The sequence below is a fragment of the Pauljensenia sp. 27098_8_83 genome, assembly GCF_041432695.1.
Lineage (GTDB): Bacteria > Actinomycetota > Actinomycetes > Actinomycetales > Actinomycetaceae > Pauljensenia.
In genome coordinates this window covers 1-55,026 of record NZ_JAPWAD010000016.1, presented here as the reverse complement: position 1 = coordinate 55,026, position 55,026 = coordinate 1, and the positions used below count along the sequence as shown (strand labels likewise).

The 55,026-nt window shown below is 64.9% G+C and carries 57 protein-coding genes, 1 tRNA gene and 2 pseudogenes; 35 read left to right on the top strand and 25 right to left on the bottom strand.

The window, feature by feature from the left end; genetic code table 11:
- Positions 1 to 563: 563 nt before the first annotated feature.
- The 5 genes from O3656_RS07155 to O3656_RS07135 all read right to left on the bottom strand — a co-directional run bounded on the left by O3656_RS07155 (position 564) and on the right by O3656_RS07135 (position 4,571).
- Positions 564 to 782: a hypothetical protein gene (locus O3656_RS07155; RefSeq protein WP_016460706.1), complete on the bottom strand. Its 219-nt coding sequence runs from the start codon at positions 780 to 782 to the stop codon at positions 564 to 566.
- 332 nt (positions 783 to 1,114) lie between these two features.
- Positions 1,115 to 1,324 carry a cold-shock protein gene (locus O3656_RS07150; protein ID WP_003791482.1) on the bottom strand — a complete coding sequence of 70 codons (210 nt, stop codon included), beginning with the start codon at positions 1,322 to 1,324 and terminating at the stop codon, positions 1,115 to 1,117.
- Positions 1,325 to 1,522: 198 nt separating this feature from the next.
- A complete protein-coding gene (locus O3656_RS07145) occupies positions 1,523 to 2,323 on the bottom strand; it encodes an ABC transporter ATP-binding protein (protein WP_500063287.1) in 801 nt (266 codons plus the stop codon).
- A complete protein-coding gene (locus O3656_RS07140; protein WP_500063286.1) occupies positions 2,320 to 3,348 on the bottom strand; it encodes a FecCD family ABC transporter permease in 1,029 nt (342 codons plus the stop codon). Before O3656_RS07140 ends, O3656_RS07145 begins: the two co-directional genes overlap by 4 nt.
- A gap of 86 nt (positions 3,349 to 3,434) precedes the next feature.
- On the bottom strand, positions 3,435 to 4,571 hold the full coding sequence (locus O3656_RS07135; RefSeq protein WP_500063285.1) for an ABC transporter substrate-binding protein: 1,137 nt from the start codon (positions 4,569 to 4,571) through the stop codon (positions 3,435 to 3,437).
- Between the two features lie 234 nt (positions 4,572 to 4,805).
- Between O3656_RS07135 and O3656_RS07130 the strand changes: the two genes are divergently transcribed.
- The 10 genes from O3656_RS07130 (at position 4,806) to O3656_RS07085 (ending at position 17,669) form a co-directional block, all read left to right on the top strand.
- On the top strand, positions 4,806 to 5,738 hold the full coding sequence (locus O3656_RS07130) for a 5'-nucleotidase (protein WP_500063284.1): 933 nt from the start codon (positions 4,806 to 4,808) through the stop codon (positions 5,736 to 5,738).
- Between the two features lie 95 nt (positions 5,739 to 5,833).
- A complete protein-coding gene (locus O3656_RS07125; protein WP_500063283.1) occupies positions 5,834 to 7,975 on the top strand; it encodes an ABC transporter ATP-binding protein in 2,142 nt (713 codons plus the stop codon).
- Positions 7,972 to 8,847, top strand: coding sequence for an energy-coupling factor transporter transmembrane component T (locus O3656_RS07120; RefSeq protein ID WP_500063282.1), 876 nt, complete (start codon positions 7,972 to 7,974; stop codon positions 8,845 to 8,847). The genes O3656_RS07125 and O3656_RS07120 overlap by 4 nt, the downstream gene beginning before the upstream one ends.
- Before the next feature lie 123 nt (positions 8,848 to 8,970).
- Positions 8,971 to 9,054, top strand: a tRNA-Leu gene (locus tag O3656_RS07115).
- 1,209 nt (positions 9,055 to 10,263) lie between these two features.
- Positions 10,264 to 10,713, top strand: coding sequence for a hypothetical protein (locus O3656_RS07110; protein ID WP_500063281.1), 450 nt, complete (start codon positions 10,264 to 10,266; stop codon positions 10,711 to 10,713).
- An 86-nt stretch (positions 10,714 to 10,799) separates the two neighbouring features.
- On the top strand, positions 10,800 to 11,168 hold the full coding sequence (gene cmtR, locus O3656_RS07105; RefSeq protein ID WP_007588138.1) for a Cd(II)/Pb(II)-sensing metalloregulatory transcriptional regulator CmtR: 369 nt from the start codon (positions 10,800 to 10,802) through the stop codon (positions 11,166 to 11,168).
- A complete protein-coding gene (locus O3656_RS07100) occupies positions 11,165 to 13,069 on the top strand; it encodes a heavy metal translocating P-type ATPase (protein ID WP_500063280.1) in 1,905 nt (634 codons plus the stop codon). Before cmtR ends, O3656_RS07100 begins: the two co-directional genes overlap by 4 nt.
- Before the next feature lie 613 nt (positions 13,070 to 13,682).
- Positions 13,683 to 15,095: an SLC13 family permease gene (locus O3656_RS07095; protein ID WP_500063279.1), complete on the top strand. Its 1,413-nt coding sequence runs from the start codon at positions 13,683 to 13,685 to the stop codon at positions 15,093 to 15,095.
- 1 nt (position 15,096) lies between these two features.
- Entirely contained in the window at positions 15,097 to 17,202 is a 2,106-nt protein-coding gene (locus O3656_RS07090; RefSeq protein WP_500063278.1) for a sensor histidine kinase, read from the top strand.
- On the top strand, positions 17,199 to 17,669 hold the full coding sequence (locus O3656_RS07085; protein ID WP_016460719.1) for a response regulator: 471 nt from the start codon (positions 17,199 to 17,201) through the stop codon (positions 17,667 to 17,669). The genes O3656_RS07090 and O3656_RS07085 overlap by 4 nt, the downstream gene beginning before the upstream one ends.
- A gap of 163 nt (positions 17,670 to 17,832) precedes the next feature.
- On the opposite strand, the gene O3656_RS07080 is transcribed toward O3656_RS07085, so the two are convergent.
- The gene (locus tag O3656_RS07080) at positions 17,833 to 17,982 is read right to left on the bottom strand and encodes a hypothetical protein (protein WP_500063277.1); all 150 of its coding nucleotides are present in this window, start codon (positions 17,980 to 17,982) and stop codon (positions 17,833 to 17,835) included.
- A gap of 399 nt (positions 17,983 to 18,381) precedes the next feature.
- Between O3656_RS07080 and O3656_RS07075 the strand changes: the two genes are divergently transcribed.
- Both O3656_RS07075 and O3656_RS07070 read left to right on the top strand, forming a co-directional pair.
- Positions 18,382 to 19,512 (top strand): AAA family ATPase, encoded by a 1,131-nt coding sequence (locus O3656_RS07075; RefSeq protein WP_500063276.1) that lies wholly within the window; start codon positions 18,382 to 18,384, stop codon positions 19,510 to 19,512.
- 2 nt (positions 19,513 to 19,514) lie between these two features.
- Positions 19,515 to 20,129 (top strand): hypothetical protein, encoded by a 615-nt coding sequence (locus O3656_RS07070; protein WP_500063275.1) that lies wholly within the window; start codon positions 19,515 to 19,517, stop codon positions 20,127 to 20,129.
- A 70-nt stretch (positions 20,130 to 20,199) separates the two neighbouring features.
- On the opposite strand, the gene O3656_RS07065 is transcribed toward O3656_RS07070, so the two are convergent.
- Complete coding sequence (locus O3656_RS07065; RefSeq protein ID WP_500063274.1) at positions 20,200 to 20,856, bottom strand: hypothetical protein; 657 nt, start codon at positions 20,854 to 20,856, stop codon at positions 20,200 to 20,202.
- 112 nt (positions 20,857 to 20,968) lie between these two features.
- Positions 20,969 to 21,718 (bottom strand): NADPH-dependent oxidoreductase, encoded by a 750-nt coding sequence (locus O3656_RS07060; RefSeq protein ID WP_500063273.1) that lies wholly within the window; start codon positions 21,716 to 21,718, stop codon positions 20,969 to 20,971.
- Between the two features lie 23 nt (positions 21,719 to 21,741).
- On the opposite strand from O3656_RS07060, the gene O3656_RS07055 reads away from it, so the two are divergent.
- Complete coding sequence (locus O3656_RS07055; RefSeq protein ID WP_500063272.1) at positions 21,742 to 22,677, top strand: alpha/beta fold hydrolase; 936 nt, start codon at positions 21,742 to 21,744, stop codon at positions 22,675 to 22,677.
- Between the two features lie 59 nt (positions 22,678 to 22,736).
- Positions 22,737 to 23,150: a hypothetical protein gene (locus O3656_RS07050; RefSeq protein ID WP_500063271.1), complete on the top strand. Its 414-nt coding sequence runs from the start codon at positions 22,737 to 22,739 to the stop codon at positions 23,148 to 23,150.
- A gap of 76 nt (positions 23,151 to 23,226) precedes the next feature.
- Here the strand turns inward: O3656_RS07050 and O3656_RS07045 are convergent, their stop codons facing one another.
- The 9 genes from O3656_RS07045 to O3656_RS07005 form a co-directional block, all read right to left on the bottom strand.
- Positions 23,227 to 23,745: a GNAT family N-acetyltransferase gene (locus O3656_RS07045; protein WP_500063270.1), complete on the bottom strand. Its 519-nt coding sequence runs from the start codon at positions 23,743 to 23,745 to the stop codon at positions 23,227 to 23,229.
- Complete coding sequence (locus O3656_RS07040; protein WP_500063269.1) at positions 23,745 to 24,053, bottom strand: type II toxin-antitoxin system TacA family antitoxin; 309 nt, start codon at positions 24,051 to 24,053, stop codon at positions 23,745 to 23,747. The genes O3656_RS07045 and O3656_RS07040 overlap by 1 nt, the downstream gene beginning before the upstream one ends.
- Before the next feature lie 172 nt (positions 24,054 to 24,225).
- Entirely contained in the window at positions 24,226 to 25,005 is a 780-nt protein-coding gene (locus tag O3656_RS07035) for an amino acid ABC transporter ATP-binding protein (protein WP_500063268.1), read from the bottom strand.
- Positions 25,005 to 25,877 carry an amino acid ABC transporter permease gene (locus O3656_RS07030; protein ID WP_500063267.1) on the bottom strand — a complete coding sequence of 291 codons (873 nt, stop codon included), beginning with the start codon at positions 25,875 to 25,877 and terminating at the stop codon, positions 25,005 to 25,007. Before O3656_RS07030 ends, O3656_RS07035 begins: the two co-directional genes overlap by 1 nt.
- A 12-nt stretch (positions 25,878 to 25,889) precedes the next feature.
- Positions 25,890 to 26,753, bottom strand: a complete 864-nt coding sequence (locus O3656_RS07025) for an ABC transporter substrate-binding protein (protein ID WP_500063266.1) — start codon at positions 26,751 to 26,753, stop codon at positions 25,890 to 25,892.
- Positions 26,754 to 26,969: 216 nt separating this feature from the next.
- Positions 26,970 to 27,419, bottom strand: a complete 450-nt coding sequence (locus tag O3656_RS07020; RefSeq protein ID WP_500063265.1) for a cupin domain-containing protein — start codon at positions 27,417 to 27,419, stop codon at positions 26,970 to 26,972.
- A gap of 53 nt (positions 27,420 to 27,472) precedes the next feature.
- Complete coding sequence (locus O3656_RS07015) at positions 27,473 to 28,765, bottom strand: amidohydrolase family protein (RefSeq protein ID WP_500063264.1); 1,293 nt, start codon at positions 28,763 to 28,765, stop codon at positions 27,473 to 27,475.
- Positions 28,766 to 28,849: 84 nt separating this feature from the next.
- Positions 28,850 to 30,316 carry an adenosylhomocysteinase gene (locus O3656_RS07010; RefSeq protein WP_500063263.1) on the bottom strand — a complete coding sequence of 489 codons (1,467 nt, stop codon included), beginning with the start codon at positions 30,314 to 30,316 and terminating at the stop codon, positions 28,850 to 28,852.
- A 132-nt stretch (positions 30,317 to 30,448) separates the two neighbouring features.
- On the bottom strand, positions 30,449 to 30,673 hold the full coding sequence (locus O3656_RS07005; protein WP_500063262.1) for a hypothetical protein: 225 nt from the start codon (positions 30,671 to 30,673) through the stop codon (positions 30,449 to 30,451).
- 242 nt (positions 30,674 to 30,915) lie between these two features.
- Between O3656_RS07005 and O3656_RS07000 the strand changes: the two genes are divergently transcribed.
- The 12 genes from O3656_RS07000 (at position 30,916) to O3656_RS06945 (ending at position 39,331) form a co-directional block, all read left to right on the top strand.
- Entirely contained in the window at positions 30,916 to 31,641 is a 726-nt protein-coding gene (locus O3656_RS07000) for an ABC transporter ATP-binding protein (RefSeq protein WP_500063261.1), read from the top strand.
- Complete coding sequence (locus tag O3656_RS06995; RefSeq protein ID WP_500063260.1) at positions 31,638 to 33,005, top strand: FtsX-like permease family protein; 1,368 nt, start codon at positions 31,638 to 31,640, stop codon at positions 33,003 to 33,005. Before O3656_RS07000 ends, O3656_RS06995 begins: the two co-directional genes overlap by 4 nt.
- Before the next feature lie 165 nt (positions 33,006 to 33,170).
- Positions 33,171 to 33,452, top strand: coding sequence for a hypothetical protein (locus O3656_RS06990; RefSeq protein ID WP_500063259.1), 282 nt, complete (start codon positions 33,171 to 33,173; stop codon positions 33,450 to 33,452).
- 107 nt (positions 33,453 to 33,559) lie between these two features.
- A complete protein-coding gene (locus O3656_RS06985) occupies positions 33,560 to 34,429 on the top strand; it encodes an HAD-IIB family hydrolase (protein ID WP_500063258.1) in 870 nt (289 codons plus the stop codon).
- 70 nt (positions 34,430 to 34,499) lie between these two features.
- Positions 34,500 to 34,973, top strand: a complete 474-nt coding sequence (locus O3656_RS06980) for a hypothetical protein (RefSeq protein ID WP_500063257.1) — start codon at positions 34,500 to 34,502, stop codon at positions 34,971 to 34,973.
- Between the two features lie 51 nt (positions 34,974 to 35,024).
- On the top strand, positions 35,025 to 35,507 hold the full coding sequence (locus tag O3656_RS06975; RefSeq protein WP_500063256.1) for a hypothetical protein: 483 nt from the start codon (positions 35,025 to 35,027) through the stop codon (positions 35,505 to 35,507).
- Positions 35,508 to 35,694: 187 nt separating this feature from the next.
- Positions 35,695 to 36,198 (top strand): hypothetical protein, encoded by a 504-nt coding sequence (locus tag O3656_RS06970; protein WP_500063255.1) that lies wholly within the window; start codon positions 35,695 to 35,697, stop codon positions 36,196 to 36,198.
- 40 nt (positions 36,199 to 36,238) lie between these two features.
- A complete protein-coding gene (locus O3656_RS06965; RefSeq protein WP_500063254.1) occupies positions 36,239 to 36,718 on the top strand; it encodes a hypothetical protein in 480 nt (159 codons plus the stop codon).
- Between the two features lie 134 nt (positions 36,719 to 36,852).
- The gene (locus tag O3656_RS06960) at positions 36,853 to 37,428 is read left to right on the top strand and encodes a hypothetical protein (RefSeq protein ID WP_500063253.1); all 576 of its coding nucleotides are present in this window, start codon (positions 36,853 to 36,855) and stop codon (positions 37,426 to 37,428) included.
- 87 nt (positions 37,429 to 37,515) lie between these two features.
- A complete protein-coding gene (locus O3656_RS06955; protein WP_500063252.1) occupies positions 37,516 to 38,034 on the top strand; it encodes a hypothetical protein in 519 nt (172 codons plus the stop codon).
- A 391-nt stretch (positions 38,035 to 38,425) separates the two neighbouring features.
- Positions 38,426 to 38,779 carry a hypothetical protein gene (locus O3656_RS06950; protein ID WP_500063251.1) on the top strand — a complete coding sequence of 118 codons (354 nt, stop codon included), beginning with the start codon at positions 38,426 to 38,428 and terminating at the stop codon, positions 38,777 to 38,779.
- 96 nt (positions 38,780 to 38,875) lie between these two features.
- The gene (locus O3656_RS06945) at positions 38,876 to 39,331 is read left to right on the top strand and encodes an iron transporter (protein WP_500063250.1); all 456 of its coding nucleotides are present in this window, start codon (positions 38,876 to 38,878) and stop codon (positions 39,329 to 39,331) included.
- A gap of 63 nt (positions 39,332 to 39,394) precedes the next feature.
- On the opposite strand, the gene O3656_RS06940 is transcribed toward O3656_RS06945, so the two are convergent.
- The 6 genes from O3656_RS06940 to O3656_RS06915 all read right to left on the bottom strand — a co-directional run bounded on the left by O3656_RS06940 (position 39,395) and on the right by O3656_RS06915 (position 46,044).
- On the bottom strand, positions 39,395 to 40,591 hold the full coding sequence (locus tag O3656_RS06940; RefSeq protein WP_500063249.1) for a S8 family peptidase: 1,197 nt from the start codon (positions 40,589 to 40,591) through the stop codon (positions 39,395 to 39,397).
- The gene (locus O3656_RS06935; RefSeq protein WP_500063248.1) at positions 40,588 to 41,787 is read right to left on the bottom strand and encodes a S8 family peptidase; all 1,200 of its coding nucleotides are present in this window, start codon (positions 41,785 to 41,787) and stop codon (positions 40,588 to 40,590) included. Before O3656_RS06935 ends, O3656_RS06940 begins: the two co-directional genes overlap by 4 nt.
- A complete protein-coding gene (locus O3656_RS06930) occupies positions 41,784 to 43,004 on the bottom strand; it encodes a S8 family peptidase (protein WP_500063247.1) in 1,221 nt (406 codons plus the stop codon). The genes O3656_RS06935 and O3656_RS06930 overlap by 4 nt, the downstream gene beginning before the upstream one ends.
- Positions 42,983 to 44,605, bottom strand: a complete 1,623-nt coding sequence (locus O3656_RS06925) for a hypothetical protein (RefSeq protein ID WP_500063246.1) — start codon at positions 44,603 to 44,605, stop codon at positions 42,983 to 42,985. The genes O3656_RS06930 and O3656_RS06925 overlap by 22 nt, the downstream gene beginning before the upstream one ends.
- A 119-nt stretch (positions 44,606 to 44,724) precedes the next feature.
- Positions 44,725 to 45,210, bottom strand: coding sequence for a hypothetical protein (locus O3656_RS06920; protein ID WP_500063245.1), 486 nt, complete (start codon positions 45,208 to 45,210; stop codon positions 44,725 to 44,727).
- 231 nt (positions 45,211 to 45,441) lie between these two features.
- Entirely contained in the window at positions 45,442 to 46,044 is a 603-nt protein-coding gene (locus tag O3656_RS06915; RefSeq protein ID WP_500063244.1) for a hypothetical protein, read from the bottom strand.
- A gap of 151 nt (positions 46,045 to 46,195) precedes the next feature.
- On the opposite strand from O3656_RS06915, the gene O3656_RS06910 reads away from it, so the two are divergent.
- The 3 genes from O3656_RS06910 to O3656_RS06900 all read left to right on the top strand — a co-directional run bounded on the left by O3656_RS06910 (position 46,196) and on the right by O3656_RS06900 (position 48,569).
- Positions 46,196 to 46,717 carry a peptidylprolyl isomerase gene (locus O3656_RS06910; protein WP_500063243.1) on the top strand — a complete coding sequence of 174 codons (522 nt, stop codon included), beginning with the start codon at positions 46,196 to 46,198 and terminating at the stop codon, positions 46,715 to 46,717.
- A 107-nt stretch (positions 46,718 to 46,824) separates the two neighbouring features.
- A complete protein-coding gene (locus tag O3656_RS06905; RefSeq protein WP_500063242.1) occupies positions 46,825 to 47,703 on the top strand; it encodes a rhomboid family intramembrane serine protease in 879 nt (292 codons plus the stop codon).
- Positions 47,704 to 47,807: 104 nt separating this feature from the next.
- Positions 47,808 to 48,569, top strand: coding sequence for a Rossmann-like domain-containing protein (locus O3656_RS06900; protein ID WP_500063241.1), 762 nt, complete (start codon positions 47,808 to 47,810; stop codon positions 48,567 to 48,569).
- Positions 48,570 to 48,685: 116 nt separating this feature from the next.
- Here the strand turns inward: O3656_RS06900 and O3656_RS06895 are convergent, their stop codons facing one another.
- Positions 48,686 to 48,949 carry a cell division protein CrgA gene (locus tag O3656_RS06895; RefSeq protein WP_016460751.1) on the bottom strand — a complete coding sequence of 88 codons (264 nt, stop codon included), beginning with the start codon at positions 48,947 to 48,949 and terminating at the stop codon, positions 48,686 to 48,688.
- A gap of 123 nt (positions 48,950 to 49,072) precedes the next feature.
- Here O3656_RS06895 and O3656_RS06890 point away from each other — a divergent pair, with 123 nt between their 5' ends.
- The 4 genes from O3656_RS06890 to O3656_RS06875 all read left to right on the top strand — a co-directional run bounded on the left by O3656_RS06890 (position 49,073) and on the right by O3656_RS06875 (position 51,630).
- The gene (locus O3656_RS06890; protein ID WP_500063240.1) at positions 49,073 to 49,777 is read left to right on the top strand and encodes a DUF881 domain-containing protein; all 705 of its coding nucleotides are present in this window, start codon (positions 49,073 to 49,075) and stop codon (positions 49,775 to 49,777) included.
- On the top strand, positions 49,770 to 50,531 hold the full coding sequence (locus O3656_RS06885; protein ID WP_500063239.1) for a class E sortase: 762 nt from the start codon (positions 49,770 to 49,772) through the stop codon (positions 50,529 to 50,531). Before O3656_RS06890 ends, O3656_RS06885 begins: the two co-directional genes overlap by 8 nt.
- A gap of 9 nt (positions 50,532 to 50,540) precedes the next feature.
- Positions 50,541 to 50,696, top strand: a complete 156-nt coding sequence (locus O3656_RS06880; protein ID WP_007588533.1) for a hypothetical protein — start codon at positions 50,541 to 50,543, stop codon at positions 50,694 to 50,696.
- Between the two features lie 247 nt (positions 50,697 to 50,943).
- The gene (locus O3656_RS06875; RefSeq protein ID WP_500063238.1) at positions 50,944 to 51,630 is read left to right on the top strand and encodes a glutamine amidotransferase-related protein; all 687 of its coding nucleotides are present in this window, start codon (positions 50,944 to 50,946) and stop codon (positions 51,628 to 51,630) included.
- Here the strand turns inward: O3656_RS06875 and O3656_RS06870 are convergent.
- Positions 51,620 to 53,410, bottom strand: a complete 1,791-nt coding sequence (locus O3656_RS06870) for a hypothetical protein (protein WP_500063237.1) — start codon at positions 53,408 to 53,410, stop codon at positions 51,620 to 51,622. The two genes, O3656_RS06875 and O3656_RS06870, sit on opposite strands and share 11 nt — an antisense overlap.
- Positions 53,411 to 54,543: 1,133 nt before the next feature.
- On the opposite strand from O3656_RS06870, the pseudogene O3656_RS06865 reads away from it, so the two are divergent.
- Positions 54,544 to 54,729 (top strand): annotated as a pseudogene (locus O3656_RS06865) (IS1/IS1595 family N-terminal zinc-binding domain-containing protein); the annotation flags it as partial.
- 12 nt (positions 54,730 to 54,741) lie between these two features.
- Positions 54,742 to 55,026 (top strand): annotated as a pseudogene (locus O3656_RS06860) (hypothetical protein); the annotation flags it as partial.

Genomic DNA, 55,026 nt, shown 5'->3' with positions numbered 1-55,026 from the left:
GGTGAAGTGGTCTGTGTTTTGGGCGCTCCCGGCAGCGTGAACTGCTCACGCTCGCATCGACAGGAACCTAGCTGGGTACTCATGTATACAGCGGTGAGCTCCTGGCCTTTCTGCTGCGCACGCGTCGGAGCTCCTGGCCGGGGTTCTGGTGAAGCAGCACGAGTTGTGCGCTCGCACGTAAATTCCTGTTCATGCGCGCAAACCCCTTGATACGCACGTAAACCGCTAGGTGTGCGTGTGGGCGGCGCTGCCCACACGCGTATCATCGGGTTCACGTGCGAGGTGTCGGGCCCACACGCACATCATCGGGTTAACGTGCGAGGTGTCGGGCCCACGTGCGCGGTGATGGGCTCGCGCATCGGGCATTTGGGGGCTTTTCCCCTCGATGAAACAACCAACTTCAATGTTGATTTTCCCGCACCAATAAGCCGAAAAGCCACCACAAAACCAACACGTTTTGTCTTTAACCCCAGAAGCCAGCAAGGCAACGAAAAAGCGTGACACCTCTGCGGTGTCACGCTGGCGGGGGTGGGGCGCGCGATGCTCACGCGCCCCGCATTAGTTCAGGCGCGAGTGCGAGCGATCGAGAGGATCGCGGGGGAGACGATCAGGGCGGTCAGGGCGATGACGACCGCGAAGACGACCGAGGCGACCGAGGCAACCTGCAGGGCGGCGAACACGCCGAGGGCCGCGAGGACGACGATGAGTGCCACGAGCACGGAGGCCGAGGCGGTGGCCTGGGACATGGTGGGAGCGGTTTCAGCCTTGACGATGTTGTTCATGGGGTTCTCCTTGAGAATGTCTTCGCGCGGAAACGCGAAGCGCGCCCCGCACGCCAGCGTGTGTGGGCCTTTTTGGCCCGTGCCGCCCGGGTGAGCGACGGTATTGAAAAAGGGAGGTGACTCGTGGTCGCCCCCCTTGGTGCAGCTCCAATTCTACGCGGATTCCACCGCGCGGTCTATACCTCGCAATCCCTTGTAAGGCATGGCACAAGCATCGTAAAAACCAGTTAAAACGCAGTTGTGTCACCGAAAAAATTATGTGCGAGATGGGTGAGGAACGTGCCGTTTCATGCAAGTGTGCCCGAGTGGGATCTCCACCCGGGCACACAGTGTCACTCGGCTCGTGCCACATTCATGGCTTGGAGGCCCTTTGGTCCTTCAATCGCCTCATATTCGACCTTCTCGCCCTCTAGAAGAGTGCGGCGCCCAGACTGGCCGATGATGTTTGAATAGTGCACGAAGACGTCGCCGGATTCGTCATCAGGAGTGATGAATCCGAAGCCTTTGGCGTCGTTGAACCATTTGATGGTCCCGGTAGCCATGGGCCCTCCTTCGTGTTCGCCCCAACGCTGGGGCACCGTTCGGCTCCGTCTGCGGAGCCGACATGGTCCCGTCGACCCGGCCCGGCATTGATGCCCCCGGACTGGGCGTGCGGAATCACACTTATACGGTACCGCACTCGCGGTGAAAATGTGGCTGACCTGCGCAATCGCGATGAAGAAGTTTTCGGCGCAACGCCGCTACTTAACTCCACTCAGTCGAACCGGAACGATGGCCTGCACGTCCTCGCCCTCGAAGTCCACGCTCCCGATCGCCACGTCCACCCCGAAGACGCGAGCGAGGGTCTCCGCGTTCATGACGGAGGAGGCGGGACCGACCACGGCCTCGTGCGTGGAGGAGAAGAGCGCGACCTGGTCGGCGACGCGCAGGGCGTGCGCCGGGTAGTGCGTGTTCATGATGACGGCGAGGCCTCGGTCCCTCACGAGGCGCTCGAGGAGTCCCAGGACGATCAGCTGGTTGCGGAAATCCAGGCCGGTCTCCGGCTCGTCGAGCACGAGAACGCGCGGGTCGGCGACGAGGGCCCGGGCGATGAGGATCATCTGGAATTGGCCGCCCGACATGGTCGCGCAGGGCATCTCGGCCAGGTGGGAGGCGCCCACCTCGTCGAGGACGTCACGGGCCATGCGCTCCTCGCGCGCTCCGGGCTGCGCGAGGGTGCGCATGTGCGGGGCTCGCCCGACCATGACCATCTCGAGGCCCGTGAGCGCCACGTTCGATGCGTTGCGGGCCTGCGGCACGTAGGACAGGACGCGTCCCAGCGCCCTAGTCGACATCGACGAAATGGGGGTGCCGTCGATGAGCGTGCGGCCGCTGTCCCACTTCTGCAGGCCGATCATGGTGCGCAGCAGCGTCGTCTTTCCCGCGCCGTTGGGCCCCAGGATCGCCAGGAGCGAGCGCTCGGGCACCTCGAAGGACACGTTCGTCAGGATCGGGGAGGGGGCGCCCGGATAGGTGAAGGATGCGTTCTCGACGCTGATCATCGCGCTCCCCCCGTCCGGCGCAGCAGCACGATAAAGAAGGGTGCGCCGATGATGGCCGTCAGGATCGAAATGGGGATCTCCGAGGCCGACAGGGAACGCGCGAGCGTATCGATGACGATCATGAGCGCCGACCCGAGCAGCAGCGAGACCGGGATGACCGCGCGGTTGTTCTGCCCGCACAGCATGCGCGCGCAGTGCGGCACGAGCAGGCCGACCCAGCCGACCTGGCCGCACATCGAAATGACCGAGGCCGTGATGACCGTCGAGGCGACGATGAGGATCGCGCGCATGAGGGAGACGTTCACGCCGGCTGAGCGGGCCTCGTCCTCGGAGAGGGAGAGGATGTTGAGCTGCCAGCGCAGCGCCACGATGACGACGACGCCCGCGATGATGAAGGGGGCACCCAGCGCGATCTGGTGGTAGGTGACTGCGGCGAGCGAGCCCATGAGCCAGTAGGTGATCTCTGGGAGCTGACTCGTCGGGTCGGCCGTCAGCTTCAGGAGCGAGAGGACCGCGTTCGCGAGAGCCGAGACGATGACGCCGCCGAGCACGAGCGTGATGACGTTGAAAGAACCCGTGCGCGTGCGTGAAATCGCCGTCGTGAAAGCCATCGTCGCCAGGCCCGCCGCGAGGGCCGCGGCCTGCACGCCGATCAGGTTCCAATCCAGCAGCAGCGCGATGACCGCGCCGACGCACGTGCCCGCCGCGACGCCCAGGGTGTCCGGCGTGGCCAGGGGGTTGGAGAACAGCGACTGGAAGGAGGCACCCGCGACGGACAGTCCTCCGCCGATCAGGATCGCCACGATGATGCGCGGCGCTCGCAGGTCAAAGACGACGGAGTTGACGCGCGGGGGAACCGCAGGACCGCCCCAGAACCTCGCGCGCAGAGCCGCAACCACGTCCTCCAAGGACACGGAAAAACGGCCAATCAGCATGGCCGCCGCCGCGCACACGACGATGAGAACGACCAGCGTGGGAACCACCCACGCGCGCAGCCGCCCATTCCTGGTCAACACAGACTTCATGATGTCCTCTCCCCGGTGCCTACCGGGCGTTTCGCGCACAAGGTGCCCCGGCCTCGTCGATAGGGAGACGAGGCCGGGGACAGGTATCAGGACGCGGCGTCCGGGTTGACGATGCGCTGAGCCTGCTCGTCCGTGAGCGTGAAGTTGTACATCTTCTGGTAGTAGTCCTTCGTCATCGACACGAGGTCAACGTCAGAGAACTGATCCGGGTACAGGGAGGCGCCGAGCCAGTTGGCGACGATGGGAGCATCCGGGTTGGGGGTGAACCAGTTCCACATGCCCAGGCCGGTGGAGTAGACGCGGCCGGACTTTACGGAGCTGAGGGTGGAGAAGTCCACGCCCTCAACCGAGTTCGTCAGCACGGAGTTCGCCGTCATGTTCGACATGCCTTTGCCGGTGACGAGGAGGACCTGGGGATCCCACGTGAGAACCTGCTCGAAGGTGACCGGCGTGTGCGAGGTGTCGGTGTCGCGCGAGACGTTCGTGTAGTTCAGAGAGTCGGCCCATTCGTTGGTGAACCAGCCGTCCTTGCCGCCCGCGACCGCGAGCTGGCCGTCGGCCGCGCCCATGAGGACCATCGTCGAGACGCGCTGGTCCTCGGGGACCTTCGCGGTGCGGGCTCGGGCGTCGGCGACCAGGTCCTTGCCGAGCGCGATCTTGTCGGCCATGTGGCCATCCTGGTTAAAGACGTCCTCGAGGAGCTCCATCCACTGCGTGTACGTCTCCGACGGGTTCCCCATCGTCGTGAAACCAACGGCCGGGATGCCCGCCTTGCGGAACATTTCTCCGTGTTCCTTGTTGAATGCGTTGTAGAAGACGACGTCGACGTTCAGGTTGAGCAGGGCCTCGGCGTTGAGCTCGCCCTTGTCGTAGTAGCTGGTGTCGACCTGCATCATTTCGGGCGCCATCTCAGCGGCGATCGTCTGGCTCATGGCCTTGACGCGGGCGGCGCTCATGCCTACCAGGTAGGGGGCCTTGCCGTCGAAGTAGGCCAGGTAGGTGGATTCGATGGGGATCTGGTCGATGGCGACGCGGGTGATCTTCTCGGGCAGGACGACCTCGTTGCCCGCGTGGTCGGTGATCGTTCGCGTCGACGAGGCCGAGGTCTCCTGGGTGGTCGCCTCCGATTGGGCGGTGGTGGAGCCGGTACCGCCCGCGCAGGCGGTGAGGGCCAGGGCGGCGGTGGCCAGGATGGTGGTCAGTGTGGCGAGACGGGTCTTCATCGCGTCCTCTCGTGTGTTGTGGATTATGAGGGAAATGCTACACAAAATTAGGTGTCCCTCACAAGGGTGAGTGTGGCATTATGACACGGTGTTTTTTCCTTCGTATCTCGCGGGTGCTGTCGGTGCGCGAGACGCGGCCACGGCCTCGTCGATCCCATCGGGGGAGCGGGACGCAGATGAGCATGGCCGTTTTTATCCTGGTGCTGATAGGTAGCTGCGTGTGGAAGGAGCGTCATGGCTGCGGAGCTGGATCTGGAGCGCGCCCTCGTCATTGGGGTCGCGTCGAGTGCACTGTTCGACCTGAGGGAGTCTGACGCGGTGTTCCGCGAGCAGGGCGAAGAAAAGTATCGGGAGTATCAGCGCGAGCATCTCGATGATGTGCTCGAACCGGGCGTCGCGTTTCCCTTTATTCGCCGCCTCCTCGACCTGAATGACCTGTCGGATCAGGAACGGCTGGTGGAGGTCGTGATCCTCTCGCGCAACGACCCGGAGACCGGGATGCGGGTCATGCGCTCCGTCAAGCGCCATGGTTTGGACATTACGCGCGCGATCTTCATGCAGGGACGTGCCCCTTACCGCTTCATGAAGCCGCTGCGCATGTCCCTCTTCCTCTCCGCGAACGAGGATGATGTGCGCGAGGCGATCGACATGGGATTTGCGGCGGGGCATGTCATGGGCCACGCGGCCCCCGATGACGGGGACGCGGACCTGCGCATAGCCTTCGATTTTGACGGCGTGCTGGCTGACGATTCGGCCGAGCGTGTGTTCCAGAGCGAGGGGTTGGACGGGTATCAGGAGAGCGAGAGCGCCCTGGCCGAGGTGCCTCTCGACCGCGGGCCAATGGCCGATTTTCTGGAGAAAATCAACCGGATTCAGGGGATCGAGGACTCGAAAAGTGTGGATGATCCGTCGGGGTATCGACGCAGGGTGCACGTCGCTGTGGTGACGGCTCGGAGCGCCCCCGCGCATGAGCGTGCGATCAACTCGATCCGAGGGTGGGGCCTGCGAGTCAACGACGCCTTCTTCCTTGGCGGCATCGACAAGGGGCCCATCCTGGAGGTGCTGCGCCCGCACATTTTCTTCGATGATCAGCGCCGCCACGTGGAAGGCGCGGCGCTCCCCACCCCGAGCGTCCACATCCCCTTCGGTGAGATCAACAGGCAGTAGGCGTTGAGGCTTGTCGCTCGGTGCAGGTCGGTGATTTCGTCGGGTCAAGCGGCCCGGCGGTCGCAGATGTGGGCGGGGCCTGGGAGACTAGACACATGAGCTCATCCGCGCGCGATGCCCGCCGCCTCACCCCCGTCGAGGTGGCGACCGCTGGCGCGCTCTCGGGCCTGGCCGTCACCTTCGGCCTCATCGCCGCGGTCACCCCCGTCTTTCAGCTCTTCTTCCAAGTCGCCACGGCCGTCCCCCTCGCGATGGTCTCCCTCACGCACCGGCCCCGAGCCGCGATCGCAGCCTTCGCCTCGACGATCCTCCTCGCCGTCGCGGTCGGTGGCCTGGCCACGGCTGGCCGCTCCTTCCAAGCCGCCCTCGTCGGCCTCATCATCGGCTTCCTCCACAAGAAACGCGCCTCCTGGCTCTCCGTCTGTGGGGTCGCCGCCGGGCTCGGCATCGTGTGGGGCATCGGCACCGACATCGCGTTTTGGATCCTGTCCGACCTGCGCACCCTCGGCCTCGAAAGCATCCAAAAGACCCTCGACGGCTTCCTTAAGCTCATCGGCCACATCCCCCATTCCAGCGGCTTCGTCGACGCGGGCCACCAGCTCGGCCAATGGTTCGTCGACTGGTGGTGGATCTGGATCCCCATCACGCGCTTCATCGGCGTGGCCTTCCTGGTCCTCGCCGCCCGCTGGCTCCTCGGTGCCATCCTCAGCCGCATCTCCCTCGACGCGGGCTGGGACCCACTCCTGGAGGCGACCGCCCGCTCCGCGCATTCGCGCGCCGAGGCCCCGGCCTCGTCCCCCCTGCCCCTGACCCTCACCGACGTCGACTTCACCTACCCGGGCACCGACCATCCGGCCCTGAGCGGCGTCACCCTTAGCTTCGAACGGCCCGAATACACCGTCGTCCTCGGACACAACGGGTCGGGCAAGTCCACCCTCGCCCTCCTGCTCGCGGGCGCTGAACCTGGCTCTGGGACGCGCCAGGGCGGCGGGGTCCTCGGGGCTGTCGGCGGGACCGCCCTCGTGGGCCAGCGCTCCGAACTCCTTGTTCTCGGACAGAGTGTCGCCGAAGATGTCACCTGGGGCATGAGCGCCTCGCAGATCTCCGATCTTGATCTCGATGAGCTGCTCGCCAGTGTTGGCCTCGCCGGCCTCGCCGACGCCGACCCGCGATCACTTTCCGGCGGGCAGCTCCAACGCCTCGCGCTCGCGGGCGCGCTCGCCAGGTCTCCGCGCCTGCTCATCTCCGACGAATCCACCGCGATGATCGACCGGGTCGGCCGCGCCGAGATGCTCGACCTCCTCGCCTCCCTGCCCGAGCGCGGGATCGCCGTCGTCCACATCACCCATGACCCCGCCGAAAGCGCGCGCGCCGACCGCGTCATCACGATTGACGGCGGGCGCATCGTCTCCGACCGTCGCGCGGGGGAGGGGAGCGCCGCCGCGGATGGGCTTCGCATCGACGAGGCCGGGGATCCTCCCGCTTCCCCCGTCCCCGCAGCATCGGGCTTGTCTGCGTCTTCTGCGGCGGGCGCGCCCGCCCTCATCAACGCCGCGCACCTGTGGGCGGACCGCGTCGCGCACACCTACGACCTCGGCACCCCCTGGGAGAAGCCCGTCCTGCGCGACGTCAGTCTGATCCTCGACCCTGGGCAGGCGATGCTCATCACGGGGGACAACGGCTCGGGCAAGACGACGCTGTCGCGCGTCCTCACCGGCCTGCTCGTGCCCACCTGGGGGCGCGTCACCCTCGGCGGGCGCCCCATGGAACGCTGCGTCGGCGATGTCGCTCTTTCTATGCAATTCGCGCGCCTCCAGCTCCAACGCCCATCCGTGCGCTCCGACATCCTCGCCGCCGCTGGCTACGGTCCGCGCGTCGGCACCGGCTCCGCGCACCGCAAGGGGGCGATCAGCCGCGAGGCGGGCGACCGTATCGTCGCCGAGGCCATGGAACTCGTCGGACTCGACCCCGCCCTGGCCTCGCGCGGCATCGACGACCTCTCCGGAGGACAGATGCGACGCGTCGCCCTCGCCGGCCTGTTCGCCTCCCACCCGAGCGTCCTTATTCTCGACGAACCCATGGCGGGACTCGACGCGGCCTCGCGCGACCTGCTCATCTCCGTCCTGGCCGAGCGGCGCCGCGCGGGCCTGTCCATCCTCGTCATCTCCCACGACCTCGAAGGCATGGATTCCCTGTGCGACACCCACGGCCACCTCGCCGAGGGGGTGCTCTCATGATCGAACCCCACTCCGCCTGCGGGGCAACCGGCCCCGGCGGCGGTGCCAGCGAGGGTCGCTTCTCGAGGACCCCTCCCGGCCTCGGCGAAGGAGCACCGCGCGCGAAGCCTCGGCGAAGCGCGGGCTTCACCCTGCCTCGGCCCCTGCCCTGGGCGACGCCGCTATCGCGCGCCTGGCCCGGCACCCTCATCGCCTGCTGGACCGTGCTCACCACCTGCGTGATCCTCTCGCCGCGCTGGTCGACGCTTGCGATCGTCGGTGGCCTCATCCTCGTCGCGTCGCTGATTATTCGGCCGCCGCTGAGCGTCGCGCCGCGCCCGCCCCTGTGGATGATCTCCGGATTTATTGGCGGCTGTATCGGCGCGTGGCTGGGCGATGGACTCGAGCTGTTCCTGCGAGTCTCCACCCTGGCGCTCGTCGTCCTGTGGGGTTCGGGCCTCATTGCGTGGGTGACGCCGACTGCGGCGCTCGCGGCCGCGCTGCGCTTCTTCCTGACGCCGCTGCGGCTCGTGGGGGTGCCGGTCGATCAGTGGTCGCTCGTCATGGCCTCCGCCCTGCGAGGCCTGCCGATGCTGCGCGATCAGGCGCAGGCGGTGCTCGATACCGCCAAGCTGCGCCTCGGCCAGGATGTGGCCAGCCTGTCGCTGCGCGGCTACGCGCGTCTGAGCGTTGATGTCATCACCGCGATCCTGTCCGCTACGTCGCGCGGCGCCGCCGAAACCGGGCGGGCCATGTCCATGCGGGGAGCCATCGAGGCGCACGGTGGTGTGGCCCGTGGTGCGCGCGTGCGGCTCGGCTGGGTGGATGTCGCTGTCATCGCTGCGAGCCTGTTGGGTGTCGCAGGCATCGTTGCGTGCAGGTTGATGCTGTAGGTTGTCGCCGCTGTTTTCGTTGTGATTGCAGCGTTGTGTGGGTGGAGTGTGACTTCTTGTGCCCTGGGTCATACGGTGTTGATTTGACGTGGGGGGTGTGATGCCCCTATTCTTTCTGGGTACGCGCGAGTGGCGGAATAGGCAGACGCGCACGGTTCAGGTCCGTGTTCCAGTGATGGAGTGGGGGTTCAACTCCCCCCTCGCGCACGATGAAACCGCAGATCCTTCGGGGTCTGCGGTTTTTGTTCTGTAGGGTTGTTGCTTGTGACCCCACGGGTGTTCCGGGCGTCGCAGCCTGGCCCTCCGCTCCCTCCGGCGCCATCCACACCAGTGGGGCCTGGTCGCGGTATGGTGCGAGTCCTGACTGCATCTCGGTAATTTCGCATGCAATTCCCCTGAGTGTATTTCAAGTATTGAAATCTAATCGTTGATATTCTGCGGTTTTTGAGTTTGTGTTGGTTCGTGTCGTGGGGGAATTGCATGCGACATTTGGCTGGGCGTGGTCTTGTCGTCGTCTCAGTAATTTCGCACGTAATTCCCTCGTAACTTGTTCAAACATTGAAATCACCTCGTTGGAATTGCAACGTTTTTGGGCGGTCTCAAAAAATGACCGTCTGAAATTACGTGCGAAATTTGTCTGGGCCGGGTCCTGCCGCCGCCCACCGGCACCGTGTATAGGCCTCGCCACCGCCCACCGGCACTGCCCAGGCTCTGTGCCTCGAAGCCCGCCCGTGCCCTCCACACCGGTCCCTCCGACACCCTCCACACCGGTCCCTCCGGTGCCCTCCACGCAGGTGGGGCCTGGTGTCCTGTTGGCGAGCCACAACTCTGCCTCGTGTTCGGTACAAAATTCTCCCTGCTCAGCTTCTTGGTGGTGAGAACGGGACAAAACTCTCCCTGCACGTAGAAAAAGCGCCAAATCGAGCCATTTCGCGTGAACAGGGAGAGTTTTGTACCGCACATACGGTGCGAGGGGGTGTGCTGGGAGAGTTTTGTACCGAAGCGGCGCGGCGTGGTTCTTGTTGGGCGAGATTTGTTTCGCCGTGGCACCTTCCGTGTGTGCAGTTGCCGGGCTTCCTACACCCACCGGCGCCCCAGCCTGGCCCTCGGCCCCTGCAGCACGCTCGACACTGGTGGCGGTGGGGGTTTTGCAGCATTAGAAGCTGGTTGGCTGCGTGTCGCCGGCGTGTCGTACCTCTAATGACGCCATTTCCCCCGTTTGGTGGCGGCCCGGCCGCGCCGAGCGCCGCAAGCGCGCGAGCGCCCTCTCGGTGGACTTCACCCCGGAGGGCGCGCAGGCGTTCTTTGACTACCGCCAGCAGCAGAAGGAGAAGGAACATGAGCGCAGCGCTCGACAGGCTGAAGCGGCAGAACGAGCCCGAGTAGTCGCAGCAGTAGCTTGGCAGTCCGGAGACGATGGAGCTGTTGACCTCGATCCTCGCCGCCGTCGAGGCGCAGAACACGAGGATCGCCATGCTGACCGAACAGCAGAAGAAGCTCGCGGGGTTCGTGAAGGTCATGGACGAGGAGACGACGAGGCGGGCGGAGCGGATCATCGCCGCTACGGCGAAGCTGGAGGTGCGACAGCTCTGGTCAGCCGCCGCCGCGATGTGCCTCGTTCTCCTGCCGGTGGTCGTGGTCGTCGCCGGTCTCTGGATGGGCATCGCCGGGCTCATCACGGGTGTTCAGTGGGCGCTGGACGTGGATGGGAGCGTGTGGATTGGCATCGGCCGGTGGCTCGTGGTCGGCGCTGGCCTCGCCGGGGCCGGCTACGGGCTCTTCGTGTCCGTCCGCTGGGTTGCGGGTCTCGTGGAGACCTGGAAGGGCCGCGGGATGCCGAAGTGGCCCCACTGGCGCAAGAGGTGATCATGCCTCGCGAGGGCAAGCGCGCAGCGCGTGCGGCAGCCGCGACAACTGGACATTAGGTCAGCGGCTGCTGTATAGTTCAGTGCATGCTGACTATTGCTTCGCGCCTCGACGTCATGAACCGGCTCGGCCGGGCCATGGCCGACCCGACGCGCTCCCGCATCCTGATGTCCCTGCTTGACGGCCCGAGCCACCCCGCGGTGCTCTCGCGCGAGCTGGGACTGACCCGCTCGAACGTGTCCAACCATCTGACCTGCCTGCGCGACTGCGGGATCGTGGTCGCCGAGCCCGAGGGCCGCCAGACGCGCTACGAGATCGCCGACCCGCACCTGGCCGCGGCGCTGACGGCACTGGTCGATGTGACCCTCGCCGTGGACGAGAGCGCGCCGTGCATCGACCCGGCCTGCTCGGTGCCGGGCTGCTGCGCCGCGAGCAGTTCGGGGGACGCCTCGTGAGCGCCGCCTGCGGCTGCGACGAGCCGACGACCAGTCCCGCGGATGAGGCAGAGGAGGCAGAGCGCCCGTGGTGGCGTGATCCCGGCCTGGTCGTGCCGATCCTCTCCGGCGTCGCGTTCGGCACTGGCCTGGCGCTGGAGTGGTCGGGGCTGCACATCGTAGCGCTGGTCGCGTTCTGGGCGGGCCTGCTGCTGGGCGCGAACACGTTCGTGCCCGGTGCGATCCGGAATCTCGTTGTGAAGCGCAAGCTCGGGATCGCGCTGCTGATGACGATCAGCGCCGTGGGCGCGGTGATCCTCGGCTACGTCGAGGAGGCGGCCGTGCTGGCGTTCCTCTTCTCGATCGCCGAGGCCCTGGAGGACAAGGCGATGGACCGCGCCCGCGGCGGGCTGCGTGCGCTGCTGAAGCTCGTGCCGGAGACCGCGACCGTGCTGCGCGACGGGACCTCCGTCTCGGTCCCGGCCAGGGAGATCGCCGTCGGCGACGTGCTGCTGGTCCGCCCTGGCGAGCGGGTCGCGACCGATGGGCTGGTCCGCTCGGGCCGGTCGAGCCTGGACACTTCGGCGATCACCGGTGAATCGATCCCGGTCGAGGTCGCGCCCGGAGAAGTGGTGTCGGCGGGCGCGATCAACAGCGCCGGCGTGCTGGAGGTCGAGGCGACCGCCGCGGGCACCGACAACTCACTGACCACGATCGTGGAGCTGGTAGAGCAGGCCCAGGCCGAGAAGGGCGACCGAGCCCGGATCGCTGACCGGATCGCCCGCCCGCTGGTGCCCGGCGTGATGGTCCTCGCCGTCCTCGTCGGCGTGCTCGGGTCCCTGCTCGGCGACCCGGAGACCTGGATCACCCGCGCCCTGGTCGTCCTCGTCGCGGCCAGCCCCTGCGCGCTGGCGATTGCGGTGCCGGTCACCGTGGTCTCCGCGATCGGCGCGGCGGCCAAGTTCGGCGTCGTCATCAAGAGCGGGGCCGCCTTCGAGCGCCTCGGCGGCATCCGGCACCTGGCCGTGGACAAGACCGGCACTCTGACCCGCAACCGGCCCGAGGTCACCGCCGTCGTCGCCGCCCATGGGTTCGACGATGCGCAGGTGCTTGCTTGGGCTGCCGCCGTGGAGCAGCACTCGACGCACCCACTCGCCGCTGCCATCGCCGCCGCGGGCCGGGGAACCCCCGCCGCGCAGGACGTGGCCGAGGAGGCCGGGCACGGCATCGGTGGCCTGGTCGACGGCCGCAGGGTGGCGGTGGGCAGTCCGCGCTGGATTGACGCCGGTCCGCTCAAGGCCCGGGTCGAGGACCTGGAGGCCGAGGGGCAGACCTGCGTGCTCGTCACCGTCGACGGCTTCCTGGCCGGGGCGATCGGCGTCCGCGACGAGCTGCGCCCCGAGGTCCCCGAGGTTGTGCGGACCCTGCGCGACCAGGGCGTCGAGGTGAGCATGCTCACCGGCGACAACTCCCGCACCGCTGCTGCGCTGGCGAAGCTGGCCGGGATCGGCGACGTGCACGCCGAGCTGCGTCCCGAGGACAAGGCTCGTATCGTCGCCGGGTTCTCGGAGACGTCGCCGACCGCGATGATCGGTGATGGCATCAACGACGCGCCCGCCCTGGCCGGGGCGACCGTGGGCATCGCGATGGGCGCGACCGGCTCCGACGCCGCGATCGAGTCCGCCGACGTCGCCTTCACCGGCCACGACCTCGGCCTCATCCCGCAGGCTCTGCGCCACGCCCGCCGCGGCGGCAGGATCATCAACCAGAACATCGTTCTGTCCTTGGCGATCATCACTGTGCTGCTGCCGCTGGCGATCACCGGTGTGCTCGGCCTGGCAGCGGTCGTCCTCGTGCACGAGGTCGCCGAAGTTGTCGTCATCGCCAATGGACTGCGGGCTGGGCGTGCCCGCAAGCAATAGGTGTTCCGTCCAACGCCATAACTCAGACATGCGCTACGAGAACCCTCTCTACCTCGCCGAGGAGGCCGCCGCCCTGGACCTGATCGCGGACGGACGCGGCTGACCCCTCGACGCTCATCAAGCAGCTGAGCCAGGACCGCGCCCTCGCGGAGGCCGACACGCTCCTCCTGACGATCCCCAACCAGCTGGGATTCGAGGAGAACTGGTCGATTATCCGTAACTTCGCGGAGTATGTGGCCCCCGCCCTCGGGTGGGAGCCGGCGCGCCCGGGCGTCCTCCCGACGGGCTACGACGTCGACGAGGCCGTGGCCGAGTAACAGAGAGCGGGGTCGCGGGTGGTGCCTGGGCTTTCGTTCACGTGGGCTGCACAAACGTGACGTTACCAAGCGTCAACACGCATGACTGAACGCCTGCACCCTCAAGGAGCGCAGGCCCGCCGACGCCGCAAGCGTCAAGCCGGGGTGGGGTATTGGAAAGCCCCACCCCGGTTTCACTTTTTGTGTGCGCTGGCATACACTGGTCGGACACTATCCAAGCAAGACGATGAGGTCTTCACATAATGGCTCGACGCTCCAAGGGCGCGGTGTCAATCAATCCGCGCTCCGCTCAGAATATGTCCACGCGACCGGCAGATTTCTCGAAGAAGAAGCAATCAATTAGCCCGGTCAAGGTGTTTGGCGCCGTTGCGGCGCTGGCGTGCATTGTGACCTGCCTGTTCGTGCAGTTGCCCGGCCTGGACGTGGCCGGTACGCGCATGTTCGGTATTTTCTTGGCGGCGATTCTGCTGTGGGTGACGGAGGCGGTGCCCCTGGCGGGCACCGCGGTCCTCGTCATTTTCTTGGAGGTCCTGTTCATTTCGGACCACGCGCTGCTGAGCGTGGGTGAGGGTGCCCCGGCGTACACGAAGTTCTTCGGGGCGCTGGCCAACCCGGTCATCATCCTGTTCCTGGGCGGCTTCATGGTGGCCGACGGTGCCGCCAAGTACAAGCTGGATCGCGCGCTGTCGGCTGTTCTCCTCAAGCCCTTCATGGGCAAGCCGCGTCTGACGGTCATGGGCGTCATGCTGATCACCGCGATCATGAGTATGTTCATGTCGAACACGGCGACCACGGCGACGATGTTCGCCGTCATGATGCCCGTCATCATGGCTCTACCCGAGGGCAAGGCACGCACCGGCATCGCCTTGTCGATCCCGGTGGCCGCGAACGTCGGCGGCATGGGCACGCCGGTCGGCACGCCCCCGAACGCGATCGCCCTGGGCGCGCTGGAGAACGCGGGCGTCAAGGTGACCTTCCTGCAGTGGATGCTCGCGGCCGTCCCGCTCATGCTGGTGCTCCTGGCCCTGTCGTGGGCGTTCATCGCGTGGCGCTACATCCCCACCGACGCCAAGTTTGACATCGACACGTCGGCTCGCTTTGAGAAGTCGCGCAGCGCGATCATCTTCTACTCGGTCGCGGGTCTGACCATTCTCCTGTGGATGACGGAGTCGCTGCACCACATTTCCGCCAACGTCGTCGGCTTCCTGCCGGTCGTGGTCCTCCTCATGACGAAGGTGATGAGCGGCGACGACCTGCGTGCCCTGGACTGGCCGGTTCTGTGGCTGGTCGCCGGCGGTATCGCGCTGGGTTCGGGTGTGTCCGCCACGGGCCTCGACAAGTGGATGCTCGGCTCGATCCAGTGGGCCTCGATCCCCGGCGTCCTCCTGATCTTCGTGTTGGCGCTCGTGGGCTGGGTGACCTCGAACGTCATTTCGCACTCGGCGTCGGCGAACCTCCTGATCCCGATGGGCATGGGCCTGGCGACGACGGTGTCCACGAGCGCCGCCGAGATCGCCATCGTCATCGCCCTGGGCTGCTCGCTCGGCATGTGCCTGCCGATCTCGACCCCGCCGAACGCGATCGCGTACTCGACGGGCACGACCCCGACCCGCGAGATGGCAATCGTCGGCATCGTCGTCGGCGTCATCGGCATCATTCTCCTGGCGTTTGTTGCGCCGCTGACCTGGGGATTCATCGGGGTGATGTGACGTGTCCGGGGACGAGGCCATGGCTGGTTCGGGGGCAGCGCGCCCCCGGCCGGGGCTGGCCCACGGGTGGACGCAGGGGCCCGCGGCGGAGGACGCCTCGGTGCTGGCCCGCACGGACGTGCGAGCCGGCGGTCACCGAGTCGGCCACCCGATTCACCTGCTGGTGTGCGGCGACGATTCGCGCTCGATTGCTGCCCCCGTCACGAGGGATTTGGCGCACGCCTTCCCGGGCCTGTGCCTGGACCGCATCGACGGGATCGAGGATCTGGCCGCATACGACGCGAGCCTGAATCCGGGCGATCACGTGCTCATGGGCCTGGTGACTTCAGAGGTCGCCGATATTGACGCGCTCATCGACCGGGCGGGGACGATCCCGGCGCTGCGCCGTATGCAGTGGGTCGTGGTCACGGATCGCTCGGAGCACCGAGACCTCGTGCGGTGCATACAGTCGGACGCCCTCGCTTCGGTGTTGAAGTCCCCGTGGACGGTGCCGCTGTTGGCGGGTCAGGCGTATTCGACGATGGTGCGCTACCTGCGCGGGTGCGGGTATTCGGAGAGGCAGATCCGCTCGCTGATCGCGGACCCGCCGCCGTTCGCCGTGCAGGGTCCGCTCCTGGAGGGCTTGGACCGCGACGAGCACGAGGTTGTGATGGAGCTCCTCGCCGGCGTCGAGCGCGTGCTCGGGCAGAGGCCTCGGCTCATCGTCCCCGAGGGGATACAGCTGGTGACGCAGGGCGAGCCGGTGGGTGCCGTCTACCTGGTGCTCGGCGGGCAGGTGTCGCTGCACAGGGATTCAGCGCAGGGCGAGGTCCTGGCGCACCTGGCGTCGTCGGGTCCGCTCATCGGCCTCGTGTCGCTGGCCCGCGCGGAGGACGCGTTTTTCACGGGCGAGACGGCGACGGAGGCGACGCTCGTGCGCCTGACGACCGAGCAGCTCCAGATCGTCATCTCCGAGGACCCGTCGATCGGCGCGACCCTGACGGCGCTCGCGATCCGCTCGCTGACGCGCCGCCTCATGCGAGCCGAGGACCTGCACCTGCAAAACGCGATGCTCGCCGAGGACCTCGAGGCCCAGAAGGAGGCCCTGGCGGCCACGCTCGAGGACCTGCGCGCCACCCGCGCCGAGCTGGTCGAACGCGCGCGCTTCGCGATGCTCGGCGAGCTGAGTGCCGGCATCGCCCACGAGCTCAACAACCCGGTGACCGCCCTCGTGCGCGCCGCGAAGCACCTGCACGAGGACGTCGATGCGGCGCTCGCGGCCCCGGCCACGGCCTCGTCGAGGGAGGCGATGGCCCGCGCCCTCACGGCGCCGCCGCGCTCCACGTCGGTCGAGCGCGCCCTCATGAAGGAGCTCCTGCCCGTCGTCGGTGACCGCACGCTGGCGCGGCGCCTCGTGCGTGCGGGGATCCAGGGGGCGGACGGCGCGCGTGCGCTCGCGCGGATCCCGGGCGGCATCGACGCGTACGAGGCCGGGGCGCGCCTGGGCGGGTCCCTGCGCTCGGTGCTCGCCGCGGGCGACCGCGTCATCGAGCTGACCCAGTCCCTCAAGGGCTACGCGCGCCCGGACGCGGAGGATCTGAAGCCCGTGGACGTGCGCGAGGGTATCGACGACGTCCTGCGGCTCACCGCCCACAGGGTAAGGGGCATTCGCATCGACTGCGACTACGAGGATGTGCCGCCCGTGCGCGCGCATCCGGCGAAGTTGCAGCAGGTGTGGACGAACCTCATCGTCAACGCGGCCGAGGCCATCGAGGATGAGAACGCGGATCTGGTTGCGACGGCGGAGAGCGCGGGCGGTGTGCCTGAGCTGCCCGCGCGCGGCGAGGCCGAGGCCCGCATCCGCATCACCGTGCGCCCCACCCCCGAGGGTGTGAGTGTCACCGTCCACGACAACGGCCCGGGCATCGACCCGGGAATCGTCGACAAGATCATGGAGCCCCACTTCACCACCAAGGCGGGGCGCGTCCGATTCGGCTTGGGCATGGGCATGTCCATCGTCCGAAGCATCATCGCCGATCACGGGGGCACCCTCACGATCGACTCTCACCCGGGATCCACAATCATGCGGATCTCGCTGCCCGCCCAATCACACGAGGAGGAATCATGACCCTGACAATCCTGTCCCTTGAGGACGAAGCAGACGTGCGCGATGCGCTCGAGCGCGATCTTGAACAGTTCTGGGACAAGATCCGGCTCGAAGTCGCCGAGGACGTTGACGACGCGTGGGCCGTCATCGACGAGATCGTCGAGGACGGGGACGAGTTGGCCCTCGTCCTGTCCGACCATCGTCTGCCCGGAAAGTCGGGCGTGGACTTCCTCGTGGAGCTCATGAAGGACGAGCGTTTCGGCGCGACCCGAACGGTCCTGGTCACCGGCCAGGCCGACCAGTCCGACACGATCCGTGCGGTCAACCAGGCGGGCCTGGACTACTACATCGGCAAGCCCTGGAACCCCGACGAGCTGCGCACAGTCGTGCGCGACCAGCTCACCGAGTATGTCCTGGAGACCGACGTGGACCCCCTGCCCTACGTGAGCGTGCTCGACGGCGTGCGCATCATGGAGGCGATCCGCTAAACGGCAGACACAGGGCCGCCGCTCGACTATCGCGGGTCGGCTGGCCCGCCGCGCGCGCCCGCCGCGCTCATCGACGTTGGTGAGGCGGCGGTCCTCGTCGGCACCTGGTTGGCCTCGTGGCTGAGTCGATCGTAGTCGAGGCTGGGAGGCCAGCTGCCCATCGTTATACGGATGAAAATACGTAGGCGTCGGCGGTTGCGTAGGCGACGACGCACCACCCGACAGATAGGAAGAGGAGGAACACCTGATTGCTCGCGTTCGATGGGTTCGCTAGCTCATCCATCGCTTCCTCCGTCGGTTCTCGTGCGGGCATCGGGCTCAGTCCGCACGCCTTGATACCCATTCTGCGTGTCGGCTTGGCCGTGGGGCGGCCGTCTGTACCGCGCAGCAGTGCGGGCCGGGGCATCGCCCGGTGCCCGTGCCGACCGCATTGGGATGTTCCTTGATCGCGGCTCCACTTGCCAGGCGGCACGGCTTGATCTGTTGGAGGTCCGGTGCAGTAGCGCCGTATGCCCGCATCGCTTGGGCGCTCCGCCCGCCTGGGTTGTTTGCGAATCGTGATTCTTTCGAAGTCGTAGGCTCCGGACACCAGAAGGATCATGTTGAGGAGCTTGATTGGCTTGGCGCTTGTGATACTACTGTCACAATAGGTATGCTGTTGCAGACTATATGTACTCGATCCAACGAAGGTGGCGGCATGGAGTTTTCGCATGTGCACATCAAGAACTGGAAGAACTTCCAGGATCTGAGTTTTGATGTCGGCCCGCGGCTTTTTATTGTTGGACCGAATGCCGTCGGCAAGTCAAATCTTCTCGATGTGTTCCGTTTCCTTGGGGATATCGTTGCGCCCGGGGGTGGGATGGTTCAAGCTGTCGATCAAAGGGGAGGGTACAGCAAGATACAGAGCCTCTTTGGTCGTCGGGCACCGTACCCGAGGATCGATGTGTCCATGCGGGACGGAGACGACACGTGGCGGTATGTGCTGGTCATCGAATGTGAGAAGTCCGGACATCGAAGGGTTCTTGTTCAGGAAGAACGGGTTGAACGTAACGGAAGGGTCTTGCTCAGCCGCCCGTCGCAGGACGATAAAGACGATGTGGAGCTGCTGACGCAGACGCATCTGGAGCAGAAGGTCACCAATAAAAAATTTCGAAAGATAGCTGACTTCTTTGGTCAGATCAGGTATTTTCATCCCGTTCCGCAAGTAATTAGAGGACTAACAGGGAGTGATATACGGACCTCTGATCCGTATGGTTCCGATATTATTCAACAGATTAGTGAAACACCTGATCGAACGCGGAAAGCGAGGCTCAGGCGTGTTCAGGCTGCCCTTCAACGGGCTATTCCTGAGTTTGAAGAGCTGAAGCTCGAAAAGGATTCCATGGGTGTGCCCCACTTGGAGGTGGGTTACAAAAACTGGCGGGTGCGCCCTTCGTGGCAAAACGAGACGCAATTCTCGGACGGAACGCTGCGACTGTTGGGGTTACTCTGGGCGTTGGCCTCAACTCCAGCCGATGGTTCGAGCGTGCTGCTACTTGAGGAGCCGGAGCTTTCGTTGCATTCCGCGCTCGTGGCTGAGCTACCATCTGTTTTCGCGGAGGCACGGCGCCAGGTGAAGGGTGGTGTGCAGATCATCCTCTCGAGTCATTCAGCTGAGATAGTGGATGATGAGACGGTCGGTGCGGATGAGGTCCTCGTACTTCTTCCCGGGACGAATGGGACGAATGGTAGTCTTCTTGGTGATCGTGAGGATGTTGGTTGTTACCTCGAGATAGAGACCCCGTTCTCAGAGATCATCAGTGTTCTCATGGGCGCTGACGGGACGCCAAGTCTGACGCTCTGATCATGAGTGCATTGATGCCGAGGGCTCTGGTTTACGTTGAGGGGAAGACAGACATCCCCGTGGTTCATGCCGTCATGAGGGCTGCGGGTTGGGAACGTGAGGAATTTACTGTATTCGCACTGAGAGGATCTGCTAAGCTAGAGGCTAGGCTAAGGGAGCAGGCTAGTTTACCTTCTCCGATTCTACGGGTATTCATGCGAGATGCCGATGGGCAATGTCCTGTCGATATTAGAAAGCGGCTCCTGCCAAAGGGAAGCGCGGATACTGTTGTTCTTCGTGTGTGCGACGATGAGATTGAGAGCTGGCTTCTTGCGGATGACGTGGGTTTCTCCAGGTTTTTCAACATGCCGCTTGCAAAAGTTGAGTCACCGAACGGGGTGGATGCGAAGGAGCGGATGTTGGGCTGTGTATCGAGGTATGGGAAGAGGAATATCAAGGAGTTCGTGCGACAGGAAAGCAAGATTCGGGGCGGCCGCGCCTACATTTTTGGTGCGCGTTATGAAACAATTCTGACGCAGTTCATTACTGATGAGTGGAATATCGACAGAGCCGCGCAACGAAGTGACAGCCTCAAAAGGGCGCTTCAACGCCTAAGTGAGCGCCACGAACGTTTCTAAGCGGCGTCCGTGTTCGTTGATCGTGCTGCGGGAGCGACACAAGACAAGACGTTCGTAACGTTTGAGGGCTTTAGACCGCGGACGGCTGATTGCCCGGGTCGTTGCACATTGTGATGCCCTCGAAGCCGGCGGCGCCCAGTACCTGGAAGATCTCGTCGAGGAGGACCATTGGCTCGGCCGTGCCCGCCGCGAACTCGGGGTGGCGGATCTCGATGGCGGCCATGCCGCGCGGGTCCGCGACCGGTTCGGTGTCGAACTTCTCGGACAGTAGCCGGTTCGCCTCCTCCAGGTCGGCGGGGGATCCGAACGCCCAGGTCACGGCCTTGTTGCCCGCCCCCGTGGGCGTGCGATGAATGTACATACGCGTCATGAGAATGTGGCGGCCGTAGCGGGGGAACATATCGCCCACGCGGGTGAATAGGGCGATGTCGGCCAGTTCCCCGCCCAGCGACGAATCCACGAGCGCGTACGCGTACGCTCCGATGCCGCGCAGGGTCAGGGCGTCCGCGAGGAGGCCCATGACCTCGTCGCCGAAGGGCTCGGGCTGGAAGTACACGCCCTCGCCAACCTCCGGTGCATCCGGGCCGAGCAGGGTGATGTCGAAGCCGGCATCCGCCAGCGCATCCCGCACGAGCGCAACGTTGTGCTCCGGGAAGGGGTGCAGCGCGGCCGCGTTCGCGGCGATGCGCTCGATAAACACGTAGGTGGAAAAACCAAGCTCAGCCATGCGCCCATTCTAAGCGCGCGACAGGCTGGTTATGCGACGGGGCCGTGGTCCCCTGGTCGGCACCGGTTACGACAGCTCGAGGGGAGGCCACGGCCTCGTCAAGGAAGGAGAGTCAGCGCAGGCAGAGCCCCTGCTCGTGGAGGACCTCCATGATGGGGGAGACGTGCGCGCCACCCACGCCGATGTTGGTGGCGACCAGGTGCGTGAAGGATTCGAGGCGCGAGCCCGAGCGCAGGTCGTAGTACTCGGTGACCTCGCGGTCGTAGTCGGCGAGCGTCTGTGTGTAGGACTCGACGCGCGGGTACGTGTTCTCAGCGGTCATGACGGAGAGGGGCATGCGCGGCTTCTGGCCGGGCTCCTGGTCCGGGTGGCCCACGAGCAGGCCGAGAACCGGGAAGGTCAGCTCCGGCAGCTCCAGCACCTGTACGACCGGGCGCGGATCGGCGAGGATTGAGCCGAGGTACACGGTTCCCAGGCCCATGGACTCGGCGGCCACGACCACGTTCTGAGCGGCCAGCAGCGCGTCCTCGACGGCGGTGAGGAACAGATTGATCGACCCTAGGGCCTCCGAGGAGACACCCTGCTCGGCGCGGATGCGGCTGTTGCGGTACAGGTCGGCGACGAAGATGAACAGGTCGCCCTTCGTGCCGCCCACGTAGGGCTGGCCGGACGCGGCACCGATCGCCTCGCGCACCTTGGGGTCCGTGATGTGCAGGATCGTGCAGGACTGCAGGAACGAGGAAGTGGCCGTGTGGCGGGCCACCTCCATGAGCGTCGTGACCTCCTCCTCGGTGAGGGGCTGGTCCTTGTAGGCGCGGATCGTGCGGTGGGCGAGCTGGCTCGCAATCGTCTCGTTTGTCATGCGTTCATTCTACGATTGGGGGCGTGAAACAGATAGAGCCTTTTGGGCCTTTTGCGCTGGCAGCAAACGTCATTCCCGTCGCCGTCCCCTCCCCGGCCGGCGAGCTCAGTGGCCTGCTGACCGGCCCGAGCGCCCCTGCCCTCGTCGACGGCATCCCCGCGATCTCAGCGGCGTCGTCCCCGGACGCGGCGGGGGAGAACCGCGCGCTCCTCGTTCCCGGCTACACGGGCTCCAAGGAGGACTACGCGCCCGTCCTGCCCTTCCTGGGCGACGCGGGCTGGGACGTCCTCGCCTACTCGCAACGAGGCCAGGGCGGGTCCGCCGCGCCCGCCGGCCTGGGCGCGTACGGGATGAGCGACTTTGTCAATGACCTCATCGCCGTCGCCGAGGCCTGGGCCGGGACCTCGGGTCGCGTGCACCTCGTGGGCCATTCCTTCGGTGGCATCGTCGCGCGCGCGGCCGTCATCGCGCGGCCCGACCTCTTCGCATCCGTGACCCTGTTCTGCTCGGGTCGCGCCGTCTACGACTGGATGAACACCCTGCCGATCCTCGACCCCCTGCCCACGGGTCCCGGCGCGCGTGAGCAGGTGCTGCGCGCCTACTTCCCGGACATGCACTTCGACGAGCCGGGCGTCGGGTGGGCGGAATTTCAGCGTGTTCGTGCCCTGGACACGGCCTCGGAAAACCTGGTGGGCATCGCCCGCATCCTCTCCCAGCTGCGCCCCGATACCCCCGCGCTCGCGGCCACGGGCGTGCCCGTGCACGTGCTGTACGGGGACCAGGATGAGATCTGGCCGCCCTCGTGGTACGCCGAGGAGGCCTCGGACCTGGGCGCGCGCGAGAGTGTCATCCGCGGGGGCGCGCACAGCGCCCAGCTGCAGCACCCGCAGGAGTGGGCGGAGTTTGCCACCTCGTTCTGGGCGGATGTGGAGTCGGGGGCGCTGGTCTGGTCCATGTGACGCGGGATGGTGTGACATCGTCCCAAAACGGGCCTTGTGATGCGTATCTGTGAGTATGGATGCTTAGTATGGTGCTTATGAACAAGCGTTCCATCCTCACAGCAGTGCTGGCGCTCGGCCTGGGCATCTCCGCCCTGACCGGCTGCGCCACCGATTCCGCTCACTCCTACGTGACCCCGAAGGACGTCAAGACGGTCGAGCGTCCCATCGCTCAGATCGACGAGCACGGCATCAAGGTCCCCGAGAAGCGCGACCTGAAGATCAAGCTGGCCGACTCCGACAAGGCCGCCAAGTGGAAGATCGAGGTCTCTGATCCCACCGCCCTTGAGGTCGGCAAGTCCGAGAAGAACATCGTCACTCTGCACCCGCTGCGTGCGCTGGGTGAGAACGATGACCCGGTGACCGTGACCCTGACCGATCCGGACGGCATCACGACCGACTTCAAGGTGACCATCACCGAGGGTGCCAACTGATTTTCTACTGACAACGCTTCGGGCCCAGGATCTGCGGATCCTGGGCCCTCACTTATTGACGCCCAATCGGGGTGCCTCACAGAGCATCGATAAACTCCCGCAGTGCCGGCAGCGGTAGCATCAGGTGATTGTCAGCTCCGGGGCATGATACAAACTGCGAGCACTGGTTGAAGTAGAACTCGCGTGCCCGGTCGTCCGCACAGTGGACCATGAGGGCCGCGAATCCAACCTCATTGCTGAGCTTGTAGGCTCGCAAGAGTGCATCGTTGAGGAGAGCTGCGCCTATGCCTCGTCCCTGCGCGCGCTGATCGACGGCAAGACGTGCAAGGAGCAGGACGGGACACGGGTCCGGGCGTCGACCGGGTTTGAGGGCATCTGGGAGTTTACTGCGTTCTTCTGCTCCCATCGCCAGGGCGTAGAAGCCGAGCGTTTCGGGTTCCTGCGTTGTGACGAAAACGCTAGCATTTCCGGCGCTGTGATTCTGCCACGCGAAGCGGTGGAACCAATCGTCGATCTCGGCGTTTCCCGACTGGAAGCGTGATCGGTCATCCCTCCGCTCAAGGGGGCGAGGCTCCTGCAGGACTGTTGTGTACATCAGTGGTCGGAAGCGTTCGGTGCACTCAGGTTGATGTGAGTGCCGAAGGGCGAGGGGCGATCAAAGAGTTTGCGCAGCTTGGGATCGTCCGTCGGCGGTGCCTGCAGAATCTCTTCGAAGCGGGCGTGGTCCTCTTCGTTCAGGATGAAGAGGCGCTGGTCTGCGAGGCGGCGCTGGGCTTCCATCGTGACGGTGGACAGGATGAAATCGCTGATGCTACGGGCGTCCTGTTCGGCCGCCCGACGAATGAGTGTATCCTGTTCTTCGGTGAGGCGCAGGTCCAGGCGTCGTGTCTTCGTGGTGCTCATGTGAGCCTCTCTTTCGTCTGTACGGAAGTTATCCGTACATGGGCTAGCGTAGCATGATCCGGTGCCAGAGTAAATTTCTTTTGTGTCTTTACAAGTGATGTGCGACATGCTGTTATGACACAGGCCCGGACTGGTTCACGACCAGTCCGGGCCTTCCCGTATTGATGAGGCGTCAGTGCAGGATGCGCGCCAGGAAGTCCCGGGTTTCCTGCTCGCGCGGGTTGTCGATGACCTGCTCGGGCGGGCCCTGCTCGACGATCTGGCCGCCACGCAGGAACACGACGCGGTCGGCTGCCTGGCGGGCGAAGCTGATCTCGTGCGTCGCCATGAGGATGGTCGAGCCCTGTTCCTTGATCTCGCGAACGAGGTCCAGGACCTCGCCGACGAGCACCGGGTCCAGCGCTGCCGTGATCTCATCCAACAGGAGCAGCTCTGGGTTTGTGGCGAGCGCGCGTGCGATGGCGACGCGCTGCTGCTGGCCACCCGACAGTCGATCCGGGTACTCCTTCGCCTTGTCCTTCAAGCCGATGCGGTCCAAGAGCTCCAGGCCGCGCTCGCGCGCGCGGTCCTTCTCCCAGCCGTGCACCTTGCGGGCCGCCAGGGTCACGTTGTCCAGCACCGACATGTGCGGGAACAGGTTGTAGTGCTGGAACACGACGCCGATGCGCGCGCGGATTTGATCCGCGTTCGCGCGCGGGTCCGTGATGTCCTCGCCGGCCAGGAAGATCTGGCCGTCGTCAACCCGCTCCAGCAGGTTCGCGCAGCGCAGCAGCGTCGACTTACCCGAGCCCGATGCGCCCAGGAGGACCACGACCTCGTGCGCTGCGACATCCAGGTCCAGGCCACGCAGGACGACGTTATCGCCGAAGCGCTTGACGACGCCGACGGCGCTCAGGACCGGGGTCGTGTTGTCCGAGGCCTGGGAGGCCTCGTGCGTAGTGGGAACCGACATCAGACGGTGCCTCCCATCTGCTCGCGCTTACGCAGTCGGGCCGTGTACCAGTCCGACAGGCGAATGAAGGGGAACGACAAGATGATGAACAGCAGGCCGGCAACCACGTAGGAGGTCATGTTGTAGGTCTTGGCCTGGACCATCTGCGCCGAACGGATCGCGTCGACCGCGCCCAGGACGGAGATGAGGCCGACGTCCTTCTGCATGGAAATGAAGTCGTTCATCAGGGCGGGCGTGACCTTGCGGATCGCCTGCGGAACGATGATCATGCGCAGCGTCTGCCCGTGGGACAGGCCCAGCGATCGGGCCGCGTAACGCTGGGAGGGGTGCACGGAGTCCAGCCCCGCGCGCAGCACCTCGGCCACGTACGAGGAGTACGTGAGGATCAGCGCGACCGTGCCCAGGAACGCGGTCGGGATGCGCGTCGTCGGGTTGAGCGCGGGAATGCCGAAGCCGATCAGATAGAGGACGACCAGGAAGGGGACGCCTCGGAAAATGTCCGTGTACGCGGCCGCCAGGAAACGGATCGGGAAGAACACGGGACCGGCCAGCGTGCGCGCGGCGGCCAGGAGGGTTGCGAACACCGCGACGCCCAGAACCGCGATGAGCAGGATCCGGATGTTGAGCCACAGGCCGGACAGGACCTGGGGGAAGGCTTCGACGAAGTACTTGCCGTTGAAGAAGGTCTGGCGGGTGGCCTCCCACCCGTCGGAGTTGACGACCACGGCGATAAGGACTCCCGCGACCACGATCGTGGAGGCCAGGGAGACGAGGATCGACCGGACCGTCTGCTTGCGCCGATAAGCGCGCCGGCCACGCTCCACCGCCGAAACGGTGAGCGTGGCCGGCGCGTTACTCGAGTAGTCACTCATGAGTGTGGGGCCTCACTTGAGGGTGGGCACGTTCTGTGCCTCGTTCAGCCACTTTTCCTGCAGCTCAGCGAGCTTGCCGGACGAGGCCAGGCGATCGACCGCTGCCGAGACCGTGGGGGTCAGCTTGGAACCCTTGGGCAGGACGATGCCGTACTGCTCGCCGCCCGTGGTGTCGTCGAACTGGCCGATGATGACGCCGTCATCGATCTGCGCGGAGACCATGTAGAAGGCGGTCGGCAGGTCGACGACGATCGCGTCCACGCGGCCCGTCTGCAGGGCCAGGACCGTGTCGTCGGAGGAGTTGAACATCTGAAGCTTCTGGCTCAGGCCGGACTCCAGGTGATCGGAAGCGAACTGCTGCGACGTCGTGCCGGCCTGGACACCGATGAGGACGTCCTTGAGGTCCGCGATGGACTTCGCGCTGGCGGCCGGGGTGCCGGCCTTGGTGATGATCGCCGAGGTGGTCGTGTAGTACGGGGACGTGAAGTCGACGGCGTTCTTGCGCTCGTCGGTGATGGAGAACTGCTGAATGTTCAGGTCCCAGTCCTTCGCGCCGGGGGTGATCGACGAATCGAAGGTGGCGCGCACCCACTGGACGTTGTCGGAGCTGTAGCCGAGTTCCTCGGCCAGAGCGTAGATGACGGCCGACTCGTAGCCTCCGCCCGAAGACGGGTCATTGTCGAGGATCCACGGCGAGTAGGCGGGATCGGAGGTGGCGACGGTGAGCTTGCCTTCCGTCACGGTCGGCAGGGCGCCGGGGCCGTAGGTCTGCTCGGCATCGGAGGAAGAAGAGGAGCTCGTACCGCCCGTGCAGGCGGCCAGGCCGAGTGCCGCGACGGCGGCGACGGCAGCGAGGGAACGGACAGAGCGGCGCATGGGGCCTCCCAGTGACGTGAGGAAATCCGCCGGTGAGGGCGGGTCTGACTCGATGAGAGTATCGGTGCGCCGAAAGACGCGCTGACATAGGTCCGATGCACGAAACAATGAAACGAGGCCTGGACTGGGAAAACGTTGGAATCGCGAGGATTTCAGGGTGGTGGGGGATGGGACACAGTGGCGTGCGGGTATGCGAAAGGGCCGGACGCCGGTGGGTTAGGCCCCCTCGGCGAGCTTCCAGTCGTCGAAGGTGAACTCGGGGGAGACGACGCAGGTGGCCAGCGCGTAGTCGCCGCGGGCGAAGGTGCGCTGCCAGGTGCCGGCGGGGACGAGGATCTGTACGGGGTTCGCCGGATCGGAAGCCACTGTGCCGGCGGGAGACCCCAGCGTGACGATGCGTGGGTCGGCGTCGGGGGCGTTGCCGTTGCCTCCCAGGTGCACCTCGAGGGCGCCGGGTCCGGACCAGATCCACAGTTCGTCGGAGTGGACGAGGTGCCAGCGGGCCTCCTCGTCGCACTCGAGGAGGAAGATGATCGCGGAGGCGCTGTGGCGGCTCCCGCGGGGCGTGTCCACCTGCGCCGGTGCAGTCCACGTGCGGCGGTAGTGCCCGCCCTCGGGGTGGGGCGCGAGGCCCATCGCGTCAATCAGCGGGGAAACGTCGGTCATGCGACACTCCAAAGGAAGAGAAAAGGCAGGTCTGCGACAGGGAAACGAAGGAGTTAGTGAGAGGCCGAGTAGCGCACGCGCCCGGAGACGACCGTCTCGATCACGTGCCCGGCACCGTGGCGGGCCACGGTGTCGATGGTGTCCACGATCGAGGTCACGGGCACGTCGACGACGCACATGTCGGCGACCGCGCCCGACTGGAGCTGGCCCAGGCGGTCGGGGCCCGTCGCCAGGCCCATCGCGGTGGCACCGCCGAGCGTCGCGGCCTGCAGGAGGCGGCGCGCCAGGTCCTGGTCCTCATACCCCTGGGCGCGCGCCAGATCGAAGAGGAGGGCGACGTCCTCGAGCAGGTCGAGGGAGGGGGAGGAGGACAGAGAATCCGTGCCCACGGCGATCATGTTGCCCTCGGTGAGGTAGGCGGCGACGGGAGGTGCGTCCAGGCCGATCACGCGATTCGAGCGCGGGCACAGCGCCACGGCCGTCTGGCGGGCGCGCAGCCGCCTGCGGTCGTCGGCGCGCATGTACACGCCGTGCGCGACGTGGCAGTCGGGCCCGAGGACACCCAGCTGATCGACGAACTGCGTCGAGGAGAAGCCGCCGCCGCGCGAACGCATCGCCGTGAACGACGAGGAATGCTCGCTCTTCCACAGGTCCGCGAGGTCGGTCGTGCGCGTCTCGGACCATTCGGCCTCGGAGTGGGATTCGCCCAGGTGAATGTGGATGCGCATGCCGCGTCGCCGGGCCATGTCGGGCAGGTCCAGCAGCGGCTCGGCGTCCAGGGAGTAGGGGGCGTGCGGGGAGATGCCCACGGCCGGAGGGGTCGGCATCGCGTCCAGAGACTCGGAGACTTCGCGTTCGCCGCGCGCCCGCCACTCCTCGTTCGACCAGCTCATGACCTCCCAGTAGGCGACGCCGTGCAGGCCCGCGTCGTGCAGGGCCGAGGCCGCGGCGGCGTCCGTCACCACGTCGGCGGCGGCGGTCGTGCCGCCCTCCAGGAGCAGGCGCGCGCCCGCTGCCGCGTCGCCTCCCCAGTCCAGGCCGCCCGCGTCGTAGACCTCGTCGAAGGCGCGCGCCCAGCTGTCGAAACCGCGGTATTGTCCGGCTCCCACGGTGGCCATGCCCGTGTACTGCAGGTGCGTGTGCGCATTGACGAGGCCGGGGAGCAGCACGCCCTCAAAGTGGCGTTCCATGAAGGAAAGGCCGCGCTGCGTGAGCGTCTCGATGACCCAGTCGCGCGCGCCCACGTGTTCGATGCGCCCGTCGCGCACGGCAACGGCGCCGTCGAGGATCGAGGGGGCGGTGATCGGGATGACCATGCCGGCGGACCAGACGACCACGTCGCTCATCGGGGACCTTTCAGTGGGGGACGCTGACTAACAGTGTAGAAGTGGGGCGGGCGCACCCGCCCCAGCGGTGGGCGTGAGCTGCGACTATGACAGGGAGAGGGCGGCCAGCGCCGCCGCGGCCACCGCGTCATCGGCCTCGCGCGGCAGGTCGTGCAGTCCGGGGGCCAGCTCGCCTTCGCGGGTGAGGAGCTCTCGCAGGGACGCCAGTTGCACGCCGAAGCTCATGTCCATGATCTCGATGGGATTCCCCTCGCCCGCCGTGTAGTTGATCCCCTCACCGTGCTCAAGGACGCGCAGCGTCTTGCCGGAGGGGCTGGTGAGGGTCTGCACGTGGGGATCGCCCGACTCGGCCATGACCCAGGACGCGGCCACGGCCTCGTCGATGGACACCTCCCCGTCGACCCCGCCGGCGACCGTGACGATCGCGCCGCCCGGGGCCGCCTCCAGCGCGCTCAGCGGGATCGTCGAGCGCTCGCCCGTCGCGGAGATCAGCATGCCGGCGCTCGCGGCTGCCTCCTCAAGCGAGGCCACCGCGAACCCGTCCATCGACGCCTGCAGGGCACGCACGGGATCTAGCTCCACGACGGTCACGCGGGCACCGAGCGCCGCGCCGAAACGCGCGCAGCCGCGACCCACGTCACCGTAGCCGATGACGACGACGCTCATGCCCGCCACCGGCGCGCCCACGCCACGCGGGTCGATGAGGTCCAGGATTGTCGTCCAGCACGACTGACCCGTCCCATAGGCGTTGTCGAACAGGGTCTTCGACCGCGCGTCGTTCGAGGCCATGACCGGAATGCGCAGATCGAAGGAACGCAGCGGGCGCAGCCCCGAGGTGGTCTCCTCCGCCGCGCCAACCAGCGCGTCCAGGACACCCGGGCAGGCATCCGTATCGTGCGCGAGGCGGATCAGATGAGAGCCATCATCCAGCAGGAATTCGCTGCGCTGGGACAGGAACTCGCGCGCGAGCTCCCACTCGCGCTCGCGGGAGGCGCTCGAGTCCGCGAAGACGGGGATTCCGGCCTCGCGCAGGCGGGTCGCGACATCCTCGCGGGTCTCGGAGGCCCAGCCGAAGACGCTCACGCGTGCTCCCGCCTCGGCGAGCATGAGCGCCAGCGCCGCGGTTTTCGGCTCCAGGACGAGGGAAAGCACCACGCTCCGGCCCGCAACCAGGGATGCCAGCCCCCGGGCCGAAGCCTCGGTGACGGGCATGTGGGCGCGCGCCCACTCGATGCGTCCCTCGTCGCCGGGGCCCGTGATGGTGCGCCCGTCGGGGGCGATGACGGCGCGGAAGACGCCTCCGGGCGCCAGGACCGTGATCGCTCCGGGCGTGGGGGCCGCGTCCTCCTCGAGCGAGAAGACGACCGGGGGCGAGGCCGGGGTCCCCTCGGCGTCCAACATCGGGCGCACGTGGGCACCGAAGGCACGCAGCAGGGCGGCGAGCGTCGGGTCATCCGTCGCGAAGGAGCGCCCCGCGATGAGCATGTTCGTGGCCCGCGCGTAGGCGCGTAGCAGCAGCTGGGCGGCGAGTGGATCCAGGGCGGGATTCATGCGTCAAAAGTAGCAACTGGGTGCCTGCGCGTCCCCGCGAGGGCGTGTGAGTACTACGTGAGGGCCCCTCGAGGAACTGCCCGCGGGTATGCAAAAGGGACCGGGCCCTGCGGCCCAGCCCCTTTCGTCAGATCACTTGCCGAGCTTGTCCTTGGCCTCGCCGACAACCTCGGTCGCCTTGTCCTTGGCTTCCTCAGCCTTGTCCTGGGCTGCGTGGGCGGCTTCCTTGGCCTTGTCCTTGGCCTCGCCAGCCAGCTCGGTGAGCTTGTCCTTGGCTTCCTCTGCCTTTTCCTTGGCCGCGTCGGCGACCTTCTCGAGGCCTTCTTCAGCCTGCTTCTTCAGATCTTCCAGACCCATGGTGTTCTCCTTGGAGTAGTGCCGTTCCGACAGTCAGAACGGATACGGCCGATCCTATCTGTCATCTGACCAGGTGGCCTGAGGTGTGGGAACACAGTCCCGTATGCTGGCGCGAGGGCTGACAGAGTGCTGCGTGGAGCGGTGATGTCCGCCATTTTCATTGGGGTGTCGGGGGACTCTCAGGGGGCAACCAGGGCAGCCCCTCATGGAAGTGAGATGGGCCTCGGGAATAGCGTGGAGGCATGACAGAGAACAATGCGGGCCTGGTGACCCGAGCACTGACGAAGACATACATGCGTGGGAACACGCCCGTTCACGCCCTGGCGGGCGTCGACCTGACGCTCCCGCAGGGCACGCAGGTTGCGATCATGGGTCCCTCGGGCTCCGGTAAGACGACGCTCCTGCACTGCCTGGCCGGCGTGCTGCGACCCAGCTCTGGGTCGATCACGCTCGACGGCGAGGAGATGACGACCATGTCGGAGCGTGTGCTGTCCGACCTGCGCCTGCGTCGCTTCGGCTTCGTGTTCCAGGACGGCCAGCTCCTGCCCGAGCTGCCCACGGAAGAAAACATCGCGATGCCCCTCATGCTCGCGGGTACGCCCAAGTCGCAGGCCCTGGGCCGCGCTCGTGAGATCCTCGCGAACCTCGGCCTCGACGGTGCCGGCCCCTATCGCCCCGGCCAGCTCTCGGGCGGCCAGGCCCAGCGCGTCGCGATTGGTCGCGCGCTCGCCACCGATCCCTCGGTGATTTTCGCGGATGAGCCCACGGGTGCCCTCGACCAGGCGACCGGCGGTGAGGTCATGTCCCTCCTGACCAGCGCCTGCGCCACCACGGGTGCCTCCCTGGTCCTCGTCACCCACGACCCCGCGGTCGCCGCGCGCCTGCCGCACACGATCCACGTGCGCGACGGTCGCATCTCCCTTCAGGGACGAGGCAGTGGCGCGCAAGGCCAGGGGGTGGCCCGATGAGCGCGGTACGCACCGCCGCCGGGGCGCTCCTGCGGTCGCGCGACCGGGCGACGTCCGTCCTCACGGTCGCGGCCTTTGCGCTCCCGCACGCGTTCCTGCTCGCGGTCACAGGTGGCGTCATGGCATTTGGGGCGCGGGCTGCCGTGGCAGCGACGTCGGCCACGGCTGACGATCCGTCGAGCCTCGACGGGATGGCATCCTTCTACGTGATGCTCGCGTACTTCGCGGCGACCCTGCTCGTCGTTCCCATTATTTCGATGGGTGCGGCGGCCGCGCGCCTGGGCATGAGTCGGCGCGAGCGTGACCTCGCGGTCCTGCGCCTCGTCGGCCTCGCGCCGGGAAAGACGAAGCTCGCCTGCATCATCGAGACCTGCGTGTTTGCGGTTGTTGGCGTCGTCGTCGGCTCGGTCCTGTACGCCGTGACGCTGCCCGCGTGGGGTGCGCTGTCCTTCCAGGGCCGCCCGATGGGAGTGTCCGAGATGTGGGTGGGGGTCGTGGCTCTCCTTGTCGAGGGGCTTGCCATGATTCTCCTGGCCGCCCTGTCCTCGTGGCTGGCCATGCGCAAGGTCGCGATCACGCCCCTGGGCGTCGCGCGCCGCAGCCAGGCGGGCCGCGTGAGCGCGGTCGGCCCCGTCCTCGGCCTGGTCCTCCTCGTCCTGTGGCTGAGCGTCGGCACCCTCGCGATGAACCTGGGAACTGCGATCGGCTTGGCCGTGTTCATGGGCTTCATGGGCGCGATCTTCCTCATCGTCAACCTGGTGGGCGTGTGGTCGATCAGCCTGATGGGCCGCATCATGGCGCGGGTCTCGCGCAGCCCCCAGATGATGGTGGCGGGCCGACGCATGGCCGACGATCCGCGCGCCGTGTGGCGCTCCTTCGGGGCGGTGGCCCTCGTCGGGTTCCTCGTGGGCATCATGTACCCGGCGAGTGACGCGATCTCCATGAGCGGGGACCGGGCCGACGAGGTCGCGCTCATCGTCATCGGCGACATCAACAGGGGCATGCTGCTGACCTTCGCGATTACCCTCGCCCTCGGGGCCGTGTCGACCGCGGTCAATCAGTCGATCCGCGTCCTCGACTCCGCCGACCAGGTGCGCGCCCTGTCCTACATGGGGTCCCCGCGTGGCTTCATGGATCGCAGCCGCCGCCTCGAGGTCGCGATCCCCGCGTTCGTCATGATCGTCGGCTCGATGCTGCTCGGCATGGTGTTCATGTCACCGATGCTTGCGGCGGGTGCCGGAAAGGGATTCCTCATCGCGCTCGCCTCAGCGATCGTCGGCGTGGTCCTCATCGTCGTAGCCTCCGAGGCGACCGTGCCCCTGCGTCGTCGGATCCTCGCGGGCGTGCGCGAGGGACGAGAGTAGCTCGCCGGCATCTGCGCACGTCCGGGCCCCGGCCTCGTCCCCCTATTGACGAGGCCGGGGCCGATCCGTATTCACACCGACAATCTCGAACACAAAGGTGTGTGACGCACGCCTCATAAGTGCTAGAATGATGCCATTGAACCGCATGAATTCAACGGAGAGACCGTGTATCACTCGTCTTCCCAGTACTCGCATGCTGGGGGAGTCGGCGGTGCCGCGCGAGGAGCCCAGGTCACCAGGCCATCCGCTCGGCGTCGGCGCCCCGCGCCGCCCTCGTTCCCGCCGACCGTGCGCCCGCAGACGCGCGCCGCGCTCGATGAGGAAATTTTCGCGCTGCACACGCCCGCCCAATACTCGCTGCCCGTGGGGGCACCTCGCCTCCCGCGCTTCAGCGCCTTCGTGGCCGCCGCGCTGCTCATCGTGGCCGTTGTCTTCTGGTGGTTCTAGTCGCCTCTCTTGCTTCCGCAGCACATGCCGTGTGAGGCAGCGTGAGGTTGCCCCGGCCTCGTCCCAGGTCGTGAGCACCCGGGTCCCCAGTCGGGCACAATGGATCCATGACGACACCCACCCCCACTGACCCCGCGCGTTACGCGGGTGCCGACCTGCGCCTGGCAGCCGTCGACATGGACGGCACCCTCCTGGACGACGACAAGAACTTCCCGCCCGGCATGGACGAGCTGCTCGACCAGATGGACGCGCGCGGCGTCACCTTCGCGCCCGCGTCCGGCCGGCAGGTGTGGACCCTCATCGACATGTTCCCCGGCCGCCCCGGCATGACCGTCATCGGCGAGAACGGAGGCATCGTCATGCGCGACGGCGTCGAGGTCTCCTCCAGCCCCCTCGACGCCCCCACCATGCGCGAGGTCGTCCGCCTCGTGCGCGAGGCCACCTCGGGCCCGGATGGGATCGACGGCGGCCTGGTCATGTGCGGCAAGCAATTCGCCTACGTCGAGCGCACCGACGACCGCTTCGTCGACGGCGTCATGCCCTACTACCACCGCACGAAGCGCATCGACGACCAGATCGCCATCATTGACGCCATCGAGGCCGGGCAGATCGATGACGCGATCGTCAAGCTCGCCGTCTACGTCATTGGGCCGGTCCAGGCGCTCGCGGAGGCCACCCTGGCGAACTTCGCCGACACGCACCAGTACGCGATTTCGGGTGCGAACTGGGCGGACCTGCAGATCCGAGGCGTCGACAAGGGGAGCGCCGTGCGCGACCTGCAGCGCTTCCTCGGTGTGGATCGCTCTCAGACCGCGGTCTTCGGCGACGCGGGAAACGACCTGTCCATGATGAGCGAGGGGGACCTGTCCTTCGCGATGGCCAACGCCTCCCAGGACGTCGTCGAGGCCGCGCGCTTCGTCGCGCCTTCCAATAACGAGGCCGGGGTCGCTCAGGTGCTGCGCGCTCTCCTGGTGTAGCGCTCCGTTGCACGGGTAGGAACTTACCGTTAATCTCAATTCTTGAAATACTTGTTGGACGGAGGACATCGTGAGCGTGCCCGAATACGCACAATATGGAGGCAGACCGCCTCAGGCAGGCGTAGCGCAGCCGGGCGTAGCGTCGCAGGTGGGGATTCCGACGGGAGAGCCCGCCTACCCGGGTATGCAACAGGTGCCTCCTCAGCCCGCCGTTTCCCCCAAGAAACAAGGCGGAAAAATAGCGAGCCGGGTATCCCTGATCTGTGGGGTCCTCGGACTGGTCATCGTCGGCGCAACAGCGTTTGCTATGTGGTATATGATCAACGATCTCACACCGAATTCAGACCCTAGCGGAGCGGACATCATCGGGTTTTTCCCGCTCTTCGCGCTTGTGGTCATGGGCCCCGTGAATATGGTCGGATTCGTCACCGGAGTTCTTGGCGTTGCATTCACTCCGAAAGCAAAGACAGTCGTCGGATGGCTGGGTATCATCCTCAATGCGGCCCCCTACGTGGCGCTCTTTGCCAGCATGTTTATCCTCTAGCCGATGAGCGCGCGTAAGTAACGACGTGAGTAACGATCAGAGGAGCGGCGAATGAGCGTACCGAACAACAACCCGCAGCTGAATGGCTATCCGGGAACACAAAGCCCGCAGGGGGCCACACCCTACCAGGGGAGTGTGCCTTACCCGGGTGGTATTCCTCAGCCCTACGACGGGGTGAGCACGGAGGCAGGCAAGAAGAAGATCCCGATTGCATTCTTCTTCGGGATCGCGACCTGGGTGGCGATTCTCCTGATCATCGGCGTGACGGCCTTGATGATAGCGAATTCGGCCGACGAGAGCGCCTCGGCGAGGGATGGGATCGCCATTATCCCGATGTTTGGGTCCTGGATCGTCGTGCTGCCCCTCACCATCTTTGGCCTGGCCACCGGCGCATCAGCGAAGAAACACCTGATGACGCGCAAGCAGCTCATCATGAACAGGATCGGTTTCTGGCTGAGCATCGCCCCGTTCGTCGTCTTCTTCCTGTTCTATGCCTGTATCGTGATCGCGAGTATCGTCGAAAGGGGTGTCTAGTCGATGGACCAGCATCAGCAGTACCCTCCTGCCTCGCCCGCGCAGCGTGCGCTTGTGGGGTGAGTGCGTTTTGCGTGGGGGTTGTCTTGTCGTTAGTCTCAATTCTTGAAAGATTTTTCGGCAGGGGAGATGTGGGGGTTCTTCACAGTCTCGTTGCTGCATGTCGGTGCAATAGAGGAGGAATCTGATGAGCACGCCCTATCCTCAGCAGCCTGCGGGGCAGCCCGCAGTTCCCGCGCAGCCTGTGCAGCTCGCGCCGCAGGGGTCGCCGCAGGTTGTGCCCCAGGCGGGAGTGCCATATTCGCTGGCGCCCCAGCGCCAGGTCCCGGAAAAGATCAGTAGGCTGTCCTTCATTTTTGCGATCACCGGACTGGGTGTCCTGGTTCTGTCACTCCTGTACTGCGCCTATATCGTTTTCACTGCTGTGCACAGTGACCATCCCGAAGGCGGCGGCTTTGTGTGGATCATTCCGTTCGCTGTATACATGTGCCTCCTGCCACCCATCAATCTTGCCGGTCTGATTGTTGGCTTCCTGAAGGTGGGGCCCTCGGTCTCTGGCCGACAGCGGATGTGGAGCCTGCTCGGTATCGGCCTGAATATTCTTCCCTGGGTGATCGCTGCAGCTCTCCTTGTCTGGATTCGCACGTCGAGCTTCCCCGGTGTTGCTGGCGCCGTGCTGGTTCTCGGATGACTATTGTCTGCGAATAGCGCCTATTGAGTGGAGGAATCTGATGAGCACGCCTTATCCTCAGCAGCCTGCGGGGCAGCCCGCAGTTCCCGCGCAGCCTGTGCAGCAGGCACCGCAGGTTGTGCCCCAGGCGGGAGCACCCGCGCAGCCTGCATATCAGGGGGTCGCGCCGGGCTATGCGCCCGCGGCGCAGGGGCCTGTGGTTCAGAAGGTGAACCGGGCGTCGATCATCCTGGGTATTGTCGGGTGGGTCCTCGTTGGTCTCACGGTATTGGGTACGTGGCTGGCTATTCGAGCCATCCCGTCCGATGCTGACCCGAGCGGTGCTGACATCGTCGGCTTTTTACCTCTCCTCGGCATGCCATTCTTTGGCTCGGTGAACCTCGCTGGCGGCGTTATTGGGATCGTCGGGGCAGTGGGCAAGCCGAAGACGCGCAAGCTCAACTGGCTGGGAATCCTCCTCAATGCGAGCCCGTACGTCGTTTTTCTCGCCCTTATGATGGCGGCAACGTATTTCCACTAGGCCGCCTAGCTGTGGGTCGTCCCACGCATCGATGATGATTGATGGCGCACGCCCAACGATGGCATGCCCGAAAGGGCGTACGGCTGGGCGAGCGTACAATATCGCCGCGATGGCCAACTCATGAAGGAGAAGCTGTGACAACACCAGATCCTCACGTCCCGAATATGAACACCTATCCGGGTGGGCAGAGACAGGGCGGGCAGCCCGCGTCGCAGCCGTATGTGCCCGCACGGCCCGTGCAGCCCGCAGTTCCCGGAGTGCCCGCGCAGCCTGTGCAGCCTGTGCCGCAGGGGTATTCGGCAGTGTCCCAGGAGGGAGCACCCGGGCAGCCCGCATACCGGGGGGTGCCTCAGCCTGTGGCACCATATTCGCTGGGTCCCCAGCGCCAGGTCCCGGAAAAGATCAGTAGGCTGTCCTTCATTTGTGCGATCACCGGACTGGGTGTCCTGGTTCCGTCACTCCTGTACTGCGCCTATATCGTTGACAGTGCTGTGCACAGTGACCATCCCGAAGGCGGTGGCTTTGTATGGATCATCCCGTTCGTCGTGTACATGGGCGTTCTTCTGCCCATTAATCTTATCGGTCTGATTAGTGGCTCCCAGAAGGTGGGGCCCTCGGTATCCGGCCGACAGCGGATGTGGAGCCTGCTCGGTATCGGCCTGAATATTCTTCCCTGGGTGATCGCTATTGGTCTCCTTGTCTGGATCTGACTGCCTAGTTTCCCTGTACTGCCGGGGCCACACTCGTCTTCGGATGACCGTTGCATGTAAATAACGTTAATGAGACGGAGGAAGTCAATGAGTATGCCGTATCCACAGCAGCCTGCGGAGCAGCCCGCAGTTCCCGCGCAGCCTGTGCAGCCAGCGCCGCAGGGGTATCCGACGGCACCCCAGGGCTATGCGCCGGGCTATGCCCCCGTGCCCCAGGGACCTGTCGTTCAGAAGGTGAACTGGGCGTCGATCACCCTGGGTATTGTCGGGTGGGCCCTCATCGGTCTGACGATACTCGTCATGTGGCTGGCTATCGAAGCCAGTGCGTCCGATCCTGACCCGACTGGCAAGGAAGTGTATGGTTTCTTGCCTCTCTTCGCCCTGATGTTCATTGGCCCGGCGAATCTCGCTGGTGGGATTATCGGTATCGTGGGGGCCAGCGGGAAGCCGAAGACGCGCAAGCTCAACTGGCTGGGAATCCTGCTCAACGCGAGCCCGTACGTCGTTTTCGCAATCCTCATGATCGTTGTGATTGTTGCCGCGGCGGGGACGTCCCACGCATCGATGATGATTGTTGGCGCACGCCCAATGATGGCATCTCTGTAAGGGTGCGCGGACGAGCGAACCTGCTGATGGTGTCGCGACGATCAACTAATGAAGGAGCGACTATGACCACACCGGATTCGCACATCCCGAACTCGAACGCCTATCCGAGCGGAGGGAATCGGGGTGTGCAGTCGTATGTGCCCGCGCCGCAGGGGGTTCCCCAGGCGGGAGTGCCCGCGCAGCCCAGGTGCCGCACGCTCTCCTCGGGCAGCCTTCCTTGCGTGCAACCCACCTCTCCGATAATCTCAATTCTTGAAATACTTTTTGGGGAGACGACGTCGGCTCCCCGCGATGATGAAGGGACCCCGTTATGTCGAATGGACAGCGACCTGTCGCTCCGCCACAGGCTGCGGGTACGTACCCTCAGCCCGGCTATCCGCAGGGTGTCCCGGTGCGCCCGCCCAATTCCTCGGCCCTCGCACGCAAGGCGCTCGCGTGTGGAATCGCCGCATGGGTCCTCTCGGTCCTCACCATCGTGGGCGCTGCTGCCCTCGTGCACACCGCTCGCGCGATGCGTGATGCCAGTGGGCTTGGGTGGATCGGCTTCGTTGCCCCAATGGTGATCCTCCTCGTTCTCATCGTCCCGACCATCATGTGTTCCAACGCAGGGCTTAAGGGCATGGCCTACGCGTCGACCCCGCGGGAATTCACAATGAGCAAGCTCGGTAAGCGTCTGAGTGATACTCACTGGATCCTGCTGGTGCTCGCCTTCGGGGCCGAGTGTATTCGGGAGATGGCCAACTAGTACATGCGTTTTCACAGGTAGTGTGTGACCGAGAAACAGGCGATGACAGGGGCGGGTGAAGCTCGCTGACGCCTGTCACTGATGGAAGGACAGACTGTGACAACACCGAACCCGTACGTTCCCGAGCCGAACGCCTCGCCCATGATGCCTCCGCAGCAGCCGTTCTCCCAGCTGCAGGGCGGTGTAGCTCCTCAGGGGACACCTCATCAAGGCATGCAACAGTACTGGGCGGCTCAACCCGCTGCGCAGGGCTACCCGCAGACCGGGTATGTGGGCTATGGCTACGGGCCCGTCGCCCCCGTGAAACCTCGCAAGTCGTTCAAGCTGGCGGGCACTTTGTGTGCGGTAGGCATGCTGCTTGCGCTCTCACCCTTCATTGCGTGGACCGTCATTGACCTCATTCCGGGCAATCATGGAGACGGCGGAGATGGCATGTACTGGCTTGCAGTCGGAATGATGTTCTACATTCTGCCGATCGGCCTCATCCTTATCATCGCCGCCATCATCACAGCCATCATCGTTGCCGTCACGAACTCTTCCGCAAAGGGTTGATCCCCTGATCACGAGACCCCGCGCCGGCCTCGTCAATGATGCTGGCGCGGGGTTTGTCATGCCTTATTTGGCGTGGTAGCGGGGGCTGGTGCCCAGGTGGATTGGTGTGGGGATGTCGGTGTCTCGTACAACGGTTTCGTCGAGGCCGCGGTATGTGTACGAGTCATCGAAGGCGAGCTCTGTTGGTGCGACGACGCCATCAGCGTACTCTTGAACTTCTTCGGCAGTGGGGCTGGATCCGCCACCTTTATCCGCGATCGGGTTTTCGTCGGGGTATTGGGATGGGTCCGTATTGACCAGGGCGCCTGGGTCGACACGACCGAATCCGGTGTATATGTTCCACCCGTCTTGATCAGTGCGGGCCGTGTGCGTGAGCAGTTGGAGGAGTTGGTTGCTGGTGGCGTTGGGCCACTTCTGCTTGGCCAGTGTCATGAAACCAGCGGTAAGAGGAGCTGAAATTGATGTGCCGGAGGTCTGTCCGATTTGATTGTCTGCATAGTTTCGGACGGCAACGGGACCGCCGAACGCAGTCGTAGTGACGCCTTGACCCCACGAGGAATAGTCTGCCAGCTTTCCGTTAAGATCAATGGCGCTAACGCCAACGACTCCTGAGAAGCGGGAGAGGTGCGTAATATTTTGATCTCTCCGTTCATTGCCCATCGAAGAGACAATGACAACGTTTTCGTGCATCGAACGTGCAATTGCCCATTTGAGTGCGCGACTTTCGTCCGGAACCGCCTGAGCGACAGAAATTACCGAGGCGCCATCGTTCATCGCATGATTGAGAAGCGAAGCGATTGAGTGCTTTGACGAGCGAGAGTCTCCATAGCAATCAGAGCCTGCACTGTCACCTTCACTGGCAGACAAGCTTCGGTAGGTCAAGATTGAAGCGTCTGGGGCGACTCCGTATTGGCTCGACCCCAGAAGAGAAGCGACAAGTGTTCCGTGAGTTTTACTCTCGTTGCTCGAGGTGACGGTGCAGGGTGTTTTGTCGATGATGGTGGCACCTGCGAGTTCGGGCGCGCTTGTGTCGACCTCGCCATCAATGAGCGCGATGGTGACGCCCTTGCCGGTGTAGCCTTTCGCGCGCGCCTGATCGAGCTTGTAGTAAGCGAAGTAGGGCTGGTCGGCCGCCGTGATGGGGTCGGCGGCATGCGCGGGAGCGGCAGGCAGGGCAATAGCCCCGGCCGCCAGGGCCAGGGTCACCGCGCACGCACCCGCAAAGCGCAGCCGCCGGTGTCTGGTTGGCTTGGTCGTCATTTGGCGTGGTATCTGGGGCTGGTGCCCAGGTGGATTGGTGTGGGGATGTCGGTGTCTCGTACAATGGTTTCGTCGAGGCCGCGGTAGGTGTAGGTGGAGTCCCCGGCGATGTTTCGGGGGTCGACGAGGCCAGCGAGGTATTGCTGGGACTCTTCGTTTGTGGGACCCAGGTCGCTGTAGCCCTTGTCCATGAGCGGGTTCTCGTCGGGGTACTGGGAGGGATCAGTGTTGACCATGGCTCCGGGGTCAGCTCCACCGTATCCGATGTACTTGTTCCACCCGCTTTGATCGGTTCGGGCTGTGTGCGTGAGCAGTTGGAGGAGTTGGTTGCTGGTGGCGTTGGGCCACTTCTGCTTGGCCAGGGCCAGGAAGCCTGCGACCAGGGGCGTGGCGTTGGAGGTGCCTCTGGTACTGATGTTGGTGTTGTTCTCGTAATTGTGGGCGAGGATGGGGTCTCCCACGGCGGCCACTGTCACGCCTTTGCCCCACGAGGAGTATTCGGCGCGCTTACCGGAGGTGTCGATGGCGCTGACACTGACCACCCCGGACCACTTGCCAAAGGTGTGAATAGTATCTTCCTCGTTGTCGTTTCCTGCGCCGCTCACCACGATGACGCCCAGGGCGTTAGCGCGGGCGATCGCCCACTTCACGGCGTCGCTCGTGTCTCCACTTGTCGCCGAGATGCTGATGATTTGGGCACCGTCAGTGATCGCCTGATTGATCAGCCACTCGGGCTCATCGAGCGTGTTAGCGTGGTGGCCACGGCAATCGGACTCTGCCTTGTCGCCATCCTTTGGGAAGGAGGTGCGGTAGGCAAGGAGCGTGGCGTCGGGAGCAACGCCATACTCTTTGGAGACCAGGAGCGAGGCCATGGCAGTGCCGTGGCTCTTCGAGTTGGCACCGGAGTTGACGGTGCATGGTGTTTTGTCGATGATGGTGGCGCCTGCCAGCTCGGGCGCGGTGGTGTCGACCTCGCCGTCGATGAGTGCGATGGTGACGCCCTTGCCGGTATAGCCCTTCGCGCGCGCCTGATCGAGGTGGTAGTAGGCGAAGTAGGGCTGTTGGGCCGCCGTGATGGGGTCGGCGGCTTGTGCGGGAGCGGCGGGCAGGGCGGTGGCCCCGGCCGTCAGGGCCAGGATCATCGCACACGCGCCCGCAAAGCGCAGCCGCCGGTGTCTCGTTGGGCTAGTCGTCATTTGGCGTGGTAGCGGGGGCTGGTGCCCAGGTGGATTGGCACGTCGGCGTCAGTGTCGTGGATGACACTTTCGTCGGTACCTCGGTACGTGTAGGAGTCGTCGAATGCAATGTCGCGGGGATTGACGAGGCCGTCTATGTACTGCTGGATTTCGTCCGTGGAGGGACCCCTGTGCATGGCGGGGTCCATCAACGGATTCTCGTCTGGATACTGAGACGGATCGGTGTTCACCATGGCACCGAGGTCAGCAACTCCGTATCCCGTGTATTTGTTCCAGCGTCCCTCGTTGTTCAATGCCGTCTTGGTCATCAGTTGGAGGAGTTGATTGCCGGTGGCGTTGGGCCACTTCTGCTTGGCCAGGGCCAGGAAACCTGAGATGAGGGGCGTGGAGTACGATGTGCCGTCTGTGGTGGCTTTGTTGCCTGTTTCGTAGTTGCGGACGATGATAGGGCCACCCACTGCTGCGGTGGTGGTTCCCTTCCCCGATGAGGAGTAGGGGGCTACGTTGCCGGTGGTGTCGATGGCACCGACGCCGACGACGCCGGACCACTTCGCAAGGCCTGTGTCCGTTTCGTCCTTCGCTGTGTTACCCATGGCGGTGACGACGATGACGCCGCGGGCATTGGCGCGGGCAATTGTCCACTTGGTTGCTTCATCGAAATCTTCGTCGGACGAGGAGATACTGATGATCTGAGCACCGTCGCTGATCGCGCGATTGATGAGAGAGTTGTTTTCTTCGATGCCATTACCGTTGTGGACCGCACATCCGGCAGCGGCACCTTCGCCCTCATCCTCAAACCTGGTTCGGTAGGTCAGGAGTGTTGCGTCGGGGGCGACGCCGTACTCCTTGGAGACCAGGAGCGAGGCGACGGCTGTCGCGTGGCTCTTAGATTGTGTGCTCGAATGGACGGTGCAGGGGCTCTTGTCGATGATGGTGGCGCCTGCGAGTTCGGGCGCGCTGGTGTCGACCTCGCCGTCGATGAGCGCGATGGTGACGCCCTTGCCGGTGTAGCCTTTCGCTCGTGCCTGATCGAGGTGGTAGTAGGCGAAGTAGGGCTGGTCGGCCGCCGTGATGGGGTCGGCGGCTTGGGCGGGAGCAGCGGGCAGGGCGATGGCACCGGCCGCCAGGGCCAGGGTCATCGCGCACGCACCCGCGAGGCGCAGCCTGCGACGGTGGTCAGAAACGTGATTCGTGGTCACCATTGGCGGGGATCCCATCCGTCGTCCTTGTGGGGGGCAGGCTTCAGGTCCTTGTCCGAGCCGTAGGTCTGCGACATCGGATTGACGTAGCCGGGAGGCAGACCGTCTTCGTCATCGTCTTCGAACTTGAAGGCCGTGTACTTGTGTCGACGCCCCTTCTTGTCGTCCTTGCCGCCGCCGGCACCCGCGCCGGCACCCGCGCCCATGAAGCCGCCCATACCGGGCCGCCCGGCCGTGCTGGCACCGCCAGTGGCACCACTGCTGCCATTCTTTCCAGCGGCTCCAGCGGCTCCGCCTGTACCTGTCGTGCCCGTGAGTCCGGTCGTACCACCCGATGCGCTTGCACTGCCAGCCAGGCCGTTGGAGCCAAAGCGGCCTCCGGAAGCTGAACCCCCGCGTAGTCCGCCGAGGCTGCCGGTGCCTGCGCCACCGCGACCGGATGCGCCGATGCCGCCGGCGCCACCGCGACCGGATGCACTGATGCCGCCAATACCTGAACGGCCCGCGGAACCAAGTCCACCTGCGCCACCGCGACCCAGTGAGCTGCCCGCTCCCGCCCCCAGACGAGATGCGCCGCGCGCACCGAGGGCGGCGGCGCCGAGGGCACCCGCACCGAGAACACCAGCGCCGAGGGCACCCGCACCCGCATGGCTCGTACGCCCGGAGGCGTCGAAGTGGGTGGAGGGTCCCCCGTTAATGTTCCACAGAGGATGGTAGCGATCGCTTGGAGGAGCGGGGGTGTATCCGCCGACGGTGCCGTTGGCGTAGCGCTCCCCGCCGATGCGTGTGTGCAGCAGGTCGATGCCCATCAGGTCCTCGGGGTCGGTGATGGGCTTGCTGCGGCTGCCTAGCTCGCCCTCACTTGCATAGCGATCGGGTATGCGCTGGGACTGAAGCTTGCGCAGCTTCTCGGCGTCCGCATCCTGCGCGGTTGGGTCGTCGAATCCGCTCGGGTAGGCACTGGAATTGGCACCGCGCTGGTCCGCGTGCCCGTAGTCACTGTCGCGGTCGCCTGGGTAAAGGCCGGGCTGATCAGGGGACGCCGACTTGTTTCCGTTTTCGATGTCCTTAACGACCCATGGAGCGGAAATGTCATTGATGTCAACGAGTCCGGTACCGCCCCGCCTACCTTGACCGTTACCGCTCTTCGTACCCTTTCCTGCCTGCTGTACGCCACGCGCATGCGCAGCCAATTGGTGCATTGAGTCGTTGAGATCGTGCAGAATCTGCTTGGATTTCTGTTCGCGCTCGGCGTTTGCTTGTGCGGCAACCGCGTCGTAGACGGCTGCGCCGGTTGAGGCCAAGACATTGATGCCGAAGCCCATCGGTCCCATTCCTTGCGAGACTGGAATCGCCACATCGGCCGCGTCGCGAAGCGCATCCAGCCGGGAGTCAACGAGGACGGGTGAAAGTAACTCAGCCTCCTCGCGCGCGTGCTGCATGACGCGGCGCATCTCAACCTCGACAAGCGTCGCCGCGAGGTACGAGGAACGCCACTCACATAAGCGCAATTCGGCCTCATCAAGCCATTTTTGGATAGCATCGCCCGTTTTCCCTTGGAAACCCTGGTACTCGCGGTAGTGCTGAATACGCTTCTCGGCCTCTTCAATCGCTTCCATTGTGGTGCGGTGTCGAGCATCCAAATCTGCGAGAGACTGGTTCGCCTTTGCGAACTTTACAAAATGCATGAGGCGTTCATACATGGGGCTGTGAACCATTGCTATGTCACTTCCTGCGATCACATACCGGTCTGGGCACCGACGGCAGAGGGCTTACTGTCATCTTGAGTCTTCGCCGTGGCTGCCCCTAGCGGCGTCTCGGCTGAGGTGTCCAGGGTGCCGGCAGTCGTGAGCGCTTGCGCTCCGACCGTTCCAGCAATCTTCTGAAGGAATGGGTTATATGCCATGTCGGACTCCGTGCCCTGTAGCAAGCGCACGATTTCCTCTTCTGCCTGCCTAAAAGCTTCTTCGGCCTCGTCAACCATTTTGCCGAAATCACGGAACTGGACGCCCTCGGAAGCGAAGCCCCGTCCGACTTGTTCGTACGCGATCTGCAAGGCCTGACGGGCTGCTTCTACGCCCTCCTCCGAGCCCCAGACGTCGGCTACCTGAGCGTCCGCAAACTCCCGAGCGGCCTGAGCAGCCGTGTCGAAAGACTCTGCTCCAAGGGCTCCGTCCTGACGCGTCTGATCGTGCTTATTCGAGTCGAAGCTTACGTCGATCACGAAAACCTCCAGGCGAAACAGGCGCAGGCGCGGCCTGCAGACGTCAATGAGATGACCTTCATCATATGACCATCCGGAAAAGGTCGCAAAATGCGGGGTATTCGTGGGTGAGCGGTGCTGGAAGGAAACGGTCGCTGCAAGAGCGCATGCGGGCAAGAGATGGCAAATGGTCGGGGGCCGCGACGCAGCGCGTCGCGGCCCCCAAAGCAAAAACCTCTCAGAAGGTTAGGCTCACTCGCCCGCCTCGAAGGTGGCCTTCTCGGCCTCGGTGTCCGGCACGAAGGAATCCGTGTCCAGATCGGCCCAGTACTCCTCGGCCCACGGGTCCTCGATCGGCTGCGAACGCTTCCACAGGATGTAGCCCGCACCGGCGACGGCACCCACCAGGGCCGTCAGGCCGAAGGCGCGCAGCACGCGGCACTTGCGGCGCTTAGGCGTGGGCGTCGCAAGGGCGACGGCCGAGGCCTCGGACGCGCGGCGAGCGCGATCCGACAGCGAACCGCGAGCCTGCAGGGCAGCACCCGCCTGGTTCACGGCGAGGGAAGCGCGGGGCAGGTAGTCGTCCACGAGGTGCTCGCGAGCGTTCTCGATCGCCGGACCGGCCTGCGCGGCAGCGGCCTGCGCGCGAGCGGCAGCGTTCTCGATCGCGGGGGTCGCGTGCTCGATCGCGGAGTTCAGCGCGGCCTGGGCGCGAGGCGCGGCCCAGTCGACGCCCTGGCCAGCCAGATCAGCGGCGCGCACGGCAACCTTGCCGGCGTAAATGGCAGCGGCGTCGCGAAGCTGCTGGGACGATGCGCGCAGCTTTTCTGCATCGAAAGTCGGCGAAGTAACCATGATGTCTCCGATTCTGTCCACAATAAACAGGGGCGCGGACGCGCCACTCACCCCTATTGTGCTACAACGGGCTGTGATCTGCAGCCCACCGGCTCCCGTGACGTGCACGACGGACAGGAAACACCCAGGAAAAGATGCGACCATTGGTCCCATGAAAGCTATTCTTCACACCTCCGCCGGCGACATCACCGTCGAACTGTTCCCCAACCACGCCCCCAACACGGTCAACAACTTCGTGACCCTGGCCAAGGGCGAGCGCGAATGGGTCGACCCGAAGACCGGCCAGAAGACCTCCCGTCCCCTCTACGACGGCACCATCTTCCACCGCGTCATCCCCGGCTTCATGATCCAGGGCGGCGACCCCCTCGGCACCGGCACCGGCGGTCCCGGCTACCAGTTCAACGACGAGATCCACCCCGAGCTGAACTTCAACGACCCCTACCTGCTCGCCATGGCCAACGCCGGCAAGCGCATGGGCAAGGGCACCAACGGCTCCCAGTTCTTCATCACCGTGGCCCCCACCCCGTGGCTGCTCGGCAACCACACCATCTTCGGCAAGGTCGTCGACGAGGACTCCAAGCGCGTCGTCGACGCCATCGCCACGACCCCCACGGGCGCGAACGACCGCCCCGTGACGGAGCAGGTCATCAACTCCATCGAGATCGTCGACTGACCCTCTCCCCTCATCATCGACGAGGCCGGGGCCGCCCCCGCTGCTGCGTGCAGTGACCGGGATGGTGCGCCCCGGCCTCGTCCCTTACCCCCGCCGAAAGGGAAGCTATGAGCATGCCGAGCTACGGCCAACGCTCTGACCCGCGCGCCGCCCCCGAGTGCCCGCGCCACCCGGGCGTGCGCAGCGTCGACTACTGCAAGCGCTGCAACCGCCCCATGTGCGTGGACTGCGCGATCCCCACAGAGGTCCGCTCAATCTGCGTGGACTGCTCCTCCTCGAAGAAAGAGTGGATGCGTTCCCCGGCGCGCGCGGCCGCCGCTGGCGCGCCGGTCGTCACCTACGCGATGATGGCGATCTGCGTCCTCATGTACGCCCTCACATGGGTGTCGCCCTCCCTCACGTCCTCGCTCGCCCTCGTGCCCGCGCAGCTGAGGGCCCACCCGTGGACGATCCTCACGGGCGCATTCCTGCACGGCGGTGTGTTGCACATCCTGTTCAACATGCTGTCCCTGTACTGGGTGGGGCGCGCGATCGAGCCGGTGATGGGCTGGTGGCGCTTCCTCACCGTCTACCTGGTGAGCGCGCTGGGTGGCTCCGCTTTCATCCTCGCCTGGTGCCTGATCCAGCCCACCGAGATTTTCGTCAGCACGGTGGGCGCGTCCGCCGCCGTCTTCGGACTCTTCGGCGCGGTGTTTGTCCTGCAGCGCCTGGGTGGGTCCGACACGACCGCGATCCTGACCCTGCTCGGCGTAAACCTTGTCTACGGCTTCGTGGTCAGCGGCATCTCCTGGCAGGGGCACATCGGCGGGGCGATCGCCGGCGTGGCCGCCACGTGGGTTTTGGTGCGCCTGGCACGCCCGCGCTCGGGCGTCACGGAGGCCGCGCAGAATCGTCGCCAGGCGCTCGCGGCCCTCGGCATGATCGCGGGCATGGTTGCGCTCAGCGCGCTCGCTTTCCGCGTCCTGTACGAGGTCTACGGCGCGTGACGCGTTCGCGACCGACAGGCGCGTCGCATCTAAGGATGGCCTAATATAGGGAGGGTCCGGCAAAGCGTGCCGGGCCCTCCCTCATGCTTCCCACAGGAGAGACCATGACCAGCCCCTGGGACCTGTACGACCAGCTCATCGACGAGATCCCCGCCGACATCACCGTCACGGCGATCCACACCGACGGCAAGTGGCGCCGCGTCGCCTCGAGTGAAGACGGCGTCGGCATGGCCTTCGGCATGAACGTCCAGTCCCGCCCGCGCGCCACCGAGGATCCCTCCGACCTCATCGGACGGCCCCTGCGCGACGTCGCGGCCCTCGCCAAGTCCTGGAACTTCGAGGACGCCGGCATCGGCATGGCCGCCGTCAACGCCTACCACTCCCACCCCGTCCGCGCCCTCGCCCACGGATTTACCCCCTGCAAGGAAAACAACTGGGCGCGCACCTTCCACCCCTACGCGCCCCTTGTCGCCGGCAAGCGCGTCGCCGTCATCGGACACTTCCCCTTCGCGGCCGCCGCCATGCCCGATGCCGCGCAGCTCGTCATCCTCGAACGCAACGTCTTCGACGGCGACTACCCCGACTCCGCCTGCGAATACCTGCTCCCCGAGATGGACTACGTCTTCATCTCCGGATCCGCGTTCGTCAACAAGACCATGCCGCGCCTCCTCGCGCTCGCGTCCACCGCCCACACCGTCGTCCTCGGCCCCTCCGCCCCCGCGTCCCCCGCGATCATTCACGCCGGGGCCGCGACCGTCATGTCCTTCGCCAGCGCCCACCCCGCGCGCCTCGAAGACGGGCTCGCCGGACGATCCCTCCTCGGCATGTACGACGCGGGCATGAGGGTCGAACTCAGCAGGGCGTGACCCGAGGACGAGGCCGTGACCCGGTAGTCAGCCCCGGCCTCGTCGATAGAAATAGTGGGGCACCCCGGCCGCAGCCGGAACGCCCCACACTCACGTTTTCGCGATACTGCCCGCGCTCAACGCCAACGCAGCGTCATGAGGAAGCCGACCATCATCGTGCCCAGGCCCACCGCGATGTTCCATGCGCCTAGCTTCGGAACCGGGTAGGTGCCCGACGAAATGTAGTAGACAACAACCCACAGCAGGCCCAGAATCATCAGGGTCACGAAAGCGGGTGCCCACCAGGCCGGGCTGAGCGGAATACCGTCAGTCCAGTTCTGGATATCGGTATCGTCCTCAACCTCGTGCCCATTCTTCTTACGCTTCTTGGATTCGGCCACGTCGGGTCCTCTCTGCTGGCCCGCGCGGGAAGAAAACCGCCCGGCGGTGATGAATTAGTCGCAACACTAGCGTAGTCTCGGACGTGGAAAGTGCCAAAGCGCAGCGCCACGGGAGGGGGAAAGATGCGCCCACGCAGCGTACGCCACATCGCAGGCGTCCTCGCCGTCACCGTCGCGTCCGGACTCCTTTTTTCCATCTCCGCGCTCAACGAACGCAAGAATCCCGCGGCCACCTCCGACCTGACCACCCTCGTGCGAAACCGCCAGGAGCAGGTCAAAGCCCTCGACAACGAGGTGTCCGAGCTCGACGCGCAGGTCCAGAGCTTCTCCTCCGCCGACCCCCAATCCGGCGCCCCCGACGAAGACGCGTTCACCGCCCGCTCCAACCGCCCAGTCACCGGGCCCGGCGTCCAAATCACCCTCTCCGACGCGCCCCCCGGGCAGATCCCCGAAGGCGCAACCCCCAATGACCTCGTCATCCACCAGCAGGACATCGAGGACACCATGAACGCCCTGTGGAGCGCCGGCGCCGAGGCCATGACCGTCCAAGGCGTACGCGTCACCTCCCGCACCGTCATCCGCTGCATCGGCAACGTCATCCTCGTCGATGGCACCAGCTACTCGCCGCCCTATGTGATCCAAGCAATCGGTGATCCTGCCACCCTGCGCGCGACGGTTACTGCAAACCCACGTATGGTGAATTACCAGGTCTACGTGACAAAGTACGGCCTCGGGTGGGATATGCAGACCAAAGACTCCCTGAGCTTCGCGCCCGCCACCACCTCGCAGACAGTCAACTACGCAACCGTGGAGGAAACGAATGGGTGAACACGTCGCCCCAGCCTCGCCGACAAGCAAAAAGCGCTCCAACATCTTCTGGAACATCGTCGGTGTCGTCGGCGAACTGCTCATCACCTTCGCGTTCGTCATCGGCCTCTTCTCCGTCTGGCAGCTCTACTGGACGACCTACCAAGTCTCCGGACAGGTCTCCCAGACCATCGCCTCGTACGAAGAGGGCCACCAGCCCGCCAAGCGCACCCTCGGCGAAGTCCGCACCGACGACCCGCCCGAGTTCACGCGCGAAGTCGGCGACGGCGAAGTCTACGGCCTCATCCACGTGCCCACCTGGGACTGGATGAAGATCCCCCTCGCCGAAGGCACCACCTCCTACGTCCTCGACCAGGGGTGGGCCGGCCACTACGACATGACCACCCAGCCCGGCGGCGTCGGCAACTTCTCCGTCGCCGGCCACCGCCGCACCTACGGCAACAACTTCCGCTGGATCGACCGCCTCAGCCAGGGCGACAAGGTCGTCGTGGAAGTCGACGACCACTACCTCGTCTACTCCATGGTCTCCTCCGAGATCATCGACGCCACCGACCCCACCCAGATGCGCGTCGTCGCCCCCGTCATCGACGATGAATCCTGGTCCGAAACCCCCACCGAGCGCTGGATGACCATGACCACCTGCCACCCCGAATACGGCAACTGGCAGCGCTACATCGTCCACCTCAAGTTCGAATCCTGGACCCCCAAGGACACGGGCGTGCCCGCCGAACTCGTCGACGAACCCACGAACTAAGGACCCCACATGTACGCATGGATCTTCCGCCACCTGCCCGGCCCCACCTGGTTCAAGGTCATTGAATCCCTGGCCCTCATCGGCGCGGCGGTCGCCGCCCTGTTCACCTGGGTCTACCCCTGGGTCCAGTCATACCTGGAACTGGGACAGTCCTCCGTCGGCTGAGCCTGAGCCGATCGATAGTCGATGGGACGAGGCCGGGGCCACCCCGGCCTCGTGCCGTATCCGCGTGTGTGGGGCGGGGTCGCGAACCTTGCATGTGGGAATTTCTGCTCGGCTGTCCCGCGGGCGCGGGGTCGGTCTCCCATCTCTCATTCGTGAATGCGTCACCGCTTTCTATGCCGCCGCTTTCCGCACCGCACCGCTCGTTTGTCGGACAGCGCCCGCGCGCCCACTGGGGGAGCGCCCTACGATGGATGACGGAGAAGGGGCCACGGCCTCGTACATGAAAGGACCGGCGATGGCACGAATCCTCTGCGTCGACAACTATGACTCGTTCGTCTTCACGATCGTGGGCTACCTGCGCCACCTGGGCGCCGTCGTGGACGTCGTGCGTAACGATGTCGTGGATCCCGCGTGGTTCGAGGCCGGTTACGACGGCGTCCTCATCTCCCCCGGACCCGGCGACCCCAAGAGCGCCGGCGCCTCCCTGCAGACCATCGCCGACTGCGCCGAGCGCGAGATCCCGATGCTGGGCGTGTGCCTGGGCCACCAGGCCCTGGGCGAGCTCTTCGGCGCGACCGTCGGGCATGCGCCCGAACTCATGCACGGCAAGACCTCCGTCATCACCCACGACGGGCGCGGCGTGTTCGAGGGCGTGCCCTCGCCGCTGACCGTCACCCGCTACCACTCGCTGACTATCGACCCGGCGACCATGCCCGACGAGCTCGAGGTCTCCGCGAGCACCGAGTCCGGCATCATCATGGGCGTGCGCCACCGTTCACTGCCCCTCGAGGGCGTCCAGTTCCACCCCGAGTCCGTCATGACCCAGTCTGGGCACCTCATGTTCGCCAACTGGCTGGCCGCCTGCGGTGATGCCGACGCGCGTGAGCGTGCCGTGTCCCTCAAGCCCGTCGTCGCGGAGCGCTTCAAGCTGTAGGTTTCGCGGGGGTTTCTACCGTTTCGGGATGCGCTGATGCGTCGTTCGGTGCGGATTTCGTGTTCTGTGCGGGATCCGGACTCTGTGTGGGTTCCGAATCGCCTGGGTCCGCAGCCTCTATGTCGTCCTGTGTATCGGTAAGCTCAGGCTTCGTGGGCGGTAGGAGCTGCATAGGATCATCGACGAGCATTTCTGCGACGCTGCGCGCCTCGACGCGTGCGGTGCTCGGGAAACACCACTCGCGACATTTTTTCTCCCCTTGCGTGAGGTCTAGCTCCGGGAGCGCATCATCTGTGTCCGTGAACGTTGGAGTCACGTCGTTGATGGAGAACTCTTCTTTGACAATGCCCTTCTGAATGAACTCCTGTGGGTCAGCGGTGATGATGCGGCGGCCGGTAACGGCAACCATCTCGGGCGAGACCATTACTGCTCTTCCGGTAGCGCGTCTGACCCAGCCCAGGCTCCATTCCGTTGCGTCTTTCGGTGTCGGGAGCTTGGACCATGCCGAGTCCACAGATGGCTTGGATCTGACTCTGTCGATGGTTGGGGCGACGACTTTATGAGTCAACGCGTTGACAGGGAACGCTAATGCCCTCAGTTCTTCGCCCTCGTCCAGGTACCAGCGCAGGATTTGGGTGTAGGGAGACACATCGTAGTCGTCGGGTGCACAGGTGACATCCAGGCTGGGAATAGGTTTTTCTTGGATTCCCAGCTGCTGTACGAGGGGATTCAGTGTGCCGATAATCTCTTGTGCCATTTGTTGGGATAGGTGGGACTGCTTTCGCTTACCGGAGGCCGGTACGGTCCAACCGCCGGGAAGCTCCGCGATGATGCGAAGCTCGCGCATGAGGCCGTGCAAAAGAGCGCGTTGAACCTGCAGGTCCTCGATAACTTCCTGGCGGATCTGAAGTGGTTCGGCGTGGGGGTGTTCGCCTTGTGCCTGGGCCCGTGCGATGCGCAGCTCAGTTAGGTGTGCCCATGCCCGGAGCGTTTCAAACGCAGCACAAGAATCGTTCACAATGCGAGCCTTGTTCGTCTGGATGTAGTCCCTTTGCGTGTGTGAGTCGTCATGAGCTTTCTCGAGGGCTTCCTGGTGGTTCGCAACCTGCTTCTTGTAGAAGTGACGGTGAGATTGAATTCTAGATACAAGTCCGGAGATGATCGACCAGTCGGTCTCCGACACGTAGTCATGGCTAGAGCTAGCCCGATAGATCTCATCGATGGTCTGACAGTCGCCCTGGTAATCAGCATTCCTCGAGTCGGTCAGCACCTGAAGCGTTTGCAGAGAGGTCTGCTGGACTGTGCTCACCTGCTTGGAAATGTTGTTGAGCTGCATCTGCACGGCCACCATCGCGACCGCCGGGCCGATGGCTGCGATGGCGCCCGCGATCTGGGGAGCTGACATGGGAATGAGGCGTGCTTGGCGAGTGATTTGCCCACCAGTATTTCTGACGGCACCGATCAATCGACCGTCAGTGGTCTTCGTGAGTGCGTTGCCTGCGGCTAGTTGTGCCTTGGTGACGGCATCCAGCTTGTAGAGGCCGGACATATGCTGGATGGCGTTGGCCGCCGAGGCTGCGCCTCCGCTCAGTGAGGCTCCCTCGCCGATTGACGCGATGAGATCGTTGAGCGCACGATCACCTACCAGCGAGCCGTCAATCTTTTCGAGGCCTACGGTGTTGGGGCCAACGACGAGGGCGTAATCGTCTTCGAGGGGGACGATGATGGTGTCATCCTCATTGGGATCCCATTGCGCAACGTCCTGCGTCGTGTCACTCATATCTGCGCTCCAGGTCTGACTGGAGGCTCCACCAATGGGTCCCAGTCACATGGTGATGAAGTAACCATCATGCTAGCACGAGGGCTGTTGCTCCCCGTGGGTTTGTTTGACGCATACGTCGCGAGCCTGCGGCTACAGGTGATTGATCTTGGGCGTGCGCTACCCCTGATGCTGAGTGTGGGCACTGAAACTGTGTTTTCCCAGTAGTTTCTCGTGGTTTATGCCGGCGGTGATGCGTGTTGTGGATAGGAAGTCGTGTTCTGGATAGGAACGGCTCTTCTGGATAGGTTATTTTCCTATCCAGAACGCCGTAACCTGTCCAGATCCTCGTTTCCTATCCAGTGCTCAGGGGGCGCAGCCCTGTCTTCTGAAACTCCGTACTCTTTCATCCGTCTAAGTAGTGGCCTGCAGTGGGGGTTTTGCACTACATGAGGGCCTGGGAGCATGCGTCGCCGGCGTGTCGGAGCCCCGTGTAGTGCAAAAGCCCCCGTTCGGAGCAAGGATTTTTCGGGGCGACCGCGTAAAGACTTGTTGCTTCGTGGTGTTACACCGTTTAGGGAGTGTTACACCCTTTCCGATCTGATGTAATGCTCCCGATCTGGTGTCGCAGATGTACTTGTTGGCGTGAGTATCCGGATAGGATACGAGCATACGGATAGGTTATGCGCATGCGGATAGCTTATTAACCTATCCGTATGCCGATAACCTATCCGCATCGTGACAACCTATCCGCGTGAGCACACACTCACTGCGACGGGGCAGAGCGCCGTGGCAGAAAGGGCCTGGTGTTCGAGTGCTGTGTTGTCTACGTGTCATCGCTGGCGCTCGAGCGCCGTGTCGTCTACGTGTCATCGCTGGCGCGCTGGCCGCAGTGGCGGCGGCATTGCAGTGCTGTTGGCGCGGTGATGCGGTGGCGCTAGTGCCGCAGATGTGCTTGTTGGCGTGAACATCCGGATAGGTTACGAGCATACGGATAGGTTATGCGCATGCGGATAGCTTATTAACCTATCCGGATGCCGATAACCTATCCACATCGTCACAACCGGGTTATAGGACACTACGTGTTGCTGGAAGGGTGACTTTTCGGCTTGGCGGTGTGGGAAAGTCGGTGTTTTAGTTGGTTGGGACCAACTATGAGGATGGACAAATCGTGTTGCTGGAGGGGTGACTTTTCGGCTTTGTTGCGCGGGAAAGTCACGATTTTAGTTGGTTGTGTTTGCCTCGTTCCTGTGAATACTGCATCGTGCCCCGTGTGTGGCTGCCCAATGATCCGTCACGGTAAGACGTCAACAGGTCGTCAACGCTGGCGGTGTAAACCCTGCAAAATCACGATGCTGAACGAAATCGACTCCACGGCCAAGCATCTGGATGAGTTCTTGGCGTGGCTCCTTGGCCGTCGCCGTCAGGTGGACATGCCTGGTGGGGGTCGTTCGTTTCGTCGGCGTTGTGAGCCATTGTGGCAGCTATGGCCCTTCAGTCCGATCATCGATGAGGTTCATGACGTCATCTTCGTCGACGGCATCCATCTGGGACGAGGCGCGGTGGTCCTCATCGCCCAGACACCTGATTGTGTGCTGGGTTGGTACGCGGCCAGGAGTGAGAATTCTCGGGCCTGG

What these genes read in the sequence shown, in the direction of transcription:
- O3656_RS06875 (WP_500063238.1), top strand. Translation starts at nt 50,944, where the DNA reads ATGGATGACGGAGAAGGGGCCACGGCCTCGTACATGAAAGGACCGGCG.
- O3656_RS07060 (WP_500063273.1), bottom strand. Translation starts at nt 21,718, where the DNA reads ATGACAAACGAGACGATTGCGAGCCAGCTCGCCCACCGCACGATCCGC.
- O3656_RS07065 (WP_500063274.1), bottom strand. Translation starts at nt 20,856, where the DNA reads ATGGCTGAGCTTGGTTTTTCCACCTACGTGTTTATCGAGCGCATCGCC.
- O3656_RS07050 (WP_500063271.1), top strand. Translation starts at nt 22,737, where the DNA reads ATGCTTAGTATGGTGCTTATGAACAAGCGTTCCATCCTCACAGCAGTG.
- O3656_RS07110 (WP_500063281.1), top strand. Translation starts at nt 10,264, where the DNA reads ATGGAGCTGTTGACCTCGATCCTCGCCGCCGTCGAGGCGCAGAACACG.
- O3656_RS06975 (WP_500063256.1), top strand. Translation starts at nt 35,025, where the DNA reads ATGAGCGTACCGAACAACAACCCGCAGCTGAATGGCTATCCGGGAACA.
- O3656_RS06935 (WP_500063248.1), bottom strand. Translation starts at nt 41,787, where the DNA reads ATGACGACTAGCCCAACGAGACACCGGCGGCTGCGCTTTGCGGGCGCG.
- O3656_RS06870 (WP_500063237.1), bottom strand. Translation starts at nt 53,410, where the DNA reads ATGAGTGACACGACGCAGGACGTTGCGCAATGGGATCCCAATGAGGAT.
- O3656_RS06905 (WP_500063242.1), top strand. Translation starts at nt 46,825, where the DNA reads ATGAGCATGCCGAGCTACGGCCAACGCTCTGACCCGCGCGCCGCCCCC.
- O3656_RS07020 (WP_500063265.1), bottom strand. Translation starts at nt 27,419, where the DNA reads ATGACCGACGTTTCCCCGCTGATTGACGCGATGGGCCTCGCGCCCCAC.
- O3656_RS07125 (WP_500063283.1), top strand. Translation starts at nt 5,834, where the DNA reads ATGAGCTCATCCGCGCGCGATGCCCGCCGCCTCACCCCCGTCGAGGTG.
- O3656_RS06995 (WP_500063260.1), top strand. Translation starts at nt 31,638, where the DNA reads ATGAGCGCGGTACGCACCGCCGCCGGGGCGCTCCTGCGGTCGCGCGAC.
- cmtR (WP_007588138.1), top strand. Translation starts at nt 10,800, where the DNA reads ATGCTGACTATTGCTTCGCGCCTCGACGTCATGAACCGGCTCGGCCGG.
- O3656_RS07150 (WP_003791482.1), bottom strand. Translation starts at nt 1,324, where the DNA reads ATGGCTACCGGGACCATCAAATGGTTCAACGACGCCAAAGGCTTCGGA.
- O3656_RS06965 (WP_500063254.1), top strand. Translation starts at nt 36,239, where the DNA reads ATGAGCACGCCTTATCCTCAGCAGCCTGCGGGGCAGCCCGCAGTTCCC.
- O3656_RS06885 (WP_500063239.1), top strand. Translation starts at nt 49,770, where the DNA reads ATGGGTGAACACGTCGCCCCAGCCTCGCCGACAAGCAAAAAGCGCTCC.
- O3656_RS07030 (WP_500063267.1), bottom strand. Translation starts at nt 25,877, where the DNA reads ATGAGTGACTACTCGAGTAACGCGCCGGCCACGCTCACCGTTTCGGCG.
- O3656_RS07005 (WP_500063262.1), bottom strand. Translation starts at nt 30,673, where the DNA reads ATGGGTCTGGAAGATCTGAAGAAGCAGGCTGAAGAAGGCCTCGAGAAG.
- O3656_RS06900 (WP_500063241.1), top strand. Translation starts at nt 47,808, where the DNA reads ATGACCAGCCCCTGGGACCTGTACGACCAGCTCATCGACGAGATCCCC.
- O3656_RS07000 (WP_500063261.1), top strand. Translation starts at nt 30,916, where the DNA reads ATGACAGAGAACAATGCGGGCCTGGTGACCCGAGCACTGACGAAGACA.
- O3656_RS06880 (WP_007588533.1), top strand. Translation starts at nt 50,541, where the DNA reads ATGTACGCATGGATCTTCCGCCACCTGCCCGGCCCCACCTGGTTCAAG.
- O3656_RS06940 (WP_500063249.1), bottom strand. Translation starts at nt 40,591, where the DNA reads ATGACGACCAAGCCAACCAGACACCGGCGGCTGCGCTTTGCGGGTGCG.
- O3656_RS07095 (WP_500063279.1), top strand. Translation starts at nt 13,683, where the DNA reads ATGTCCACGCGACCGGCAGATTTCTCGAAGAAGAAGCAATCAATTAGC.
- O3656_RS06930 (WP_500063247.1), bottom strand. Translation starts at nt 43,004, where the DNA reads ATGGGATCCCCGCCAATGGTGACCACGAATCACGTTTCTGACCACCGT.
- O3656_RS07080 (WP_500063277.1), bottom strand. Translation starts at nt 17,982, where the DNA reads ATGCCCGCACGAGAACCGACGGAGGAAGCGATGGATGAGCTAGCGAAC.
- O3656_RS06955 (WP_500063252.1), top strand. Translation starts at nt 37,516, where the DNA reads ATGAGTATGCCGTATCCACAGCAGCCTGCGGAGCAGCCCGCAGTTCCC.
- O3656_RS07085 (WP_016460719.1), top strand. Translation starts at nt 17,199, where the DNA reads ATGACCCTGACAATCCTGTCCCTTGAGGACGAAGCAGACGTGCGCGAT.
- O3656_RS07010 (WP_500063263.1), bottom strand. Translation starts at nt 30,316, where the DNA reads ATGAATCCCGCCCTGGATCCACTCGCCGCCCAGCTGCTGCTACGCGCC.
- O3656_RS07040 (WP_500063269.1), bottom strand. Translation starts at nt 24,053, where the DNA reads ATGAGCACCACGAAGACACGACGCCTGGACCTGCGCCTCACCGAAGAA.
- O3656_RS07120 (WP_500063282.1), top strand. Translation starts at nt 7,972, where the DNA reads ATGATCGAACCCCACTCCGCCTGCGGGGCAACCGGCCCCGGCGGCGGT.
- O3656_RS06925 (WP_500063246.1), bottom strand. Translation starts at nt 44,605, where the DNA reads ATGGAAGCGATTGAAGAGGCCGAGAAGCGTATTCAGCACTACCGCGAG.
- O3656_RS07070 (WP_500063275.1), top strand. Translation starts at nt 19,515, where the DNA reads ATGAGTGCATTGATGCCGAGGGCTCTGGTTTACGTTGAGGGGAAGACA.
- O3656_RS07035 (WP_500063268.1), bottom strand. Translation starts at nt 25,005, where the DNA reads ATGTCGGTTCCCACTACGCACGAGGCCTCCCAGGCCTCGGACAACACG.
- O3656_RS06970 (WP_500063255.1), top strand. Translation starts at nt 35,695, where the DNA reads ATGAGCACGCCCTATCCTCAGCAGCCTGCGGGGCAGCCCGCAGTTCCC.
- O3656_RS07130 (WP_500063284.1), top strand. Translation starts at nt 4,806, where the DNA reads ATGGCTGCGGAGCTGGATCTGGAGCGCGCCCTCGTCATTGGGGTCGCG.
- O3656_RS06915 (WP_500063244.1), bottom strand. Translation starts at nt 46,044, where the DNA reads ATGGTTACTTCGCCGACTTTCGATGCAGAAAAGCTGCGCGCATCGTCC.
- O3656_RS06910 (WP_500063243.1), top strand. Translation starts at nt 46,196, where the DNA reads ATGAAAGCTATTCTTCACACCTCCGCCGGCGACATCACCGTCGAACTG.
- O3656_RS06890 (WP_500063240.1), top strand. Translation starts at nt 49,073, where the DNA reads ATGCGCCCACGCAGCGTACGCCACATCGCAGGCGTCCTCGCCGTCACC.
- O3656_RS07015 (WP_500063264.1), bottom strand. Translation starts at nt 28,765, where the DNA reads ATGAGCGACGTGGTCGTCTGGTCCGCCGGCATGGTCATCCCGATCACC.
- O3656_RS07045 (WP_500063270.1), bottom strand. Translation starts at nt 23,745, where the DNA reads ATGTACACAACAGTCCTGCAGGAGCCTCGCCCCCTTGAGCGGAGGGAT.
- O3656_RS07140 (WP_500063286.1), bottom strand. Translation starts at nt 3,348, where the DNA reads ATGAAGTCTGTGTTGACCAGGAATGGGCGGCTGCGCGCGTGGGTGGTT.
- O3656_RS07145 (WP_500063287.1), bottom strand. Translation starts at nt 2,323, where the DNA reads ATGATCAGCGTCGAGAACGCATCCTTCACCTATCCGGGCGCCCCCTCC.
- O3656_RS07135 (WP_500063285.1), bottom strand. Translation starts at nt 4,571, where the DNA reads ATGAAGACCCGTCTCGCCACACTGACCACCATCCTGGCCACCGCCGCC.
- O3656_RS07025 (WP_500063266.1), bottom strand. Translation starts at nt 26,753, where the DNA reads ATGCGCCGCTCTGTCCGTTCCCTCGCTGCCGTCGCCGCCGTCGCGGCA.
- O3656_RS07155 (WP_016460706.1), bottom strand. Translation starts at nt 782, where the DNA reads ATGAACAACATCGTCAAGGCTGAAACCGCTCCCACCATGTCCCAGGCC.
- O3656_RS06985 (WP_500063258.1), top strand. Translation starts at nt 33,560, where the DNA reads ATGACGACACCCACCCCCACTGACCCCGCGCGTTACGCGGGTGCCGAC.